This window comes from Pantoea sp. RSPAM1, assembly GCF_038816185.1.
GTDB classification, from domain to species: Bacteria; Pseudomonadota; Gammaproteobacteria; order Enterobacterales; family Enterobacteriaceae; genus Pantoea; species Pantoea ananatis.
Genome location: NZ_CP046137.1, coordinates 3,795,537 through 3,853,207, shown reverse-complemented (window position 1 = coordinate 3,853,207; position 57,671 = coordinate 3,795,537). Strand labels below are relative to the sequence as shown.

Sequence of the window (57,671 nt, the reverse complement as noted above, 5' to 3'; positions counted from 1 at the left end):
GGGCTGGTGGGCTTTAGCGTGGGCGTCGTGGGTATTGTGCCCTTTGTGATGGTCCGTGCGTTCCCTGCTGAGGTGCGTTTCACCGGCTTGTCGTTCTCTTATAATCTTTCTTATGCGGTATTTGGTGGCCTGACGCCGATTTGCGTGACGCTGCTGATGAACGTTTCCACCATGGCACCCGGCTGGTATGTCATGGCGCTTGCGCTGGTGGGGTTGCTGACCGGTCTCTGGCTCAGACAGGATATCAGCCATGAGCCGAATCTGTGTGACGGGATAAAACAGGCATAAAAACGCACGCGGAGCCGGGCTCCGCGTTTTCGTTCCACAGCCCTCCGGCATACCTGACAACAGCGGCGTTTTGTCTGGTTTGTTACTCTCTCCTTCGCCAGAAGCCAGGAAGCATCGCCGTAATGGCCGTTTCATCCCCCTTTGCCGTATTGCTCAAAAAAAGCTCGGCTCAGTGCGAGAGGGGGGTTCTGCCGTGGCCGTTTCAGCGTATTCCGTCCAACCTTTTCGCTGGCCTGCTCTTTCGTTGAAAATTTTTTTTCATTTAACCCTTGATGCGCTTCTAAGCGACCCCATTTACTTGTCATCGAGCGTTGTGAACGTTGTAAAAAAAAGCATGTGAGGTTGGGTTGAATGTAAACAACCTGCCCACATAAAAGGTTCACAACCCAAACTGGCAACGAATTTAAGTGGGAGATGTTTAGATGGGTAAGATTATTGGTATTGACCTGGGTACAACCAACTCTTGTGTTGCGGTCATGGACGGCACTAAAGCGCGCGTACTTGAAAACGCGGAAGGCGATCGCACCACGCCTTCGATCATCGCTTACACCCAGGATGGGGAAACTCTGGTCGGACAACCGGCTAAACGTCAGGCCGTCACCAACCCGCAGAATACTCTGTTTGCGATTAAGCGCCTGATCGGCCGTCGCTTCCAGGACGAAGAAGTGCAGCGTGATATCAAAATCATGCCATACAAAATTGTGGGTGCCGATAACGGCGACGCATGGCTGGAAGTAAAAGGCCAGAAAATGGCACCGCCGCAGATTTCTGCGGAAGTCCTGAAAAAGATGAAGAAAACGGCTGAAGATTTCCTGGGTGAGCCAGTGACTGAAGCGGTTATCACTGTTCCAGCCTACTTCAACGATGCGCAGCGTCAGGCGACCAAAGATGCCGGCCGTATCGCAGGTCTGGAAGTCAAACGTATCATCAACGAACCTACCGCCGCGGCACTGGCGTACGGTCTGGATAAGGGCCAGGGCAACCGCACCATCGCGGTCTATGACCTGGGTGGCGGTACATTCGATATCTCTATCATCGAAATCGATGAAGTTGATGGCGAGAAAACCTTTGAAGTGCTGGCAACCAACGGTGATACCCACCTGGGTGGTGAGGACTTCGACAGCCGTCTGATCAACTATCTGGTCGCGGAATTTAAGAAAGATCAGGGTATCGATCTGCACAACGATCCGCTGGCGATGCAGCGCCTGAAAGAAGCGGCAGAGAAAGCGAAGATCGAGCTGTCTTCTGCGCAGCAGACCGACGCCAACCTGCCGTACATCACGGCGGACGCAACCGGTCCTAAGCACCTGAACATTAAAGTGACCCGTTCTAAACTGGAATCACTGGTTGAAGATCTGGTTGCGCGCTCTATCGAGCCGCTGAAAGTGGCACTGCAGGACGCCGGACTGTCAGTTTCTGACATCAACGATGTCATCCTGGTCGGTGGTCAGACACGTATGCCACTGGTTCAGGCGAAAGTGACCGAGTTCTTCGGTAAAGAGCCACGTAAAGATGTGAACCCGGACGAAGCGGTTGCCGTAGGCGCTGCGGTACAGGGCGGTGTGTTAGGTGGTGATGTTAAAGACGTTCTGCTGCTGGACGTGACCCCGCTGTCGCTGGGTATCGAAACCATGGGTGGCGTGATGACATCGCTGATCAGCAAGAACACCACCATCCCAACCAAGCACAGCCAGGTGTTTTCGACGGCAGAAGACAACCAGTCTGCGGTAACGATTCACGTGCTGCAGGGTGAACGCAAGCGTTCCAACGACAACAAGTCTTTGGGCCAGTTTAACCTGGACGGCATTCAGGCTGCGCCACGCGGTATGCCGCAGATTGAAGTGACCTTTGACATCGATGCCGACGGTATCCTGCACGTGTCGGCGAAGGACAAAAACAGCGGTAAAGAGCAGAAGATCACCATTAAAGCGTCTTCCGGCCTGAACGAGGACGAGATTGCGAAGATGGTTCGTGATGCTGAAGCGAACGCAGAATCTGACCGTAAGTTCGAAGAGCTGGTGCAGACCCGTAACCAGGGCGACCAGATCGCGCACAGCACACGTAAGCAGTTGGATGAAGTGGGCGACAAGCTGTCAGCTGATGATAAAGCGCCTATCGAAGCTGCACTGAGCGCGCTGGAAACTGCGCTGAAAGGCGAAGATAAAGCAGAGATCGATGCCAAAATGCAGGCGCTGATGGAAGTGTCCAGCAAGCTGATGGAAGCCGCACAGCAGTCTCAGGCAGGTGCAGCGGATGCCCACGATGCGTCAGCGAAGAAAGATGACGATGTGGTTGATGCTGAATTCGAAGAAGTAAAAGACAATAAGAAATAATTGCCCCTGACCGGGCGCGACGGTTGCCCTGACAGCCGTTGAAACCAGCACGGGCGTAGGAGTTTTCTCCACGCCCGTGCGATCATGTTAAGGGCTAAATACATGGCGAAGAGTGATTACTACGAGATTTTAGGCGTCGCCAAATCTGCTGACGAGCGTGAAATCAAAAAGGCTTACAAGCGCCTGGCGATGAAACATCACCCGGACCGCAATCCCGGTGATAAAGAATCTGAAACCAAATTTAAAGAAGCGAAAGAAGCCTACGAGATTCTGACCGACCCTCAGAAGCGTGCGGCCTACGATCAGTATGGCCATGCTGCCTTTGAACAAGGTGGTATGGGCGGTGGCGGATACGGCGGCGGCTTTGGCGGCGGCGGTGCAGATTTCAGCGATATCTTTGGCGACGTTTTCGGGGACATCTTTGGTGGTGGCCGCCGTCAGCGCGCAGCCCGTGGTGCAGATTTGCGCTACAACATGGAGCTGACGCTGGAAGAAGCGGTTCGCGGCGTGACCAAAGAGATCCGTATACCGACGCTGGAAGAGTGTGACGTTTGCCACGGCAGCGGTGCCAAAGCGGGCACCAAACCGCAAACCTGTTCAACCTGTCATGGTGCAGGCCAGGTACAGATGCGTCAGGGCTTCTTTACCGTACAGCAGGCTTGTCCGACCTGTCATGGTCGCGGCTCGGTGATTAAAGATCCGTGCAATGCCTGTCACGGTCATGGTCGCGTAGAGAAATCGAAAACCCTGTCGGTAAAAATTCCTGCCGGTGTGGATACGGGCGACCGTATTCGTCTGAGCGGCGAGGGTGAAGCCGGTGAGCAGGGCGCACCGGCGGGCGATCTGTACGTGCAGGTAACGGTGAAAAAACACCCGATCTTCGAGCGTGAAGAGAACAACCTCTACTGCGAAGTGCCGATTAACTTCGCGATGGCCGCGCTGGGTGGCGAGATTGAAGTGCCGACGCTGGACGGTCGCGTGAAGCTGAAAGTCCCGGCGGAAACGCAGACCGGTAAGCTGTTCCGCATGCGCGGGCGCGGTGTGAAATCGGTGCGCGGCGGTGCGGTAGGCGACCTGCTTTGTCGTGTGGTGGTGGAAACCCCTGTCAGCCTCAATGACAAGCAGAAAGCGTTGCTGCGTGAGCTGGAAGAGAGCTTTGGTGGGCCCAGCGGCGAGCATAACAGTCCGCGCTCCAAAAGCTTCTTCGACGGCGTGAAGAAATTTTTTGACGACCTGACGCGTTAATCGTCCAAAAGCAAAAGTTCAACGCGGAGAGGAGACTCTCCGCTTTTTTTATCTTCGCAATCGTAGCGCTGTCATACTAACAAGCCGCTTTACCTTGCCTGCTGCATTTTCAGTCGCACTTTTCTTCATGCCTTAATTCATCTCTTTGATGTAGCCAAAATTTCAATATTGTGTAAAAGCGGATAAATAAGCTTTTTATCAGCTCTGGTGAGTCGTTACACTGCTCCGCATTGTGTTTTCTGCTCAGGAGGAGTGCATTTTGTCAAAACCTCGTCGTATCAAGCATTTACTAAAAAGTTTCATTGAGAGTGATGCCAGCAATGGCATGGTATTAATATTAGCCGCAGTGGTAGCCATGGTTCTCGCCAATGGCGCGTCTACCGCTCAGGGCTATCAGGCGCTGCTTGAAACACCCGTACAAATTCGTTTCGGTGAACTGGATATCAGTAAAAATCTGCTGTTATGGATCAACGACGCCTTGATGGCATTGTTCTTCCTGCTGATCGGTCTGGAGGTGAAGCGTGAGCTCATTTCGGGTGAGCTGGCCAGCCGCGACAGGGCCATCTTTCCGGTCATTGCCGCATTAGGCGGAATGGCTGCCCCTGCATTGATTTTTTTGCTGTTTAACCACGGCGATGAGATTGCCCGTAACGGCTGGGCGATTCCTACTGCGACCGATATTGCTTTTGCACTCGGCGTGCTGGCGTTACTGGGCAGCAGGGTTCCGACGGCGCTGAAGGTTTTTTTAATGGCGCTGGCGATTATCGATGACCTGGGTGCGATTATCATTATTGCGCTGTTCTATACCAATGATCTTTCAGTGACCTCGCTCTGCGTAGCGGCAGGCGCTATCGTGGTGCTGGCCATACTGAACCGGTGTAACGTACGAAATATCGCCATCTATATGCTGGTCGGCATGGTGCTGTGGACGGCCGTGCTGAAATCGGGCGTCCATGCCACGCTGGCGGGCGTGGTCGTGGGCTTCTTTGTCCCGCTGGAAGAGAAAAACGGCCATTCGCCAGCGGAACACCTTGCGCACGGTTTAATGCCGTGGGTGAACTGGTTGATTCTGCCGCTGTTTGCCTTTGCTAACGCTGGCATTTCGCTGACGGGCATCACCTTTGGCGACGTGCTGTCGCCGGAGCCGCTGGGCATCATTCTGGGTCTGTTAATCGGTAAGCCGCTGGGGATTACGCTGTTTTGCTGGCTGGCGGTGAAGCTGAGGCTGGCAGCCTTGCCTGGCGGCACGACTATTCGCGATATCATGGCGATTGGCGTGCTGTGCGGCATTGGCTTTACCATGTCGATATTTATCAGTTCACTGGCCTTTGACGCTGCCCACGAGCAATTAGTGACGTTCTCTAAGCTGGGTATCCTTAGCGGTTCACTGCTCTCAGCGGTGCTGGGGTATACCCTGTTGCGATTTAAGCTGCGCTAAACGAGAGGAGGCGTAAGCCTCCTTTTTTAGGTCAGGCGAGCGCGGGAATCACCAGGCCTCTGCCCTCACAAACCGCTCAAGGGAGAAGAGACGGTCACGCCGTGAAAAGAGTCAGGATGCGGTGACAGGGCGTAAAGGCGCTTATTCGGACCAAAGGAAGGTGGAGGCACAACGTTATTGTCTGCGCGCATCCGGCCCAGCGTGCAAGAGAAGGCACTCTCGATACGGAGCGAGGCAGACAGGCTAATACTAAGAGCACGCGCGAGCGGGCCGTCGGGCAAGGCAGAACGAAAAGGCGCAGGGCGTAAATCGCGGACATAAAAAAACCGGCTCAGAGCCGGTTCTTTCAACAAAGCGATGAACAAATGGCGATTAAGCCAGTTTGTTGATCTGTGCAGTCAGGTTTGCTTTATAACGTGCAGCTTTGTTTTTGTGGATCAGACCTTTAGCAGCCTGACGGTCCACAATTGGTTGCATTTCATTAAATGCGTTCTGCGCAGCAGCTTTGTCGCCTGAAGCGATCGCCGCGTATACTTTCTTAACGAAGGTACGCATCATAGAGCGACGGCTTGCGTTATGCTTGCGACGTTTCTCAGATGTTACGGCACGTTTCTTAGCTGATTTGATATTAGCCAAGGTCCAACTCCCAAATATGTTCGATAGAGACAAATCAAAGGCCGAGGACTATGCCTTTTGGACCTTCTGTTGTCAATGGATTTGTGCAAATAAGCGTCGTTTACAAGTGATAACCTGTATGACACTCGGTTACGTATTTGATGGCGCAAGATTCTACCAGCTTCCGCTCCCTGAATACAGTATTTCGCAACAAAATTCTCTCAGCGGCTTTGCAAGGCAGTAAATACGGCCTGTAACGCATGAAAGGCGTGTTCACGGGTTAACCTTGGCGCCTTTCGAGGGTATAATCCGCCGATTTCCACCGGTTTGAGTCAGCCATGAAGTTTATCCGCGGTATTCATAATCTTAACGCGCAGCATCACGGCTGCGTTTTGACCATTGGTAATTTCGATGGTGTGCACCGCGGTCATCAGGCGCTGATGGGGCGGTTGCTGGAAGAGGGACGGAAACGTAACCTGCCAGTGATGGTGATGGTGTTTGAACCCCAGCCGCTTGAACTGTTTGCGGGCGAAAGCGCACCCGCCAGGCTCACTCGCTTGCGAGAAAAGCTAAAATATCTGGCAGAAATTGGCGTGGACGCCGTGGTGTGCGTGCGTTTTGACCATCGCTTTGCCGCGCTGTCTGCGCAGAGTTTTATCAGCGAACTGCTGGTGAACAAGCTGGGCGTGAACTATCTTGCCGTCGGGGATGATTTCCGCTTTGGCGCTGGTCGTCAGGGGGATTTCCTGTTATTACAGAAAGCTGGCGCCCAGTATGGTTTTGATGTGGTCAGCACAGAAACCTTTTGTGATGGCGGTAAGCGCATCAGCAGCACGGCGGTGCGTCAGGCACTGGCCGAGGACAACTTAGCGCTGGCGCAGTCACTGTTGGGCCATCCATTCAGTATCTCTGGGCGCGTCGTGCACGGTGATGCACTCGGACGCACGCTGGGGTTCCCTACGGCTAATCTTCCTTTACGCCGCTGCGTGTCGCCGGTTAAAGGCGTTTATGCGGTGGAAGTCCATGGGCTGGGGCCACAACCCCTGCCTGGCGTTGCCAATATCGGCACCCGCCCGACGGTAAAAGGTTTGCGCCAACAGCTTGAAGTTCACCTGTTGGACATCAATATGGATCTCTATGGTCGCCACATTGATGTGGTGTTGAAGCAGAAAATACGAAACGAGCAGCGCTTTGCTTCACTGGATGCGTTGAAAGAGCAAATTGCGAAAGATACGGTAACGGCCCGACAATTTTTTGGTCTGTAACCTGAGCGAAAAACGGAATCGAGAATCTGATGAGTGACTATAAATCAACCCTGAATTTGCCGGAAACGGGGTTCCCCATGCGTGGCGATCTGGCCAAACGCGAACCGGGAATGCTGCAACGTTGGTATGATGACAATCTGTACGGCATCATCCGCGAAGCCAAGAAAGGGAAAAAAACCTTTATCCTGCATGATGGCCCTCCTTATGCAAACGGCAGCATTCATATTGGTCACTCTGTTAACAAGATTCTGAAAGACATCATTGTGAAGTCTAAAGGCATGGCAGGTTACGACTCGCCGTATGTGCCGGGCTGGGACTGTCACGGTTTGCCTATCGAGCATAAAGTTGAGCAGATGATCGGCAAGCCGGGCGAAAAAGTCAGCGCCGCCGAATTCCGCGCCGCCTGCCGTCAGTATGCCGCCGAACAGGTTGAAGGGCAGAAAGCCGACTTTATTCGCCTCGGCGTGCTGGGCGACTGGGATCGTCCTTACCTCACCATGGACTTCACCACCGAAGCCAATATCATTCGTGCGCTGGGTAAAATCATCGGCAATGGCCACTTGCACAAAGGCGCCAAGCCGGTGCACTGGTGCATGGATTGCCGTTCTGCTCTGGCGGAAGCCGAAGTGGAGTATTACGACAAAACTTCTCCCTCCATCGATGTGATGTTCAATGCCGTTGATGCGGACAGGGCGCGCGCAGCCTTCGGTGTGACCGCCTCAGAAGGCCCGGTTTCGCTGGTGATCTGGACGACCACACCGTGGACCATTCCGGCTAACCGCGGAATTTCACTGCATCCCGAGTTCACCTATCAGCTGGTGCAGATTGCAGGACGTAGCCTGATCCTGGCAAAAGATCTGGTTGAGAGCGTCATGAAACGTGCGGGCGTCAGCGACTGGACCGTACTGGGCGAATGTCAGGGCGCGGCCCTGGAATTGCAGCTGTTCCAGCATCCTCTGCTTGAGCAGATTCAGTCCAAAGTCGTATTAGGTGAGCACGTCACGCTGGACGCCGGTACGGGGGCTGTTCATACCGCGCCAGGCCACGGCCCAGATGACTACGTGATTGGTCAGAAATATGGTCTGGAAACGGCTAACCCGGTCGGCCCTGATGGTGCCTACCTGCCGGGTACGTATCCGGGACTCGACGGCGTTAACGTTTTTAAAGCCAATGATATGATCGTTGAGCTGCTGAAAGAGAAAGGCGCATTGCTGCACGTTGAAAAACTGCTGCACAGCTATCCACACTGCTGGCGCCATAAAACGCCGATTATCTTCCGTGCCACGCCGCAGTGGTTTATCAGCATGGATCAGAAAGGCCTGCGTGCTCAGTCATTGCAGGAGATCAAAGGCGTTCAGTGGATCCCGGACTGGGGCCAGGCACGTATTGAATCCATGGTTGCCAACCGCCCTGACTGGTGTATCTCCCGTCAGCGTACCTGGGGCGTGCCGATGGCGCTGTTCGTGCATAAAGAAACCGAAGAACTGCACCCGGAAACCTTGTCGTTGATGGAAAAAGTGGCGCAGCGCGTTGAGCAGGATGGCATCCAGGCATGGTGGGATCTCGATCCGCGCGACCTGATGGGCGACGATGCCGATAACTACGTTAAGGTACCGGATACGCTGGACGTCTGGTTTGACTCAGGATCAACCAGCTACTCTGTCGTGGATGCGCGCCCGGAATTTGGCGGCAATACGCCGGATATGTATCTGGAAGGGTCAGATCAGCACCGTGGCTGGTTTATGTCGTCGCTGATGATCTCGACCGCGATGAAAGGCAAAGCGCCTTATCGTCAGGTACTGACGCACGGCTTTACCGTCGATGGTCAGGGCCGCAAGATGTCCAAATCCATAGGTAACACCGTTGCGCCGCAGGATGTTATGGACAAGCTGGGTGCGGACATTCTGCGCCTGTGGGTGGCTTCTACCGATTACTCGGGTGAGATGGCGGTATCCGATGAAATCCTGAAACGCTCTGCGGACGCGTATCGTCGCATTCGTAACACCGCGCGCTTCCTGTTAGCCAACCTGAGCGGCTTTAACCCGGCCACCGATCTGGTTAAACCGGAAGAGATGGTGGTGGTCGATCGCTGGGCGGTGGGACGTGCGCAGGCGGCACAGGCGGATATCATCGCCTCTTACGAGCACTACGATTTCCACGAAGTGATTCAGCGCCTGATGCAGTTCTGCTCCATCGAGATGGGCTCTTTCTATCTGGATATCATCAAAGACCGTCAGTACACCGCAAAAGGTGACAGTCTGGCGCGCCGTAGCTGTCAGTCTGCGTTGTGGCACATTGTGGAAGCGCTGGTGCGCTGGATGGCACCGATCATGTCTTTCACGGCCGATGAGATCTGGGGCTATTTGCCGGGCGAACGGGCGAAGTATGTGTTCACTGAAGAGTGGTACACCGGTCTGTTTGGTCTGCCGGAAAACGAAGCGCTGAACGATGCCTACTGGGCCGAACTGCTGAAAGTACGCGGTGAAGTGAACAAGGTGATTGAGCAGGCACGTAGCGATAAACGCATTGGTGGCGCGCTGGAAGCTTCCGTAACCCTGTATGCTGATGCCGAACTGGCGGCGAAGCTGAAGGCTCTGGGTAATGAGCTGCGCTTTGTGCTGCTGACCTCCGGTGCTCAGGTCGCTGATTACGCCCAGGCTGATGCTGATGCGCAGCAGAGTGAACTAGTAAAAGGTCTGAAAATCGGCCTGCATAAAGCAGAAGGCGAGAAATGCCCGCGCTGCTGGCACTACACGACTGACGTCGGTCAGAATCCGGAGCACGCTGCGGTGTGCGGTCGCTGTTACACCAACGTAGCCGGCAACGGCGAAGAGCGTAAGTTTGCCTGATGAGTAGACCTGTTTTCTCCACCGGATTGCGCTGGCTGTGGCTGGTGCTGGTTGTTATCGTTGTTGATTTCGTCAGCAAGCAGTGGGTCATGAACAACATGATGCTGCATGAAACGCAGCCGCTGATGCCGTTCCTTAACCTGTTCTATGCGCATAACTATGGCGCGGCGTTCAGCTTCCTCGCGGATAAAGGCGGCTGGCAGCGCTGGTTCTTTGCCGGCATTGCCCTGGCGATCGTGGTGTCGCTGCTGGTCATGATGTACCGCAACAGCGCCAGTCAGAAGATCGCCAATATCGCCTATGCCTTAATCATTGGCGGCGCAGTGGGCAATCTGTTTGACCGTTCATATCATGGCTTTGTGGTAGATTTTATCGATTTCTACGTCGGTAACTGGCACTTTGCTACATTTAATATCGCTGACTGCGGCATCTGTATTGGGGCCGCGTTGGTGGTGCTGGAGGGCTTTTTCAATCCTTCCAGCAAGCAGGTTAAAAAAGGGTAAACCATGACTGAGTCTGTACAGGGCGACAGCGCGGTATTGTTGCATTTCGTCATGAAGCTGGAAGACGGCTCAGTGGCGGAATCCACCCGTGCCAACGGTAAACCGGCGCTGTTTCGTCTCGGCGACGGTAGCCTGTCCGGCGCGCTGGAGCAGGCACTGTTGGGATTGAAGCCGGGTGAAAAACATCAATTCACGCTGGCACCAGAGGACGCGTTTGGTAGCGTCAGCCCCGATCTTATCCAGTACTTTTCCCGCCGTGATTTTATTGACACGGGAGAGCCTGAGATTGGCGCCATCATGCTGTTTACCGGAATGGGCGGCAGTGAAATGCCAGGCGTGATTCGCGAGATTTCCGGTGATTCCATCACCGTGGATTTCAACCATCCGCTGGCAGGCCACCGCGTTCAGTTTGATATTGAAGTGCTGGATATCGATCCGGTACTGGAGGCGAACAATGCAAATTCTGCTGGCTAATCCACGGGGTTTTTGTGCAGGTGTCGATCGCGCCATCAGCATTGTTGAAAACGCACTGACGCTGTTTGGTGCGCCGGTGTACGTCCGGCACGAAGTGGTTCATAACCGCTACGTGGTGGACAGCCTGCGCCAGCGCGGCGCGATTTTTATTGAGCAGATCGCGGAAGTGCCGGATGGCGCTATCCTGATCTTCTCTGCACACGGCGTCTCGCAGGCGGTACGCAATGAAGCAAAAGGGCGTGATCTCACCGTCTTTGATGCCACCTGCCCGCTGGTGACCAAGGTGCATATGGAAGTGGCCCGCGCCAGCCGTCGGGGTGAAGAATCGGTGCTGATTGGCCATGCGGGGCATCCGGAAGTGGAAGGCACCATGGGGCAGTACAATAACCCTAAAGGTGGGATGTACCTGGTGGAGTCGCCGGACGACGTCTGGAAGCTGGACGTTAAAGATGACAACCGCCTGTCCTTTATGACCCAGACGACGCTGTCGGTGGATGACACGTCGGAAGTGATTGATGCGCTGCGCGCTCGCTTCCCGAAAATCGTGGGCCCACGTAAAGACGATATTTGTTATGCCACCACCAACCGACAGGAAGCCGTGCGGGCGATGGCCGAGCAGGCCGATGTGGTACTGGTAGTGGGATCGAAAAACTCCTCTAACTCCAATCGCCTGGCCGAGCTGGCCCAGCGCATGGGCAAAGCGGCGTATCTGATCGATGATGCGGCGGACATTCAGCCTGAGTGGGTGGTTTCTGTCGATTGTGTTGGCGTAACGGCGGGCGCTTCGGCTCCCGATATTCTGGTTCAGAACGTGATTAGTCGCCTGCAGGCCTTGGGCGGTGGAGAAGCGAGAGTGCTGGAAGGGCGGGAAGAAAACATAGTGTTTGAAGTGCCCAAAGAGTTGCGGGTTGACGTCCGCAACGTGCAGTAATCCGCACACGTGAAGCAATGAAAAGGCCGACTCTGTTCGGCCTTTTTGCTTTTCAGACCGGGTGACGGCGGCGGAAATTGCTTTTACTGATAATCCGTCCCACCTGGCATAAAAATTCTTATTATCCCCGAGAAAGAGTGGCGCAGTTGTTATCTGATGGTTAACCTGATTGCGCTTGCATGCATAGATTTGTTTTAGGAATGAATAAATATGAAGAATATCCGCATTGCCATCGTGGGCGCGCCGGGGCGCATGGGGCGCAATCTGATTCAGGCGGTTGCTCAGCTGGAAGGCGTTGAGTTGGGCGCAGCGTTGGCCCGACCGGGATCCTCGTTGATCGGCAGCGACGCAGGTGAACTGGCCGGTATCGGCCACGCTGGCGTGACCTTGAGAGATGACTTACGCACCGTCGTCGATGATTTTGACGTCGTGATTGATTTCACCCGCCCGGAAGGAACGCTGGAATACCTTGCCATTTGTCGTGAGCACCGAAAAGCCATGATCATCGGTACCACAGGCTTTGATGACGCCGGAAAGGCAGCGATTCGCGACGCGGCGGCGGATATTGGCATTGTGTTTGCCGCTAACTTCAGCGTAGGCGTTAATCTGGTCCTGAAGCTGCTGGAGAAAGCCGCCAAAGTGATGGGCGATTATGCGGATATAGAAATTATTGAAGCGCATCATCGCCACAAGGTGGATGCGCCCTCTGGCACGGCGCTGGCGATGGGCGAGGCGATTGCAGAGGCGATGGACTGGAAACTGGATGAGCATGCTGTTTACAGCCGTGAGGGCCATACCGGTGAGCGCAAAGCGAATACCATTGGTTTTGCCACTGTGCGGGCAGGAGACATTGTCGGAGAGCATACCGCGTTATTTGCCGACGAAGGGGAACGCATAGAGATAACGCACAAGGCGTCCAGTCGCATGACCTTTGCCAATGGCGCTGTGAAGGCTGCAATTTGGGTGAGTGAGAATAAAACCGGGCTTTACGATATGCGTGATGTGCTGGATTTATCAAGTTTGTAATGAGTTTTACCTGTGTGATGTGGTGATTTCAATCGCTAATAACTTGATTGAGAAGGGCAATTTTTTGATTGCCCTTAATTTTATCTAAAAAATAGTCACTTTGGCCTGTTTTTTCATTGTGATGAATAAAAGTCGTATTTTTCTTCCTTTTAATTCTCAGTAAACCTGCTAATTTTGACCATTTGGTCAAAATTAGCAGGTGGTTTTCCCGGAATAAACATCGGCTGCGATCGGCAAACGTTTATTCGGCTGTGTTTACCCCTGTTTTTAACGCTTATCCTCTTCATTTTCACTCTGAGCCTGAAAAGATGTTAAAAATGTTGCTTCAGGGTGGACAAGTATCAGGACGATCATTAGAATGCGCGCAATTTGCCAAAAATTGACCACTCAGGCAGTTTTTGCATTGATTCAGATCACTATTTTGAATTAATATGCAGATATTGTGACTGTTTATTCCCTGGAGGATGTTTTGATTAAGTCAGCGCTCTTGGTTCTGGAAGACGGAACCCAATTCCACGGTCGGGCCATCGGGGCTACAGGGTCGGCAGTGGGGGAAGTCGTTTTCAATACGTCAATGACCGGTTATCAAGAAATCCTCACTGATCCCTCCTATTCCCGCCAGATTGTTACTCTCACTTATCCCCATATCGGCAATGTTGGTGCTAACGCCGCCGATGAAGAATCCAGTCAAATCCATGCGCAGGGCCTTGTCATTCGTGACCTGCCGCTGATTGCCAGCAACTACCGTAGCGAAGAAAGCTTATCGGCTTATCTGCAGCGCAATAACATCGTGGCGATTGCCGATATTGATACACGCAAGCTGACGCGACTGTTACGGGAAAAGGGCGCGCAGAACGGCTGCATTATTGCAGGTGATAATCTGGATGCGGCTCTGGCCTTACAAAAAGCGCAGGCTTTCCCTGGCCTGAAAGGCATGGATCTGGCGAAGGAAGTGACGACGGCTGAAACCTATGCCTGGCAGCAGGGGAGCTGGACACTGGAAGGGGATTTGCCCGAACAGAAACAGGCAGAAGCACTGCCTTACCACGTCGTCGCTTATGATTACGGCGCGAAACGCAACATTCTGCGTATGCTGGTGGACCGCGGCTGCCGCCTGACCGTGGTGCCGGCCAAAACGCCAGCAGAAACGGTCCTGGCGATGAATCCGGACGGTATCTTCCTCTCTAACGGCCCTGGCGATCCTGAGCCCTGCGATTATGCCATTGAGGCGATTCAGGCTTTCCTGAAAACCGATATCCCGGTGTTCGGTATTTGCCTGGGCCACCAACTGCTCGCCCTGGCCAGCGGCGCGAAAACCGTCAAAATGAAGCTGGGACACCACGGCGGCAACCATCCGGTTAAAGATTTGGATAACAACCGCGTCATGATCACGGCGCAGAACCACGGCTTCGCGGTGGATGAGGCGAATCTGCCTGCGAACCTGCGTGTGACGCACATTTCCCTGTTCGATAAGACGGTGCAGGGCATCCACCGTACCGATAAGCCTGCGTTTAGCTTCCAGGGCCATCCGGAAGCCAGCCCGGGACCGGGTGATGCTGCACCGCTGTTTGACCACTTTATTGAGTTGATTGACGCATTCCGTTCGAAAGCAAAGTAATCAGGAGCTAATCATGCCAAAACGTACAGACATAAAATCCATCCTGATTCTTGGTGCCGGTCCGATTGTGATCGGTCAGGCCTGCGAATTCGACTATTCCGGTGCACAGGCGTGTAAAGCCCTGCGGGAAGAGGGTTACCGCGTCATTCTGGTGAACTCCAACCCGGCCACCATTATGACCGACCCGGAAATGGCCGATGCAACCTACATTGAGCCGATTCACTGGGAAGTGGTACGTAAAATCATTGAAAAAGAGCGCCCGGATGCGGTGCTGCCCACCATGGGCGGCCAGACGGCGTTGAACTGTGCGCTGGAGCTGGAGCGTCAGGGCGTGCTGGAAGAATTTGGCGTCACCATGATTGGTGCAACCGCAGACGCTATTGATAAAGCAGAAGACCGTCGTCGTTTTGACGTGGCGATGAAAAGCATCGGTCTGGATACCGCGCGCTCCGGTATCGCGCATACCATGGATGAAGCGCTGGCAGTGGCGGCCGATGTGGGCTTTCCCTGCATTATCCGTCCGTCTTTTACCATGGGCGGCACCGGCGGCGGTATTGCGTATAACCGCGAAGAGTTTGAAGAGATCTGTGAACGCGGCCTCGACCTTTCCCCAACCAACGAGCTGTTAATTGACGAGTCGCTGATTGGCTGGAAAGAGTATGAGATGGAAGTGGTGCGTGACAAAAACGACAACTGCATCATTGTCTGCTCAATTGAAAACTTTGATGCCATGGGGATCCATACGGGCGACTCCATCACGGTTGCGCCCGCGCAGACGCTGACCGACAAAGAGTACCAGATTATGCGTAACGCCTCGCTGGCGGTGCTGCGTGAGATTGGTGTGGAAACCGGTGGCTCCAACGTACAGTTTGCGGTGAACCCGAAAAACGGTCGTCTGATCGTGATCGAGATGAACCCGCGCGTGTCACGTTCCTCGGCGCTGGCCTCAAAAGCAACCGGCTTCCCGATAGCGAAAGTGGCGGCAAAACTGGCGGTTGGCTTTACGCTCGATGAGCTGATGAACGACATTACCGGTGGACGGACGCCGGCCTCGTTTGAGCCTTCAATCGATTATGTCGTCACAAAAATTCCTCGCTTCAACTTTGAGAAGTTTGCTGGTGCGAATGACCGCCTGACCACGCAGATGAAGTCAGTGGGCGAAGTCATGGCGATTGGTCGTACCTTCCAGGAGTCGGTGCAGAAAGCGCTGCGCGGCCTGGAGGTTGGCGCGAATGGTTTTGATCCGAAAGTCCACCTTGACGATGCGGAAGCCTTAACCCGTATCCGTCGTGAGCTGAAAGATGCCGGTTCCGATCGGATCTGGTACATCGCCGATGCCTTCCGTGCGGGGATGTCGGTGGACGGCGTATTTAATCTCACCAATATTGACCGCTGGTTCCTGGTGCAGATTGAAGAGCTGGTTCGCCTTGAAGAGCAGGTGGCGCGAGAAGGCGTGAACGGGCTGAGCGCTGATTTCCTGCGTACGCTGAAGCGCAAAGGTTTTGCCGATGCGCGCCTGGCCTCACTGGTGGGCGTGGCAGAAGGTGAAATTCGTAAGCTACGTCAGCATCACAATCTGCATCCGGTTTACAAGCGGGTGGATACCTGCGCGGCAGAATTTTCGACCGATACCGCCTATATGTACTCTACCTATGAGGAAGAGTGCGAAGCGAATCCTCATCAGGATCGTGACAAGATCATGGTACTGGGTGGTGGACCAAACCGTATCGGCCAGGGCATTGAGTTTGACTACTGTTGTGTTCATGCGGCACTGGCGCTGCGGGAAGACGGTTTCGAAACCATCATGGTGAACTGTAATCCGGAAACCGTCTCCACGGATTATGACACTTCTGACCGCCTTTACTTCGAGCCGGTAACGCTTGAAGACGTGCTGGAAATCGTCCGCATTGAAAAACCGAAAGGGGTGATTGTGCAGTACGGTGGTCAGACGCCGCTGAAACTGGCTCGCGCACTGGAAGCCGCTGGCGTACCGGTCATCGGGACCAGCCCGGATGCGATTGATCGGGCAGAAGACCGCGAACGCTTCCAGCAGGCCGTTGACCGCCTGAACCTGAAGCAGCCTGCCAACGCCACCGTTGCCACCCTGGAGCAGGCGGTAGAAAAAGCTGCCGGGATTGGTTATCCGCTGGTGGTCCGTCCCTCATACGTGCTGGGTGGACGTGCGATGGAAATCGTCTACGACGAAACAGACCTGAAGCGTTATTTTCAGACGGCGGTGTCGGTTTCTAACGATGCGCCTGTCTTGCTGGATCGCTTCCTTGACGATGCTGTAGAAGTCGATGTGGATGCCATCTGTGATGGTGAGCGTGTACTGATCGGCGGCATCATGGAGCACATTGAGCAGGCAGGCGTTCACTCAGGTGACTCGGCCTGTTCTCTGCCGGCCTACACACTGAGCCAGGATATTCAAAACGTCATGCGTCAGCAGGTTGAAAAGCTGGCGTTTGAGTTGAACGTTCGCGGCTTAATGAACGTGCAGTTCGCGGTGAAAGACAATGAAGTCTACCTGATTGAAGTTAACCCACGTGCTGCGCGTACTGTTCCTTTTGTGTCAAAAGCGACGGGCGTACCGCTGGCGAAAGTCGCCGCACGCGTGATGGCAGGCAAAACGCTGGCAGAACAGGGCGTCACCGAAGAGGTGATTCCGCCTTACTACTCTGTCAAAGAAGTGGTGCTGCCGTTTAACAAGTTCCAGGGCGTCGACCCCATTCTGGGGCCAGAAATGCGCTCAACCGGTGAAGTTATGGGCGTGGGCCGCACCTTTGCAGAGGCCTTTGCCAAAGCGATGCTGGGTGCGCAAAGCAACATGAAGAAAACCGGACGCGCGCTGCTGTCGGTACGTGAAGGCGATAAGAAACGTATCGTGGACCTGGCCGCGAAGTTGCAGAAGTTTGGCTTTGAGCTGGATGCCACTCACGGCACCGCTGTGGTGTTGGGAGAAGCGGGCATTAATCCTCGTCTGGTAAACAAGGTTCACGAAGGTCGTCCACATATTCAGGACCGGCTGAAAAACGGCGAATATGCCTACATCGTGAATACCACGGCAGGCCGCCAGGCGATTGAAGACTCCAAGCTGATTCGTCGTAGTGCGCTGCAATACAAAGTTCATTACGACACTACGCTAAACGGGGGTTTTGCTACGGCCATGGCGTTAAACGCCGACCCGACTGAAAAAGTGATTTCAGTACAGGAAATGCATGCGCAGATCCTTGCGCATAAATAGCGCTGGCTGAGTGGCGGTAATAGCCCCTGCGGTGAGACGATTTGCCAGTGTGCTGGCTTAACGCTCCTCGCAGGGGCTTTTTTTTGAGAGATCGGGCCTGAACTGAGCAGTTCTACAGGCACGGGTAAAGATCACCCTCCGCTGAGTGCGTTTCTGTCTTAGCAGGCAGCGTGGAGGCTGTAACTGCCTGCGGCAAGCGCCGCTTGTAAAAACGGCATCGCCTTTAGAATGCTTGGTGAGTCTGGGGTTGGTCAGAAAGTAGTCTGCTCCCAACAGAACGGGATGAACCCTGTTTCTGAGCGGCGATTCTCAGGTCAGCGCGACATTTCGAATAAACCGATATTTTTTAATATTCTTTTCAGGATCATGAACGTTTCTGAGTGAACAGACTTTAATTAAATATTGTTTTTTCAATATTGATGCCTTGATGTTTAAATACTCATTAATATTTTTAATTATTTACGATCTGTTTCTTAACAGTTCTACTGTATTTTCGCTATTTGACCGTTACTCAACCGAGTTTAAACAAACCCGCATTACTGCTTACAGTGCTCGATAATCACCTGTTCAGCCGCAGCGCTTAACTTTAAAATACCCTGTATTTTTCATGGTTTACATACCCAGAGAACCCATTCGCTTCTCTGAAGTTTACATGCTTGATTAAGAGTTAGCGCCTGACATGTTTATTCCCAAGTTTTTCAGATGGGGGCAGTGCTCTTTTGATGATTATCAAAGAGCCTGTAATAATTTTGGTTATAACTGCGAGTCCGCACCGGAATTTATTGCCTTTAAAATGCGATGTGGGCAGTCCTTTGACTTTTATTCTTATCAAAGGAAAGGGAAAACGATGGGGAGCGTCTGCGTTGAAAAGGGCTGGCTTGCCAACGATGGCAGACATCGGCAGCGTTCGCTTCCCGCGCTACTTGCCCCCTCAACGTCTGTCTATGTGCCGTTTTGCAACGAGGCGTCGAAAAAGGTGCTTTTGCCTTTCCGGTGCAAGTCGCTACATCATTTGCAGCGTCATCGCTTCCTCAATACCTCCTATAGCCTGTTTAGTAAGAGCCATGCCGCTTTTACCAAGAGCCCTGTCGCCGACTTTTCCCGTAAAACGGTCTCGACACGGGAGAGAGAGCTCAGAAAGTTTCTCAATGACGGGGGGAGTTTTCTCAATGTCAGCCAGCTTGACGGGGAACATATTTTTGAGGTGTTTGAGATTCTCTATCAGGCGAGACGCAATCAGGTCATCGCGGAGAGGGCCATTAATAAAGCGTTTTTCCGGGAGTTTCAGCCCTGTTTCAAAGGCTATATGATGTTCCTGCATAATGAACCTGTTGCACTGCAGCTCCTGCTTTCTGTCTCGAGCAGTGCCGGGATGTTCGTTGATTTTATTAATATTGGCTACCGGATAGACAGCAATGCTGGCGCGGTGGGGACAATGCTGATGTGGAAGAACCTGACAGCCTTGTATCAGGAAGCAGCAGAAAAGCAGCTTCCTCTTCATTACTCCTACGGTTCGATGTCCGGAGACTATAAAAACCGCTGGTGCCATTCGGTTAATAACGGCCGGGTCATCATCTGATTGATCCTTTCTGTCGGCGCGTTGACATACCTCTGCGTCGTGAAGCAAGTTTAGCGTGATTCGACCTGGTGCCTGATGGCCCTGTTTTTCCGCTCCCGTGGGCGGCTTTTGCCTGCGAAGCGCGATTGATCAATGCTTCCCTGCCAGCGCTGCGGCAGGGGAAAATGGCTCGCTGCATGCCTCAGGGAATAATGTTCGCCATCCTGAACTGAGTAAACAGGCGGATAAACATCTCATCCGTGGCGCAAAATTCGGTAAACCCTGCCCGCCTCAGTTTGCTGCCATCACCAAAAATATCGTAATCCCAGCTAAAGACAAAATCGGCGAACTGACCGTCACTCAGCCTCATGATGTCAGCCTCAACCAGCTGTTTTTTTCCGCCAGGGCATGCCATGTCCTGCAGTAATCGCCGAAAAGCTGCTGAAATGACAACGCAACCGGGGGCGCCGTCTCCAGTTCAAACCACCCTGCAATGAGGGGCCAGAGCTCACACCATCGCCAGATATCACCGTTATTGATGTTAAATGCCTGATTCCTGGCGGAGAATGCGGTCGATGCCCACAAGGTGGCGGCAGACAATACGCTATCATCGGTGTGATCGATAATGCTGTGCCAGGTGCGCTGCAACCCTGGAAGGCGCAGGGGCAGATTTTGTGCTTTGCACAGTGAAGCGTATATCGCGATACTCAGCGCAAGATTCATGGTACTGCCGGTTAACGCGCTGCCGACAACGCCAGGACGAAGTGCATGCCAGTGCCAGGTTTTATGATGCTGAAAGCGGCACAGCCAGTCCTGTTGCGCCATATCGAACTCGGCGGCGGGAATAGCGGCATCGCTTTCTCTGGCGGGGATTTTGAACGGGCCAAGATGAGCGCCGTAAATTTTGTAGCCCTGCATCAGGCTCACCGTTTCCAGCGGAGCCACGTTCTCAACCTGAGTGACCAGGTTACGTAACATGGTGACGTTAGGTTCAACCATTTCCCGCCAGCTCGCGGCATTAAGCCAGGCGCTGTAGAAAATGTGGGTAACGTGCCGAAGGGGCTTGAGGGCGCGCGCAGTGTCTTTTTCATTGAGCAGATCGACATTAACAAACGGCACCGTGCCACGGTCAGCGCCTCCTGCGCGAGACAATCCAATAACCTGCCATTCATTCTGCAACAGCGTTTTAACCAGTTTGCTGCCGACGATACCGCTTGCACCCGCAACCAGTGCGACTTTAGATTGAGGCTTCTGTGACATTTTTTGTCCTCCAGTTTGGTTGCAGACAGCCTGCTATAAATTGTTTTTTGCCGGTATCCCCGAAAGCTGATGTCACTTATAAGAGAAATGCGTAAATGAATAACAAGCTCAATGCTATTCGAACGTTTTTACGCGTGGCTGAGGCGGGGTCTTTTTCTGAGGCAGCACGCCAGTTGAATATCAAACAGTCTGCGGTCAGCCAGCAGATCGCCGCGCTTGAGGCTGAACTCGGCGTAGTGCTGCTGCACAGGACGACGCGGGTGAGGATACTGACAGCGCAAGGAGAATATTACCGGCGTAAGATGCAGCCCATACTTGAGGCAATGGCGGTCGAGAACCAGCTATCCCCTGTCGCACAGCAATGGCAGGGCAAGATAAACGTTCAACTCCCGGGCGGATTAGGGCGTTTGTTTCTTCCCCATCTGCTCGGATTGCAAAAAGCGAATCTGGGTTTGCATCTGACGCTCTCGCTTGATGACAGGATATCCGACCTGGCCAGAGAAGGCGTGGATGTGGCGTTCCGCCTTACTCAGGATGCGCCGGAAGTGTATCCGGCACGGAAAATTGCGCGTATTGAAACACCGCTTTTCGCATCACCGGATTTCCCGCCGCTCAATTCACTGGATGCATTGATATGCCAACCGCACGTGCGTTTCAGCAGCATTGCCGAGTCTGCGCCATTGCGGCTTGCCAGGGGCGATGAAACACTGGAACTGGCCGTAAAGACAGCTCAGGGCCAATAGCAGTGAAGGGTTATTACAGGCGTTGCAGGCGGGGATCGGTGTAGGCGATATGCAATTACCCCTTGCAACCGAGGCGTTGAAATCCGGCTCGCTTATCAGGATGTTGCCAGCGTATCGCTATCCCGATCGCTTTGTGTATGCCGTTTTCCCGGATGCGCGCTTTATCCCTCCCAGGGTAAGAGGCATCGTCGCGTTAATCGAAAAAGTGCTGGTCGATCTGCCAGGGGCAAACTCAATACGGCTCACAGTCAGAGGGAAGACCGGCGATGTAACGCATTCTCAGTCAGGCTGCTGATGCGGCCCACTGGCGCTGTATCAACCCGTTCATACTGGGGTAAGCGGCAGCAATCTCAAATAAATTTGATTTAATTTTTAGCCAATCATGCCCAATCTGCTCATTCGCACAAATCTATAATCCAAAAAACTACCAGACTGACATTGACCGCTGTAATATCCGGCTCGCTCATTATTAGAGCGTAAACAGGATAGTTATAACAATGAAAGCGCGTTCTTTTTCACTGAGTGCAGTGGCTGCACTCCTGGCTCTGGCGTCTTTTTCCAGCCAGGCTGAAATCACTCTTGTCAAACAAGACCCACAAGCAGGCGATCCCCTTAGCCGTCTCGATTTTAAATTCGGTGGCAGTATTCGTCCTCAGTTTAACCATCAAACCGGCGTGAATGATAAATCCTATAAGCGTAATGGCTTTGACGGTGGTTCACGTTTCCGCTTTAGCGCGGATTACTACCTGTTTGACGATATCAGCTGGACCAGCTACTACGAGCTGGGCGTTAACATTCCGGCCGTATTCAACTGGGATAATCACTACGCTGAAGGTGCGCATGAAACCACGCGCCGCCAGCTCTATACCGGCCTGAAAAGTAAAACCTGGGGCCAGTTGACCTTCGGTCAGCAGAACAGCGTTTATTACGACGTTGTGGGTGCCAAGACGGATATCTGGGATTACGACATGCTGGCACAGGCACCGGGGAACGGCATTAACGGTGATTACGACGGTTCATACCGCTCTCGCAAGCAGCTGAAATACAAAAACAGTTATGGTGCTGTTGACCTTTATGCCTCTTACCTGTTTAGCGATAACGAGTATTTGCCGGGCAATGGACTGCGCTATAAGCGTCAGGGCGGCGGTTCTCTGGGTGTGAATTACAACATTACGCCAACACTGGCATGGGGCACGGCCTGGAACTACACGCGTGCCAGCATGCGTGATCCGGTCACGGGCAACAATAAAGATTATGACCAAAACATTTTTGGCACGGCACTGAGCTGGACGCCGGGTAACTGGACACTGTCAGCAGGCGGTGGCTGGTATCAAAACTTCCTCACGACCAAACAGCGCAATGTGAATAACTATTTTGCGGACGATGCCTGGGGCATCGAATATTACGCCGGATACAAAATCCCGGTGGCGCAATATGGTGTCAAAGCCGTTCAGCCTTATGTGATGGGTGACCGTTTAGAATACGTGAATGGCCGTAACTACCAGCGCATTGATAATGGCCTGGGTGTGACCTTGTTCCTGGACTACGGTTTCCGCGTGGATTATGAGCACGTCTTCACTTCCAGCACAGATAATCAGGGCGACATGAATCTGGTTCGCTTCCGCTACGATTTCTGATGACCTTCGACGGCTCCTGCGGGAGCCGTTTTAGCCCCTCTGTTTATCACGTATTCACGTCATTATCTGGCGATTTACGGGCAGCAACCGCACCTTTAACCGAGTAAAACCCTGTACAAACTCGGAAAGGCGGTGTCAATGCCGCTTTATTTAAGAAGCCCGTTCCTGCTATCGACGAAGGTTTAACCTTTACGTATCATGGCGCCTGATTTTTTTCAGCGAGCCTTTTAACATGATTAGTCTTATCGCGGCATTAGCAGCAGATCGCATTATTGGAATGGAAAACGCCATGCCGTGGGACCTGCCTGCAGACCTGGCGTGGTTTAAGCGCAACACACTGAAAAAGCCAGTTATTATGGGCAGACTGACCTTTGAATCTATTGGTCGTCCGCTGCCTGGCCGGCTCAACATTGTGGTCAGCAGCAAGCCGGGCAGTGCCGAAGGCGTAACCTGGGTAACGTCGCTGGACGATGCCATCAGTGCGGCGGATGAGGCTGAAGAGATCATGGTCATTGGCGGAGGCCGCATCTATGAGCAGATGCTGGCGCGCGCCGACCGTCTTTATCTGACCCACATTGATGCGGAAGTGGAAGGCGACACGCAGTTCCCGGATTACGAGCCGGATGAGTGGCACTCCACGTTCAGTGAGTTTCATGATGCAGATGAGCAGAACTCGCACAGTTACTGCTTTGAGATCCTCGAACGCCGTCGTTAATTTACGCGCAGTAAAAAACGCCTTGTTGTGACAAGGCGTTTTTTTATGGCTGCGTGTTAGCGGGTTGACGATGGCGGAGTAAGATCGTCCGGTACGGACAACTGACGGTTCGATGGCTGAACATAGTAGCGTTGGGTTTCCCAGTGCAGGAGCGTCAGGTTCCCACCCCAGCAGCAGCCGGTATCCAGACCGATAATGCCCGCTGGCGTGCCTTTCCCTTCCAGCGACGCCCAGTGACCGAAAACAATGGTGTAGTCGCGTGCGACCGGGCCTTCAATCATGAACCAGGGTTTTAAAGGCGGCGGGGCGGATTCCGGCGCATCCTTGCAGATCATGTCTAGCTGACCGTTAGGAAAGCAGAAACGCATACGAGTCAGCGCATTGGTCGAGAAACGCAGGCGGGACAGGCCGGTCAGGGATTCATTCCAGTTATTCGGCATGTCGCCGTACATCGCGTCAAGAAACAGTGGGTAACTGTCGCTGGACAGCACGGCTTCCACTTCGCGTGCGCACTGTTGTGCTGTATCAAGATCCCACTGAGGCGTAATGCCGGCATGGCCCATCACCAGCTTTTTCTCTTCATCGACCTGCAGCAACGGCTGGCGACGCAGCCAGTTAATCAGGTCATCGGCATCTTCCGCTTCCAGCAGCGGTGTCAGGCGATCTTTGGGTTTATTACGACTGATTCCGGCATAAACGGCCAGCAAATGCAGATCGTGATTACCCAGCACCAGACGGACGCTGTCACCTAATGACTTTACGTAGCGCAGAACCTCCAGCGATCCGGGCCCTCGCGCCACCAGGTCACCCGTCAGCCATAAGGTATCCTGATCGGGATCGTAATTGACCTGGTTCAGCAAAGCACGTAATTCATCATAACAACCGTGAACGTCGCCAATCAGGTAAGTATTCATAGAGGATTATCCAACTCAGACAGTCGCCCGCCAGGCGGGCGAAGGGCGCCAGTATCAATGGATGTGGGTTTGAATCGCGAGGCGGAATACCGGGATCTCGACGTGGAATTCATCGCCTTGCTCATCGACCATCACATAGTGACCTTGCATGGTGCCCATCGGGGTTTCAAGAACAGCACCGCTGGTGTACTGATATTCGTTTCCCGGTGCAATATGCGGCTGTTCGCCTATGACGCCTTCACCCTGAACTTCCGTCTCACGGCCGTTGCCGTTAGTGATGAGCCAGTAGCGTCGGAGCAGTTGCACTGAGGACCGGCCTAAATTGCGAATCGTGACGGTATAAGCAAAGACATAGCGCTCATCTTCCGGTGAGGACTGTGAGGCGACATACAGACTTTGTACGTGCAGCGATACGCGGGCCGGTTCACTCATGGGTTACTCCTGGGGTTGATCCAGATGATCTGCCAGCCAGTTGGCCAACTGGCAATACTGGGCGACCGAAACATTTTCAGCCCGCAGGCTGGTGTCGATTTCCAGCTCATCCAGTGCGCCAGCAACGACCATGTGGCTCAGGCTGTTACGCAGCGTTTTGCGGCGTTGACCGAATGCTTCAGTGGTAATGCGGCTCAGAATACGCACATCTTTGACCGGATGAAGCGGTGTCATATAAGGGACTAACCGCACAACCGCCGAGTCCACCTTTGGGGGCGGGGTAAAGGAGTGCGGCGGTACTTCCAGCACCGGAATCACCTGACAATAGTATTGAGCCATTACGCTCAGACGACCATAGGCTTTGCTGCCGGGACCCGCAACCAGACGATTGACCACCTCTTTCTGCAGCATGAAGTGCATATCTTTAATCGAACCAGTATAGCTGAACAGATGGAACATCAGCGGGGTCGAAATATTATATGGCAGGTTACCGAAGACCCGCAGCGGCTGACCTTTCTCTTTGGCCAGCGCAGCGAAGTCAAACGTCATGGCGTCCTGCTGGAAAATCGTCAGCTTAGGCCCTAAAAACGGGTGAGTTTGCAGGCGTGCAGCCAAATCGCGATCTAACTCCACCACGGTTAAACTGTCCAGGCGTTCGCCCACGGGTTCAGTAAGCGCACCCAAACCCGGACCGATTTCCACTATTGCCTGATCGCGCTGTGGATGGATAGCGGAGACGATGCTGTCGATAATATATTGATCGTTCAGGAAGTTTTGCCCGAAACGTTTACGGGCGTAGTGCCCCTGATGGACGCGATTATTCATTACTGCTCTTGATCATAGTGATGGCGAGGTTAAGCGCCGTGATAAAGCTGCCCGCGTCAGCCTGACCCAGCCCGGCTAATTCAAGCGCGGTGCCGTGGTCGACTGAGGTACGGATAAACGGCAGGCCGAGGGTAATATTAACTGCCCGACCAAATCCCTGAAATTTAAGCACCGGTAACCCCTGATCGTGATACATCGCCAGCACCGCATCGGCGTGTTGCAGATATTTAGGCTGGAACAGCGTATCCGCAGGCAGCGGACCGGTGAGTTGAATGCCTTGCTCGCGCAGCGCATTGAGTGCCGGGATGATCGTGTCTATCTCTTCCCGCCCCATGTGGCCGCTTTCACCGGCATGGGGATTCAGTCCGCAGACAAAAATATGCGGCTGAGCAATGGCAAATTTATGCTTAAGATCCTGATGCAGAATGGTGATAACTTCATGCAGACAATCCTGGGTGACGGCACCAGCAACATCTTTTAACGGCAGATGCGTAGTGGCAAGCGCGACACGCAGTTGCTCGGTGGCCAGCATCATCACTACGCGCTGCGCGCCCGCGCGCTCGGCAAAAAATTCGGTATGTCCGGTAAACGGAATGCCCGCGTCGTTAATTACGCCCTTGTGAACGGGGCCAGTAATTAAGGCAGAAAACTCTCCAGATAAACATCCGTCGCAGGCGCGTGCCAGGGTTTCCAGCACATAGTGGCTGTTGGCGACGCATAGCATGCCAGGCGTGACCGGCTGCGGTATTTCAACGGGGAGGACGGTGAGCGTGCCAGCCTGTTGCGGTTCGGGTTCACCTGCGGCGTCGTAAACGCGCAGCGTCAACGGCAAACCCAGCTGAGCGGCACGGTGCAGCAACAGCTGGGGAGATGCACACACAACCAGCTCAACAGGCCAGGCTCGCTGAGCCAGTTGAACGGCAAGATCGGGACCAATCCCGGCGGGTTCGCCGGGCGTGATCACCACACGAAAATCACTGCGCATTGTTATCCAGGATTTTCACGTAAGCCCCGGCGCGCTGTTCCTGCATCCAGGTTTGCGCTTCTTCCGCAAACTTACGATTAAACAGCATGCGGTAAGCGCGCTCTTTCTGGGCGGCATCGGTTTTATCCACCTGACGCGTATCCAGCAGCTGAATCAGATGCCAGCCAAAAGAGGAGTGGACCGGCTGACTGGTTTCGCCTTTTTTCAGACGCAGCAGCGCGTCGCGGAATGCCGGGTCAAACACTTCTGGCGATGTCCATCCCAGGTCGCCGCCTTGATTAGCCGAACCCGGATCGTCGGAGTACTGTTTGGCGGCCGCGGCAAAGGTCGTCTTACCACTGCGAATATCTGCAGCAATCTGTTCCAGCTTAGCGCGAGCCTGATCGTCAGTCATAATCGGAGACGGCTTCAGCAGGATGTGGCGCGCATGCACTTCGGTAACAGAGACGTTTTTGCTCTCGCCGCGCAGATCGTTCACCTTCAGGATATGGAAACCCACGCCTGAGCGGATAGGGCCAACAATGTCGCCCTTCTTCGCTGTGGTCAGCGCCTGAGCAAAAAGAGTAGGCAGCTCTTCGATTTTTGCCCAGCCCATGTTGCCGCCCTTCAGCGCCTGAGAATCGGCGGAGTAGGTCACGGCCAGCTTGCCAAAGTCTGCGCCACCTTTCAGTTCCGTTATCAGCTGTTTTGCCAGCTTCTCCTGATCGTCAACCTGCTGCTGGGTAGGGTTTTCCGGCAGAGGCAGCAGGATATGACTGATATTCATTTCAGTGCCCTGGGTATTCTGAGCGCCGACCTGCTGCGCCAGCGTATCGACTTCCTGCGGCAGGATAGTGACACGACGGCGGACTTCATTATTACGCACTTCAGAGATCAGCATCTCTTTACGGATCTGAGCGCGATAGGTGTTGTAGTTCATCCCGTCATAAGCCAGGCGGCTTCTCAGCTGATCAACGCTCATGCGGTTTTGCGCGGCAATATTCTGAATAGCCTGATCCAGTTGCTGATCGGTAATCTGTAAACCGGCTTTATCACCTAACTGCAGGATGATCGCATCCATGATCTCACGTTCGAGGATCTGATGGCGCAACGTCTTGTCATCAGGCAACTGTTGACCTGCCTGCTTCGCCTGAGATTTAACGGTGCTCATCATGCTGTCCACGTCACTCTCAAGGACCACGCCGTTATTCACTACAGCTGCAACTTTATCAACCACTTGTGGTGCTGCGAACGCGGTGTTGGCACTGAGCGCCACACCAAGAATCAGCATTCTCCAGTTCTTCATACTTTATCCATTATTGGTTCCGCACTGCGGGATTGCCTGTCAAACATCACAACATCAGAATGCACGCTGATAAGGGATGATACCCTGACTCAGCATCTGGCCGGTTCCCAGGCCATAATTTGAGCTCAGGCCACGTAACTCAATGTTGAATGAGATTTGGTTGTCATACTTACTGTCGTTGTTTTCCCAACCGTTGATTTTGCGCTCATATCCCAGACGAATTGCGTAGCAACAAGAGCTGTACTGCAGGCCAACCAACTGTGATGCAGGACGATTATTGCGCGTATCATAGTAATACGCGCCAACCACCGACCACGCATCATGAATCGGCCAGCTCGCCGTCGTACCGACCTGTGAAATCCCGTTTTTATAAATCGGGTTATTCACCAGTGAACTGTTGTTCAGCGCAGAAGCAACATACTCCGGGCTACTGTAACGGTAGCTCAACTGCACCATACGGTCAGCATCACGGCGGTATTCCAGTACGGTATTTCCCTGTGCCACGTTATTCAGGCGGGTATCATACTGCAGCCCGCCGCGCACGCCCCAACGGTCACTTATCTTCCAGTAGCTGTCACCCGCCCACAGGAGACTACCGGTGTCGTCTTCTTTATTGACCTGGTTAACACCAGTACGAGAAGGCGTGAACGAATAGATTTGACCTACAGAAACGTTAAAACGTTCAACCAAATCGGTATCATAAATTCGCGTAGTGACACCGGTGGCAACCTGGTTGGCCGATGCGATGCGGTCCAGGCCGCTGTATGAACGATCGCGGAACAGGCCGGTATAGTCGGTTTGCAGCAGGGTGGAGTCGTAAGGGTAGATATCACTCTGGTTACGATACGGGATATACAGGTACTGAACCCGGGGTTCCAGCGTCTGCGTGTAGCCCTGCGCCCAGTCCATATCGCGGTCAAACACCATACGACCGTCAACTTTAAACTGTGGCAAGGTCCGGTTAACAGAGTCTTTCAGCACGCCACTGCTTGTACTGGTTGGCGCAAAATTCGTGTTGTAGTAATCAACATCTTTCTGCTGATAGTGCGTCGCCAGAAACTTCGCTTCGGTATCCAGACTGGCCCAACCGTTGGACAACGGCAGATTAATCGTGGGCTCAACGTGTAAACGCGTGGTTTCAGGATAGTTGCTGTTGACGTTGGTAAACTTGACGGCCTGTGCATAGATGCGGGTGTCGAACGGACCCACATCGTTCTGGTACCAGTTGAGGTCCAGTTGCGGGAAGGCGCGATAGACGTTGCTGTTGCTCGTGTTGCCAAAAATCTGGAAATCTTTGGTCGACAGCGTTGCGTCCCAGTTGGTATCCGCATAGCCCACGCTGAATTTTTGCGAGGCGTAACCATCTGTCGAAGTGTAGTAAGGCGAGGTCAGATCGTTGAAATAAAACTGATCGCTGACTTTGGTGTAATCAGCGTTAAAACGCCAGTGTTGGTCGTAAACACCAGAGTGACGCCAGTAAAATAACCAACGGTCCGAACTGTCATTTTGGGCAATGCCGCGTGCAGCTTTGTCGTTGTCATACTGTTTATCTGAGGCCAGATAGTCAAACTCAACGAGGCCTGCGCCAGCCTGTGTCAGATAACGGAACTCATTCTGCAATTGCAGCCCGCGCTTACTCATGTAATGCGGCGTAATGGTCGCATCGGCCTGTGGCGCGATGTTCCAGTAGTAGGGCAGAATGAACTCAAAACCGTTGCTGCTGCCGTATTTAGCATTGGGGATCAGAAAACCGGAACGGCGACGATCGCCCAAGGGCAATTGCAGATAGGGGCTGTAAAACACGGGGACGGAACCCAGTTTAAAGCGCGCATTCCAGATTTCAGCCACTTCTTCCTGACGATCCTGAATGATCTCAGAACCCGCGACGCTCCAGCTGTTGCTGCCGGGCAGACAGGAGGTGAAGGTGCCGTTTTCCATGATGGTATAACGGTTTTCACCGCGCAGCTTCATCTGATCGCCCGTTCCGCGGCCCTGACGGCCTACCATCTGATAATCGCCGTTCCAGACGTTGGTATCTTTGGTATTCAGATTTGACCAGGCTTTCGGACCTTTCAGGATGACCTGATTATCATCGTAGTGCACATTACCTAGCGCATCGACGGTACGAACGGGGACGGTCTGACCTTCAGGCTGGCGTTGGTGAAGCTGTACTTCATCTGCCAGCATGCGGCTATTGCCCTGCTGCACATCCACATCACCTGTGAAGACCGCATCGTCAGGATAGTTGCCTTTCAGGGAATCCGAGTGAATAGTAACGGGCAGCTGATTAGGATCGCCGTTAACCAGGGGGCGATTAAAGCTTGGCACGCCTAACATACACTGCGACATTAAATCATCGGCGAAGGCTTGCTGGCTAATGGCTGCGCCGATCATGGTGGCCAGCAGAGTAGGTATATGTTTTTTCATACGCGGTATCGAGAATTCCATGAAAACTGGCATCATGCCGACAATCGGGTCAGAGACTAACGCACTGCCTGGCGTTGTGCCAGTGTTAATCCTTTTCTGTCCGCGCTGCCGTTAGGCGCTGAGATAAATGACAGGTATGATAATGCAATTTTCAGCCGTAAGCATGGCGAATTGAGGAGTTTATGCGCTACTGGGGAAAAGTAATAGGTTTAGTGCTTGGATTGCTGTCCGGCGCAGGCTTTTGGGGAATTGTTATTGGTCTGATCATTGGGCATGGATTTGACAAGGTTCGCGGCGCGCAGAGCAAAGCTTACTTCTCAAATAATCAGACCCGGCAGTCACTCTTTTTCAGCACGACTTTTCAGGTCATGGGGCACTTAACCAAGTCGAAAGGGCGCGTAACCGAAGCGGATATTCAGATTGCATCGCTGTTTATGGATCGCATGCAGCTGCATGGCGATGCCCGAATGGCTGCACAGCGCGCCTTTCGCGAAGGCAAGCAGGGGGAATATCCGCTCCGTACCAAACTGCGTGAATTGCGCAGTGCCTGCTTCGGACGTTTTGATCTGATTAGGATGTTTCTGGAAATTCAGATCCAGGCCGCGTTTGCCGATGGGTCGCTGCATCCCAATGAACGTCAGGTGCTGTATGTGATTGGTGAAGAACTGGGGATTTCTCAGAGTCAGTTCGACCAGTTTCTGCGCATGATGGAGGGGGGACAGCAGTTCGGCGGCGGTCGCAGCTATTCACAGCAGGGCGGTTTTCAGCAGGCGCAACGCGGCCCGACGTTATCCGATGCCTGTAACGTATTGGGTGTGAAATCCACCGACGATGCCACCACCATCAAACGCGCCTATCGCAAACTGATGAGTGAACATCACCCGGATAAGCTGGTGGCGAAAGGTCTGCCGCCCGAGATGATGGAGATGGCGAAACAGAAAGCGCAGGACATTCAGTCGGCTTACGATCTGATTCGCAAAGAAAAAGGCTTTAAATAAGTGAGATGCGCGCCCGGACTCATAGCGTGGGCGCGCGAGGCATCAGCATCATGGCAGATTAAAAATCGGCAGGCTGCCTGAAGGTCATGGCATTACCAAACGCCGGGTGCGTGATGGTCAGCGATTCGGCGTGCAGCAGAAGACGATCTGCCATGGCTTTCGCTTCCGGATGTGCGTAAAAACCGTCACCCAGAATCGGATGGCCCAGCGCCAGCATATGTACGCGCAGCTGATGCGAGCGCCCGGTAATCGGTTTGAGCGCGACGCGCGCGCTGTTATCGTCACCGTATTCCACAACCTGGTAGTCGGTTTGCGCCGACTTGCCGGTGTCGAAACACACTTTCTGCTTCGGGCGATTAGGCCAGTCGCAAATCAGCGGTAAATCCACCATGCCCTTCTCCTGGGCCGGATGGCCCCAAACCCGGGCCACATAAGTCTTTGCAGGCTCGCGTTCACGAAACTGGCGTTTAAGCTCGCGCTCTGCGGCCTTTGTCAGGGCGACCACAATCACGCCGCTGGTCGCCATGTCCAGCCGATGCACAGATTCCGCCTCAGGATAATCGCGTTGGATCCGCGTCATCACGCTGTCTTTGTGCTCGTCAAGCCGACCGGGTACCGAAAGCAGGCCGCTGGGCTTATTCACCACCATGATATGGGCATCCTGATACAGAATGTGCAGCCAGGGCTCAAGCGGCGGATTGTAGGGTTCCATACTCTATTCCAAAAAAGAGGGCCTTGCGGCCCTGAACTTATTGATGCGTAACCACAATCAGACGCAGTGCATCCAGTCGCCAGTTGGCTTCATCCAGACTCTCCAGTACCTGCTGGCGATTCGTTTCCAGCGCCTCGACCTCATCGTCACGGATGTTGGGGTTAACGGCCTTCAGTGCTTCCAGACGTGATAACTCGGCCCCCAGCTTTTCGCTCGCCTCGCGCCGTGCAGCGTCAATAACGGCACGAGCTTCACTGACGACTTCTTTTTCAGCCAGTGTCAGGATCGCGTGTACGTCCTGCTGTACGGCATTCACCAGCTTACTGCCGGTGTGGCGATTAACGGCATTCAACTGGCGGTTGAAGCTTTCGAATTCCACTTTACCCGCCAGGTTCGTCCCGTTGCGATCCAGCAGCAGGCGCACCGGCGTAGGGGGCAGGAAGCGGGTTAGCTGCAGATGTTTCGGTGCCTGGGATTCCACCACGTAGATCATCTCGACCAGCAGTGTCCCCACAGGCAGTGCCTTGTTCTTTAACAGCGACAGCGCACAACTGCCGGTGTCACCTGACAGAATCAGATCCAGGCCATTACGGATTAACGGATGTTCCCAGGTAATAAACTGCGTATCTTCACGCGACAGGGCCTGATCGCGATTAAAGGTGATTGTACAGCCGTCTTCCGGCAGGCCCGGAAAGTCCGGAACCAGCATATGATCTGAAGGTGTCAGCACGATCAGGTTATCACTGCGGTCTTCCTGATTAATGCCGACGATATCAAACAGGTTAAGAGCAAAGTTAACCAGTTCGGTATCATTATCCTGTTCGGCAATGGTACTCGCCAGCGCCTGGGCGGCTTCACCACCGTTAGAGTTTAGCTCCAGCAGGCGGTCGCGGCCCTGTTCGAGTTGGGATTTCAGCGCATCATGCTGCTTACGGCATTCGCTAATGAAATCATCAAACCCGTCGCTGTTTTCCGGTGCGGCAAGGTAGTTGATCAGCTCTGCGTTGACGCTGTCGTAAATGGCTCTGCCGGTCGGGCAGGTGTGCTCGAACGCGTCCAGCCCTTCGTGATACCAGCGCAGCAGCACGGCCTGGGCCGTTTTCTCCAGCCAGGGGACCAGAATCTGAATATCGTGCGCCTGGCCAATACGATCCAGTCGGCCAATGCGTTGCTCCAGCAGATCCGGGTTAAACGGCAGATCGAACATCACCAGACGGCTGGCGAACTGGAAGTTACGGCCTTCGGAACCAATTTCGGAGCACAGCAGGACTTGTGCGCCGTTCTCTTCAGAAGCGAACCAGGCGGCAGCCCGATCGCGTTCTATGATCGACAGGCCTTCATGGAACACGGCGGCGCGAATCCCTTCACGTTCACGCAACACCTGCTCCAGTTGCAGTGCTGTAGCGGCCTGAGCACAGATCACCAGCACTTTCTCTTTACGGTTGCTGGTCAGATAACCCATGAGCCATTCAACGCGCGGATCGAAGTTCCACCAGGTGCCGGTATCGCCTTCGAACTCCTGATAAATCTGTTCCGGATAGAGCAGATCGCGCGCGCGCGCTTCTGCGCTTTTACGTGTGCCCATAATACCGGACACTTTAATGGCCGTTTGATACTGAGCCGGCAGGGGCAGACGAATGGCGTGTAACTCACGTTTCGGGAAGCCTTTCACCCCGTTGCGGGTATTACGGAACAGCACGCGGCTGGTACCGTGGCGATCCATCAGCATAGAAATGAGTTCGCTGCGCGCGTCCTGTTTGCCTTCACGATCGCTGTTTGCCACCTGCAGCAGTGGTTCAATATCCTGCTCGCCGACCAGTTCATTGATCATATTCATCTCGTTTTGTGAGATGGCATGATCGGCCAGCAGCGATGTCACCGCATCGGCAATCGGGCGGAAGTGCTGCTGCTCTTCAACAAAGGCGGCAAAATTATGAAAACGGTCGGGGTCAAGTAAGCGCAGGCGCGCAAAATGACTCTCCATGCCCAGCTGTTCTGGCGTCGCGGTCAGTAACAGGACGCCCGGCGTTTTTTCAGCCAGTTTTTCGATCACCTGATACTCGCGGCTTGGTTCGCCTTCGGACCAGGCCAAATGGTGCGCTTCATCCACCACCATTAAATCCCAGTCGGCGTCCGCCAGCTTATCCAGACGCTGTTTGTTGCGACGCACAAAGTCCAGCGAGCAGATAATCAGCTGTTCGGTGTCAAAGGCATTGTCACTGTCGTGCTGCGCTTCAGCGTAACGATCGTCGTCAAACAGGGCGAAGCGCAGGTTGAAGCGGCGTAGCATTTCTACCAGCCACTGATGTTGCAGGGTTTCTGGCACGACGATAAGTACGCGCTCAGCACGGCCTGCCAACAGCTGCTGCTGGATGATCATGCCGGCTTCGATGGTTTTCCCCAGGCCGACCTCATCCGCCAGCAGAACGCGCGGCGCATGGCGGCGGCCTACGTCGTGGGCGATATGCAGCTGGTGGGGGATCAGATTGGTACGCATGCCGCGCAGGCCGCTGACGGGCAGGCGATACTGCTCACTTTGATACTTACGTGCGCGAAAACGCAGGGCGAAGCGATCCATACGGTCGAGCTGGCCTGCAAACAGCCTGTCCTGGGGTTTGCTGAACACCAGTTTACTGTCGAGCATCACTTCACGCAGCATGACGTGGGTTTCTTGGGTATCAAGGCGCGTGCCGATATAGGTTATCAGGTCATTGTCATTGCGTACTTCATCGACCTGCATCTGCCAGCCTTCGTGGCTGGTAACGGTATCACCCGGATTAAAAATCACGCGGGTGACCGGCGAGTCGCTGCGAGCGTAGAGGCGATTTTCCCCTGTGGCTGGGAACAGCAGGGTGATCATGCGCGTATCAATCGCCACCACGGTGCCTAATCCCAGTTCACTTTCTGTATCACTAATCCAACGCTGACCTAATGTAAAAACCATATAATTTTTGCTCGAATTTTTAACGTTTTTGGAGGTGTTCCCCATTCTCAGGCAATAGCATTTCATCCAGGCAAAAGGGCCTGGTGCGTCATGTCAGAGCAGTGAGTGTTGAGGAAGGGCGCTATGGTACTGGATGGCAGGGCATTCGTCACCTGTCAAAAAAGGCCTAACTGCCCTGTAATGAGTGTAGCAAAGTCGCCATCGACAAAAGGCAGAATGCCTTCGGCTACGGGCTGCAGCTGTTTAGTTACGTAGTGATCGTAGTCCAGCGGCGTGGTTCGGGCCTCTACCGGCTCGGGACCGCCGGTGGCAATCACGTAACGAATGCGGCCCCCGGTTTGATATTGCAACGGCCGGCCTAGCTTACGATTCTGCTCATCAGCCAGACGGGCGGCGCGGACATGGGGCGGCACATTGCGTTCATACTCGTTCAGTGGGCGGCGCAGGCGCTTTTTATAAATCAGCCTGTCGTCCAGCTCACCTGCCAGCAACTGGGCCACCGTGTTACGCACATAGTCTTCCCACGGCTGGCGATGAAATATGCGGCTGTAAAGCTCTTGCTGAAACTGCTGTGCCAGCGGCGTCCAGTCGGTGCGTACCGATTCCAGTCCTTTAAACACCATACGCTCACTTTCGCCTTCCCGAATTAAGCCTGCATAGCGTTTTTTACTGCCCTGTTCAGCACCGCGAATCGTCGGCATCAGGAATCGGCAAAAGTGATTTTCATACTCCAGCTCCAGGGCGCTGGTCAGGCCGTATTGCTGCTGCAGGTGTTCACGCCACCAACCGTTGACCTTCCCGGCCAGTGCCCGGCCAATTGCCTCTGCCTCGTCTTCATCCCGGGCAGATTTCAGCCAAACGAAGGTCGAATCGGTGTCGCCATAAATCACATCGTAGCCTTCAGCCTCAATGAGTTCACGGGTTTGCTGCATGATGGCATGACCGCGCAGCGTGATAGACGAGGCCAGACGAGGGTCAAAAAAGCGGCAGGCGCTGGTGCCGAGCACGCCGTAAAACGCATTCATGATGATTTTCAGGGCCTGCGACAGGGGTTTATTGCCCTGTTTTTTCGCGGTTTCGCGCCCCTGCCAAATCTGCTCTACGATGGCCGGCAGGCAATGCGTCTCACGTGAGAAGCGCGCCTCGCGAAAACCGGGCACCGAGTCCGCATCCGTTGGGTGCGCCAGACCTTCGATGAGCCCGACGGGATCGATCAGAAAGGTGCGGATAATTGAGGGATACAGGCTTTTATAATCCAGCACTAACACGGAATCATACAGGCCCGGCCGGGAATCCATCACGTAGCCGCCGGGGCTGGCTTCCGGCGCCACATCGCCCAGATTCGGGGCGACAAAACCGGCCCGGTGCATGCGGGGGATGTACAGATGACCGAATGCCGCGACGGAGCCGCCGTGGCGGTCGACTGCCAGCCCGTTAACGGCTGCGCGCTCCAGTAAAAACGGCATGATCTCGGTTTTATGAAAGATGCGCGTGACCAGCTCGCAGTCCTTCAGGTTATAGCGCGCCAGCGCCGGTTTATCATTGGCAAAACGCCAGTTGATCTCTTCCATGCGCTGCCATGGGTTATCAATGGCTTTGCCTTCACCGAGCAGCTGTTGCGAAACAGATTCCAGACTAAAAGAGGGAAAATCCCAGAAAGCGGATTTCAGGGCATCGATGCCGTCAATAATCAGGCGACCTGTCGCCTGGGCAAAAAACACGCCGGGTTTAAACCCATGCTCTCGCCACTCCAGCGCGGCCTGCTGGCGGCCAAGACGTAACGGAATGCCGTAGCGATCGGCGTGTTTCTGCAGCACGCGCAGGTCAAACTGCACCACGTTCCAGCCGATGATCACATCCGGATCGTTATCGGCAAACCAGCGATTCAGCGCCTCCAGCAACTGCGGGCGGCTCTCAAGATAGATAAGTTCGAAATCCAGTTCGCTGGCGTCGCCGTTAGGCGGTCCCAGCATGAAAACCTGGCGCTGTCCGCAGCCTTCCAGACCAATGCAGTAAAGCTCGCCATGCTGGGTCGTTTCAATATCCAGCGAGACCCACTTCAGCGGGGGCCGGTAATCAGGGTGCGGTTTAAGCCGCGCGTTTACGAGTGCATCGCCGCGCGCCTCACCATCAAACCATACGGGCGCCGTAATAAACCGCTCCATCAAATAGCGTTCAGGTGGGCGAATATCGGATTCATACAGCGGAATGCCGCTTTCACGCAGTTTCTTTTCAACCCACTGCAACTGGCGATGCTGCCGGCAGTACAGGCCAAATACGGGACGGCGGCGAAAATCTTTTAATCGCAAAGGCTGCATCCGCAACTGGCGCTCGCCCTGCAACAGCGTGTCGACCTGCGCCTGATATTCACAGGGAATAAACGTCACTGATTCCTGCAAAGGCAGCACAACGCGCTGAGCACCCTCGTCGGTGGCCAGCCACAGCGTAATTTCGGTGCCTTGCGGCGTGTCGCGCCAGTGACGACTGAGCAGAAACCCTGCGCGGGGCTTATTCACGTATTCTCCAGGCAGATAGCGAGTCGGACATCTCATTTACCAGTATAACATGGATATTTATACAGTGTCTGCCGGTGCGTTTTGTCAATATTGGCCTACAATTCTTGCCTTGACGCTGTGATGTCTGCTCTGGACAATCCAGCCTTCTGCTTTTTCTGAGGATTGATATGGAAGCCTGGGTTGAACACCTGATTACACAGTCGCTGGAGTGGGCGCTGTTTGCCGTCGCGCTGGTGACGTTTCTGGAGTCACTGGCGTTCGTGGGGCTGTTACTCCCTGGCACCGTCATGATGGCGAGCCTGGGTGCGCTGGTGGGCAGTGGACAGATCGGCTTATATCCCGCCTGGGCCGCGGGCTTCATAGGCTGCCTGCTGGGCGACTGGGTTTCGTATGGCATTGGCTGGAAGTTCCAGGGGCCGCTTCATCGCTGGAAATACCTGCAAAAGTACAAAGGGCTGCTGGATAAGACCGAACACGCGCTGTATCAGCACAGCATGTTTACCATTCTGGTCGGGCGCTTTGTCGGGCCAACCCGGCCGCTGATCCCGCTGGTGGCGGGCATGCTGGAATTGCCGGTACGCAAATTTCTGCCCCCCAATCTGATCGGCTGTATTTTATGGCCTCCGCTCTATTTATTGCCGGGTATTCTGGCAGGCGTCGCGATTGATGTCCCGAAAGAGGCCCAGGGCGGCCATTTCATCTGGCTGTTATTAGGCGTTGCTATCCTGGTATGGCTGGGATGCTGGCTGTGCTGGCGCTGGTGGCGCAGTGGAAAAACGCGCGACTGGGCGACGGCGTATTTGCCACCCGAACGTCTGCGCTGGCTGGCGCCGCTGAGTTTTGTGGTGGCCGTTGCGGCGTTCGTCGGCATCCAGTTTCATCCGATGATGCCAATTTTCCGCCACCTGTTGTGGCAGGTCTTTATCGGTTAACGGCGCGGGATGCCGAGCACGTCGGCTTCCCGTATGTTCCCTGACAACAGTGCGTCCGTCGCGCCCTGCCAGTAAACGCGTCCATCCACCACCACCACGCTACGTGGCGCTATCTGCTGTGCGTCTTCAAGACTGTGTGACACCATCAGCAACGTAATCGCACGGGTTTCGCAGACGGCGCGCACCAGATTAAGCATCTCACCGCGCAGGGCCGGATCCAGCGCCGAAAAAGGTTCATCCAGCAGCAGCACCGGGCGATCGCGCAGTAAACAGCGCGCCAGAGCAACGCGCTGGCGTTGGCCTCCCGAGAGCTGGCCCGGCAGGCGTGACAGCATCTCACTGAGTCCGACCTGCTGCGCAATGGCCGTCACCTGTAGGCGCTGATCTGAAGTCAGCTTAAGACCGGGATGTAAGCCCAGCCCCAGGTTCTGTTCTACGCTCAAGTGCGGAAACAGGTTATTTTCCTGAAACAGCATTGATACCGGGCGCTGGGCGGGCACGCTATTCGTATGGTCAACACCGTTAATCGTCAGGCTGCCCTGGCTAACGGGCAGAAAACCGGCAATCAGGTTTAATAACGTACTTTTACCTGCCCCACTTGGGCCGAGAATCGCCAGTCGTTCGCCGCGCCCGGCATGAAGGGAAAAACGCATCGGCAAATGCTGATACAGGTAAGTCAGATTATTCAGTGTCAGCATGGCGGCCCGGTAATTTTTCCATCAAGGTGAACAGAGACAGGCAGAGTAGCAGCAATAACAGTGCAGTAACGGCGCCATCGGCGCCGCGATAGGCGCCTATCTGCTGATAAAGATAGAATGGCAGCGTGCGGAAATCGGCATTACCAAACAGCGCCACGACGCCAAAATCTCCAATCGACAGCACGCAGGCAAACGCCAGCGCCTGTGCCAGCGGACGTTTCAACGCCCGCAGTTCAATCAGCCACAGGCGGTTCCAGCCGCTGATGCCCAGTGCCCCGCACAGGTGGGCGTAACGTTCAGCGATATCCCGCATCGGGTTTTCCATTACTTTCAGCGCGTAGGGAATCGCGATTAACGCATTGGCAAAGATCACCACGCCATCCGCGGAGTCCGGCAAGCCGGTCGTGGCGTTCAGTAGCAGGAAAAAGCCGGTTGCCAGCACGATACCGGGCATGGCCAAAATCAGCATGCCGCTGGTGTCCATGATCTGTGCGGCGAGTGTATGCTGCCGCAGGCGCAGCTCCCGGCTGCTCCACAACAGCATGGTGGTCAGAACCAGACACAGCACGCCGGCGCCGATCGCGATGCGTAACGAGGTCAATGTTGCCTGCCATAACGCCGGTTGCTGTAACGCGCCCTGAAGGCCGCCATCCAGACCATCTACGATCACCGCCAGCAGCGGTGGCAGCAGCAGCAGCAGGGCGAAAATGATGATGGCGGCGTCGCTGACGCGGGCCAGCGTGGAATCCTGAGGATCGCGCCAGCCGTGCAGTTGCGGGCTACTCGCCGGAATGGCGTTGCTGAGGCGCTGGCTGAGGAGCACCAGCACCAGGCAGCAGCTGAGCTGAATCAGCGCCAGGAGCGCCGCGCGGCCCGGATCGTAGTCATAGCTTAACGCCTGGAAGATGGCCAGTTCGATGGTGGTCGCCTGCGGCCCGCCACCCAGCGAGAGCACGGTGGCAAAACTGGCAAAACAGAGCATAAAGATTAATGCCCCGGTGGGCAGGAGCTGGCGGCGCAGCCAGGGCCATTCAAGCAGCCGGAAATGATGCCAGCCACGTATGTTCAGTTGGGCAGCAAGCTGACGCTGTTCGGCAGGAATGCTTTCCAGCGCCTGCAGCATCAGGCGCGTGGCCAGCGGCAAGTTGAAAAACACATGGGCCAGTAAAATTCCCTGAAGCCCGTAAGGCGAGAAGTGATAGTCCACGCCAAGCCAGGCGCAAAGCTGCGCCAGCCAGCCCACCCGACCATAGACGGTGAGCAGGCCGAATACGGCCACCAGCACGGGCAGAACCAGCGTCATGGCGCACAGGCGCAGCAACACCTGACGTCCGGGAAAGCGCCGCCGATAAAGGGCTCGGGACAGTGGAATAGCCGGCAGCAAGGAGAGCAGGGCGGAAAGCAGCGCCTGCTTAAACGAAAAGCCAATAACATGATGCAGATACGTATCCTGCAGGACAGACCGCCAGTCGGTTGCCGGCGCCGCCATCCACAGTGCTGTGAAGGCCAGCAGCGCCACGCTGCAGAGCATCAGCGTGGCGAGCGAACCCGGAATCAGCCAGAAAGGGATTAACGGCTGACGGCGCGTTGCCATTGGCTAACCCATTGCGAACGGTGGCTGGCAACCTCTTCTGGTGAAAACTGCAATGTTGTCTTTGGCACGCTGAGCGAGGCAAACCCGGCGGGCAGGTCAGTTTTGATCACCGGATACATCCAGTTCCCGGTAGGGATGGTGTTCTGAAAGGCTGGCGTAACCATGAATTGCATAAACTGTTCTGCCAGTTTGGGCTGCTTGCTGTTCGCCAGTCGGGCGGCCACCTCTACCTGCAGATAGTTGCCTTCGGCGAAGGATGCCGCAGCATAGTTATCTTTTTTCTCTTCAATGATGTGATAAGCCGGTGACGTGGTATAGCTCAGCACCAGATCGCTCTCGCCTTTAAGAAACAGGCCGTAGGCTTCACTCCAGCCTTTGGTGACCGTGACGGTTTTCTTCGCCAGCTTTTGCCAGGCCTCAGGCGCGTTGTCCCCGTAAACCTTTTGCATCCACAGCAGCAGGCCAAGACCCGGCGTGCTGGTGCGAGGATCTTCATAAATCACGCGCCATTTTTCTGGGCTTTCAACCAGTTCTTTCAGGCTTGTGGGAGGATTTTTTAGCGTGTTTTTGTTGTACACGAAGGCGAAATAACCGTAATCGAACGGCACAAAGGTGGTGTCCTTCCAGCCCCCGGGCACCTGCAGCTCACGGGTATCCACGTCGCTTTTGGCAAACAGGCCGATTTGCTGCGCGGCCTGCAGAAGGTTGTTATCCAGGCCGAGTACCACATCGGCCTTTGTGTTCTTGCCTTCCATACGTACACGGTTCAGCAGCGAAACACCGTCTTCCAGCGCGACAAATTTCAGCTCGCAACCGCACTGGGCTTCAAAGGCTTTTTTGACGGCCGGACCCGGCCCCCAGTCTGCGGAAAAGGCGTCATAGGTGTAAACCGTCAGGACAGGTTTGGCCGCAAAGACCGGGGCAGAGAGTAACAGCAGCACGGGCAGGACGTTTTTTAACACTTTGCGCTCCTAGGCGGCAGGGTTGAGTCGCAAAGGATCTGAGCACAACAACCTCTCAAATCCCTACGTCGGTATTAACCGATTCAGGTTCGACGGGTATGTCTCAGCGCCCTGACACTGTGGAAAGGGGCACCCCGTTGAGAACGCCACATTCTAGTCATTAAATGCGCAATGGGAAAGGCTCACAGCGAAGGCGGGGCAAACCAGGCGGATTTAAAATCAAACCAGCCCAATGTATTCATCCGCACGCCGCGCATACTGCGCTGGCCCTCCAGCAGCAGCCAGTGATGAAACAGCGGATGAAGCCAGCTATTTTCCACCAGGTGTTTACCCCATTCGGCGAGGGAGAGCGTTTTTTCACGCCAGCGCGTGGCATCTTGCTGCCAGTTAACAGGCAGGCAGTGCTGCATCAACGGCGTTTCGTATAACAGGGCAAACAGGGAATATTCGAGGGGCAGGGTAAAATTGACGCTGCCCAGCCAGATATCACTCTCGCCTTCGCCCTGATGCCAGCTTTCGTAACTGACTTCCCGGGTGTTTAACGTAACGCCCTGTTCTGCCAGCAACGGACGTAAGGCATCCGTAATACTGACATGCTCAATATGCTGGTTATACCAGGTTAACGTCAGGCTCGTGAGGCCCGCCGGTTTGTCCACTGGGGTCAGATCGCGGCGATGATGCCAGCGGGGTAGCAGGCCGTAAGCCGGAAACCAGTAGCGCTGATAACCCGTGCCCGCATTATTGAGGAGTGCAATCGGGTTGAGCAGGTCGCTGAGCCAGCGTCGAATATCGCGATCGGCCATTTTTTCTGAACGCTGATCGAACAGTAAATAGTAGCAGCCTTCTTCAAGCCGGCTCTCTTCCTGTTTCTCATCGGCTTTTTCGCCCTGCAGGCGAACCCCTGCATAAACCAGCTCGTCACTGATCTCTGGCAGTACCCACACCGACACATCATCGATCAGCGCGCGATAGCCAAAGTAGTCGTCAAACGCTTCTATCTTCAACTGGCTGTGCTGATTACGGACGACCCGATAAGGACCTGTTCCCACAGGATGACGGGTAAAATCGCGAATTTCAGGCCATTCCCGTGGCAGAATCATGGCGCTGACGCTGCCCAGCAGCCAGGGCAGCCAGCTATCGGGCTGATCCAGATAGATATCCAGGGTCCAGGGGGCCGGTGAGTCGAGCCGTTGGATATGAGAAAACAGGGGGGACTGACGCAGGCGTTCCAGGCTTGCGATCACATCGGCCATGTCCAGCTCCCGGCCATGATGAAAACGAATGGCAGGACGTAAAAAAAAGCGCCAGTGGAGATTGGATGTTTGCTGCCAGTGATGGGCGATATCGGCTTCGATTTCCCCCTTTTCCTCATTTATGCGCGTCAGGCCGCTAAAGATCTGGCGGGCAATATGGGTTTCCGAACGGCGCAGGGGCGAACCGGGTAACAGATTAAGCAGAGGGCGATAATAGAGGACGCGCAAAATATGTTTGCCCTGGCGGAAGCTCCGCCCCAGGTGGGCGCTGATCATCTGTCTGACCTGATCTTTATCCCCCACCAGCTGGACTAGCTGATCGATACGATCCTGCTCCAGAAGATCTTCGGCACGCTGCTGCTGGAGCGCGAGCCCGGTGTAGCAAAAAGTCATCAGGGAACGTTTGCCCCGTCCGGCTTCGGGCTGCCAGGTGAGCCAGCCAGCCGCTTGCATTCTGTTTAGCAGGTTTCGCATATGGCGACGCGAACAGTGCAGCAAATCAGCCAGTTCGCCCAGGGTTGTTTCCTGTGGTTGCCCCTGGCAATTTTGCCACAGACGAATGAACTGCTGCTTCAGACGTGATGACGACATAAAAGAGGAACTCCCTGAGAAAGGCGCTCTGTTTTTCTTACCTCATTTTAGAGGCAATCTTTCCTGTATTGGAAGAGCGGGAGGCATTCAGTAATGAATGGCGCTCTGACATGGACTGGCAGCGATGTCTGTCCCTTCTGAGTAGTGTGTTACGATTTCGCCAGCAGGGTAATTCTGCTGGTTTTTTTTACGTTGCAGGTTTGGGTCGGGGATCCATTGTTCCCGTTTCTCCCGTTGTTCTGTCAGGGATAAGGCATGAAATCTTTGTTATCGTTCTCGCGCCGTTTCAATCCGGTCTTTTTGGCTTTTATGGTGACCGCCTTTATCCTCGGCGTGGCCGGTGCGCTGCAGGCGCCGACGCTGAGCCTGTTTTTATCGCGAGAAGTGCAGGTGCCACCGCTGTGGGTCGGGCTGTTTTTTACCATCAATGCCATCGCGGGCATTGTGGTCAGCATGATGATCGCCAGGCGCTCCGACAGCGTCGGCGATCGGCGTAATATCATCCTGGTGTGCTGCATCCTTGCCCTGGCAAACGCCATACTGTTCGCGTTTACCCGCCATTACCTGACGCTGATAACGCTGGGCGTGCTGTTATCGTCGCTGGCGAACGTCGCCATGCCGCAGCTCTTTGCGCTGGCGCGAGAATATGCCGACAGTTCCTCGCGTGAAGTGGTGATGTTCAGTTCCATTATGCGCGCTCAGGTGTCGCTGGCGTGGGTGATTGGGCCACCGCTGTCGTTTGCGCTGGCGCTAAATTTCGGTTTCGTTACGCTGTTCAGCGTGGCGGCCGGCTTGTTCTTTCTCTGTTTCCTGCTGATCTGGTTTACCGTGCCCTCGGTGCCGCGTGCGGCTTCCCTGATGCAGTCGGGCGGGATCCCCCTGAGCGGCTGGCGGATTCGTGATGTGCGCATTTTGTTTGCCGCATCAACGCTGATGTGGACCTGTAACACCATGTACATTATCGATATGCCGCTGTGGATCAGCAACGATCTGGGCCTGCCCGAAAAGCTTGCCGGTCTCTTAATGGGCACAGCCGCCGGGTTGGAAATCCCGGTCATGATCCTGGCCGGTTTCTATGCCAAACGTTGGGGTAAGCGAAAGATGATGGTGGGCGCGGTAGCCTCCGCCGTCGTGTTTTACAGCGGCCTGATTTTGTTCCACAGCCACCTGGCGCTGCTGGTCCTGCAGGTGTTCAACGCCCTGTTTATCGGCGTTGTCGCGGGCATTGGCATGTTGTGGTTTCAGGATCTGATGCCGGGGCGGGCAGGCGCAGCCACAACCCTGTTTACCAACAGCATTTCGACCGGCATTATTTTGGCGGGGTTATTTCAGGGCACACTGGTTGAACATTTTGGTCACGGCAGCGTGTACTGGGTGATTGCCGCGATTGCTTTATTGACGCTGGGAATGATACGCAACGTTAAAGACGTTTAATAAACACGTTCCCCCGACAGAACAGTGCCGGGGGAACGGTGCTTTAGAGCACAATCCGCTTAATATCGCCAATGATAAAGATATAGGCGACTAAGCCAATCACCGCAGTGATGCCAATATACACGAGCGCATAAAAAAAGCTGCTTGTCATTGAAATGATAATGCCGATAATCAGGGGCGCTAAAATCGAAGCCATATTGGCGCAAAAATTAAATATACCACCAGTGAGCCCTGCCATAGAAGCTGGAGCAATATCTGCGATTATTGTCCAGCCCAGACCGACCATGCCTTGTCCAAAAAAGGCAATGGACATGACGATGATAACGGCGCTATCTGAACTCATCCAGTTAGCCGCGATAATCGTGCCGGAAAGCACCAGGCCGCTAATAACCGGAAGTTTTCGGCTCAGATTAATAGATCCTGTTGCATTCAACAGTTTATCTGAGAGCCACCCGCCAAAGAAAACGCCTACAGCGGCAGCCATAAATGGCCATACAGAGAAAAAGCCCACCTGAAGCCATTCCAGTTGACGTTCTTTCGCTAAATAGGTGGGAAACCATGTCAGAAAAAACACCAGGGTCGTATTTCCAGCGAATTGTCCGAGACTGGCGCCAATAATTTGTCGGCAGCAGAGTAAACGTTTGGCATCGGGCCAATTAAAGGGCGTGTTTTTTAATGTTTCAACAGGTTCATTATTATTAATGTAATCAATTTCTTCCTGATTGGCTTTCTGGGATGCTTCAGGCTCATGGTAAAGTCGCCACCAAATAAACGTGAACAGAATACCGGCGCCGCCGGTAATAAAAAAAAGGCTGCGCCAGCCGTGATACTCCAGAATGAGATAGAGTAAGGGCGAGAAAGCCGCCAGACCAATATATTCCCCGACGGTATAGGTTGCGGTGGCGCGGGCACGTTCATGACGCGGGAACCATTTTGCCACTACGCGACTGTTAACTGGAAAACAGGGGGCTTCGCTCAATCCTAGCCCCAGCCTCAGGAAGATCAGAGACTTGAGCCCAAGAGTAAATGTTTGCAGCAGGGTGAAAATCGACCAAAACAGCACGGAAAGGGCGTAGGTCAGTTTGTTACCAAACCGATCTAAAAACATCCCTCCGGGGATTTGTGCCAGCGTATATGTCCAGGCGAAGGCGGAAAAAGCCACGCCCATCATAGCGGGATCGATTTCAAGTTCGCGGGTGATTTTTGGCGCAACGATGCCTAAAATTGTCCGATCAAGATAGTTAATCATTGTGCCAGCGGATATTAATAACAGAATGATTATTCTGACTTTCGTGGGTTTATTTTTCGGCATGTGCCTGCCAGCGTGTTCCTCTTTGTATAACTTTTCCATGATGTATCCCTGAAGTTTAAACTATTTTTTGATGTTTTTTTTACATTGAAAAATAGTCTGGTGTTGCTAATTTTTTTGTTTCTTTATAGCATTTTTTAAGCGTCATTAATTTTGACCTGAGTACATAACTAGTCCTTTTGACGATGATAAAGTAGCGATAGCAGATTTACTTTTCATTCAAAGGCAAACGCCATGAACCTCAAACAACTTTATTATTTTAAACGCCTGTCAGAAACGGAGCATTACACGGAAGCGGCATCCAGTCTTTTTATCACCCAGCCCTCTCTTAGCCATGCTATCGCTGAGTTAGAAAAGGAGTTAGGCGTTTCGCTCTTTTTCCGTCAGGGCAGAAATGTAAGGATTAGTGAAAGTGGAAAATGTTTTTTGCCTTATGTTGAGACAGCACTGTCGGCACTGGAAAATGGCAGAGAGAGGCTAAGAAATAATCACCTTCTGTGCCGGGAAAATATCCGAATTGGATTTATATACACAATGGGGGAATATGTTATTCCGCAAATTATCAACAATTACTCCCAACATTTTCGTCATAATGATGTGACATTCTCTTTTAAACAGGGGACGTCAGTTGCGTTGTTGCAGTCACTTAAAGCGGATAAGGTTGATATGGTCATCTGTTCACGGATTGGCGACGATCCTGATATTGAATTTATCCCGGTTATTGAACAAGAATTAGTGGTAGTGACCGCGAAAGATCATCCGTTAGCGCGTCTTCACGAAAGCGACGTTGATTTAGCGGAAACCATCCATTATCCCTATGTCTATTTTTCAGAAAGTAGTGGGCTACGTCCGTTTATTGACGACATCTTTCACCAGCAAACGCTTTCACCGGATATTGCCTGTTATGTGGAAGAGGATTTAGCAATGGCCGGGTTGGTCAGTATCGGCTATGGTATTGCCATCATGCCAAGAATTGCGGCGCTCACGCACTACAATCTCCATATCCTGACGATCAAAAATTCGCTTCCACCGCGTTATATTTGTCTGGCGACAATTAAAACAAAAATGCTTTCACCAGCGGCGCTAAGGCTAAAAAACTTTATTATTACGCACAGCGATGTTGCCAGGAAACATGCCCAAAGCGCGGCTTTGGGCATGTCGTCCGCCGCTAGGAAAGCATCTCCATCATCTCCCGCAGTTGTGTAACGGCGATTTGCCCTGGTGCCGAGGACTGGCCCAGGGTGCCAAACGTCATTGCGGAACCGAACAGGCGTCCGGTGACCCGACTGACTCCGCCCATTTTTCCCATCGACATCGTGATAAGCGGCCGCGTTGCGTAATGCTCTTTCATTAACAGGGTCGCAGACAGCAGCGTCAGCACATCCTGAGGTGTTTGAGGCATGACGGCAATCTTGGGCAGGTCTGCACCTAAATCCTGCATGCGACGTAACCGGTAAATGATCTCTTCCTTCGCGGGCGTTTGGTGAAAATCATGATTACTCATAATGACCTTAACACCCGCGTTATGCGCCTCGCTTACCAGCGAACGGATGCGTGACTCATCGTTAAACAACTCGATATCAATCACATCAGCCAGCCCGCTTAAGGCGGCCGCGTGGTTGAGCGCGAAGTATTCGTCGTCACTGATGTCCATTTCGCCACCTTCTTTTTTACTGCGGAAGGTAAAGAGCAGCGGCGTTTCCCCAAGTTGCTGACGAATGTCGGCCAGCGCCAGCAAGACCTCCTTCTCGTCTTTACCCTCGATGAAGTGGTCGACGCGCCATTCGATAATGTCTGCCTGTGCGGAAGTCAGTATCTTTGCTCTGGCCTGAAGCTCCTCGCGAGTGCGGCCTGTTAAGGGCACACAGAGCCGCGTTTGCCCTTCCTGAAAGACGATGTTTTTAACCCTAACCTGAGTCATAGTCATTCCTGTTTTAACTGTTCAACCAGCCGCTGCAGCGCATTGACGGCGTGTTTCTGCACAATGACGTTGAAATTGGCGGAAAGCGATATAAAGCGCAAGGATAAAACCGGTCACCGCAATAATCAGATCAAACCACATGATGCTGGCGATACTGGTTCGTGAGAGATGCGCGGTGAATAAAGGGATGGTAAAGCTGGCCAGACTGCCGGCAGTATAAAACACGCCTGTCGCAAAGCCTTTCGCTTGTGGAAAACTCATCGCCATAATCGTAGCACCCAGTTGCATAACGCCGCCTGCGGCCGCAAATCCAAATACGAACGCAAAACCGGTAACAATCAGTGGCGTTGGATAGAGGCAGACGATCAGCAGTGAGAGAGCCGACAGAAACGTGTAAATGACCATCGCGATGGCGGAGCTCAACACTTTTTTCACCATGACCGCAGTGACGAATACGCAGGTCAGCGATCCTGCCGTGTAGATACTGAGTAACTTCACCGATGCGGTGTAGGGCATGCCCGCGACAAACTGTCCATACTGTGCCAGCCATTGGCTTACCAGATAAAACGTCGCCATGCTGATATAGCCGTAAAAGGTGAACACAACCATATCCAACGGATACAGACGACTACGCGGTGGCGCGGTTACCCTTGCTGATGTTTCCGAGACTTTATGTACCTGGTGATCGGGAAACGGCATTTTGATCAGGTAGATTCCGCTCATCATCATTAAGGCGGCTGCCAGCACGAATGACCAACCAAACCACCAATCCGCCCAGATAAGCAGGCTAATGATAAACGGCAATAAAAATTGCCCGGCGGAGACAAACGCTTTTATCAGCACGTTAGCGCGGCTGGCGGAGTCCGGGAAGGCCTCCATCAGCGCCGGATAGGTGGCAGAATCAAGGAAACTGTTTGCCATTCCTGCCAGCACGCCAAAGAAATAGGCCGTGTAAATATCGCGGGTAAACAGGATACCGATGAAAAAGGCCACGTAACTGATGATGCCAAAATAGACAAAAGGCTTACGGCCAAAACGATCCGATAGAAAACCGGTAACGATGGTAATCAGTTTGCCAATGCCCAGCGAGGAAATCACTATCGATACGCCCGCCGCATCGGTGTTCCATTGCGCCTGCAGGTTAGCCATGTTGAGCGTGATGACCAGCACGCCCATGCCATGAATGAGGTAATTGAGATACAGCCCGGCGGCGGTAGGAATATACTTGTTTTTCATCTCAGCCATCCTCAAAAAAGGATGTTTTTGATGTGATCAACCGGCATCGGTTTTCCCGTCCAGATTTCGAACGCGCTTGCGCCTTGCCACAGCATCATGCCAAGACCGTTAATAATACGGCAGCCTTTTTTCTCGGCCGTCTCAAGCAGATGTGTTTTACGTGGGATATAGACCACATCGGAGACAATAAGCTCAGGACGCAGGAAGCTCTCGTCGGGAAGCAGCATCTGTCCTTCAAAGGGTTTCATGCCGACGCCGGTCGCATTGGTCAGGATAACGCTGTCGTTAATTTCAGCACGCAAACGATCGTGGTCGTCGAGGTCATAAAGGTGAATCTCACAGTCAGTATGGGCGCGAATCTTCGCGACGGTTTCCTGGGCATTTGCAAAGAATTTATCGCGTTGGTTAAAGACCGAGATCGCCTTAACGCCATCCAGGGCAGCCTGAACACAGATGGCCGTTGCCGCGCCGCCCGCGCCCAGAATCGTCATCTTTTTGCCCAGAATATCGATGCCCTCTTCAGCGAGGGCCCGCATATAACCTGTCCCATCTGTGATGTGTCCGGTCAGCACGCCGTTATCATTGACGACGGTATTCACCGCGCCCACAAGCTGTGCTGCGGGAGACAGTTTATCCAGGTAGCGGCAAACCTCCGTCTTATTGGGCATGGAAACATTGCATCCGCGCAGCTTCAGCGCACGAAAACCCTGCACCACCTCCTCCAGTTCCTCAGTGCCGACCTCAAAAGCCAGATAAACATAGTCCAGCCCAAGGTGCGCGAAGGCTTCGTTGTGCATGGTTGGCGACATGCTGTGGCGAATGGGGGTGGCGATCAGTCCAATCAGCTCGGTATGCCCGGTAATACGTTCAGCCATAATGGTGTCCTCAGTAAGTTAAAAGTGGAATGCTTGTCGCTTCGTGGCTGCCCAGTGCGCCAGTCTCTTCCAGGGCATCCAGCACGTTGCGTCCTTCGCGTACACCATCAATAATTCGCCGGGCTTTCAGGCTGTCGCCGATGTTCATTATTTTTATATGGCTGGCGGTGGCCCAGCGCTCAACCGCCTCTAAACCGCTGCGGTTGGGGCACATCCCCAGACAGATAAAGCCGTAGTCGAAGGTGATGTCGAAAGTGTGGTGGGCGTTTTTAACGCGGAAGCGATCGGGTTTGACCTCAATGAGCTGCGTGTCCATGTGTTGTTCTACCTGGTGCTGTTCAAGCAGCGCTAACATGGCACTCTTTGTGATGATGTCGAGGTCGCGTCCCGGTGAATTCTGCATTTCAATCAGTACTGCTTCAGCGCCCCGGGTGGCAAAATACTCAATGACATCGAGTCCAACGGCACCGCCGCCGACCACGGCGATACGTTTGCCTTGCGGAGCGCTGAATGTATCCAGGTGTTGAATCATGCCCGTAATCGTGAACACGGCGCTGCCGGGGCGGTCGATCGTCTCATGTAATCCCGCAATGGGCGGCAGCAGGGGGACAGAGCCCGTGGCATTCACAATTAAGTCGGGACGCAGAACCTCAAGCTGCCCGGGCTGAACCTGTTGTCCCAGATGCAGTTGTAAATTCTCCAGCCGGGCCATACGGTTGCGCAGGAATTGCGGAAAATCGGCAATACGTTTTTTTTCGGGTAATCTTGCGATCTCGACAGCCAGCCCACCGATGTGGTTTTTGGCTTCGAACAGCCAGGTCTTGCACCCTACCTCTGCGGCCGTGCAGGCGGCTTCGATGCCTGCCGTGCCAGCCCCGATGACGACGACACGCGTCGGACGCTTGACCTGGCGCTGCTTATAAGCGTCGCCATGAATGATATCGGGATTAATTGAGCAGCGAAGGGGAAGAGAGCGGGCGATGCGATGGTCGGCGCATCCAATATTGCATGAGATACACTTGCGCATCGTCTCCTCATGTCCACTCTGTACCTTTTGTACCCAATCCGGTTCAGCAATCAACCCACGACCAATGGCGATCAGGTCCGCGTCACCCTGAGCAAGGATGTCTTCAGCAAGTTGCGGGGTGCGAATATTGCCCGCGACAACGGTAGGCTTATTAAAACGGGTGCGAACGGCACGTGACAGATAGCGTTTCCAGCCATCCTCTTGAGACATTTGGTCTATCTGTAAATACAGGTTGTCATTCTGCGCCGCTGACACATTGATGATGTCGACCTTTTCCTGACAACGTTCAAGAATGTGTAGCGAATCTTCCAGCGTGTTTCCGCCCTGTAAGAAATCATCCGCGCTGATACGCAGGCTGATGGGAAACATCGGTCCCACACAGGCCCGAACTTTGTCGACAATCAGGGTTAAAAAGCGCGACCGATTCTCAATATTGCCACCAAATTCATCAGTACGTTGATTAAACAGTGGTGATAAAAACTGACTGATTAAATAAGAGTGGCCGGCATGAATCTCTACGCAGTCAAAATTGGCGCGTCTGACGCGTTCTGCTGCGTCGCCAAATTTGTCAACCGCCCGATATATTTCCTCATGCGTCATCGGACGGGGAATATTACCCGTCTTTTTGGAGGGGACCGCGGAGGCGGAAATGGGCGTTTCCCCATTGAGGCGATAGGCATAGGCTGATGCACCGGCGTGGTTTAGCTGGATGGCGACACAGGCTCCATGTTTATGCAACGTCTCGGTAAGTTTGTATAAGCCAGGAATATACTGATCATTATCAATGCGCAGTTGTGTGGTGCCGTTCGACGCGAAGGGGAAATCCACACAAATATTCTCAATCGTAATGAGCCCAGTGCCGCCCCTGGCGCGAAGGGAATAGTAATCAAGCTGTTCCTGAGACACTTCGCCATTCAGACTGGCCAGGTTGGTGCCCATTGGCGGCATGATGATACGGTTTTTTAATGTCATTCCGTTGATGGTGAGCGGGGTAAACAGGTGAGGATAAGCGTGCATACAGAGTCTCCACAAAAGATCCGACAGCCAGGCTGAGACGATCTCGATGTGTTTTGCGTTAATTTTTATCTGTCGCGATGATAGCGAGGGAGAATGAGCGAAAATAATGCTTTTTTTTGCACAAGCTATAGGTGAGCTCTATGGAGTTAACGACCAAATAACAAAAAATTGAGAATGATATTAATTAAATCAGCAAGCCGTTTACGTCTTGTGAAAAAAGCGAAGGGAAAGGTTAGAAGAAGATGATGCGAGTCATAAATATCAACGTTATTGCTGAACAAATAACAGAGGTTCCGCAATAAAATAAATCGCGATTAATTGTTTTAGCGCAATTTTTGCCAGAAGAAAAAAAGCCCGATCGGCAGAACCGACCGGGCTGGTTACCTTGTTTATGCGTTAACGCATAAAGGCAGGCTGGTGAGTTTCGTAAGCCGAGATCGCGCTTTCGTGCTGCAGCGTCAGGCCGATACTGTCCAGCCCGTTCAGCATGCAGTGACGACGAAAGTCATCAATCTTAAAGCTGTAGGTGTTGTTGCCCGCTTTCACGACCTGCGCTTCCAGATCCACTTCGAAGCGGATACCCGGATGCGCCTTCACCAGCGTAAACAGCGCCTCCACCTGCTCATCGCTCAGCGTAACCGGCAGTAACTGGTTGTTGAAGCTGTTGCCATAGAAAATATCGGCAAAGCTGGGCGCAATCACGACTTTAAAGCCGTAATCGGTCAGTGCCCAGGGCGCATGCTCACGTGACGAACCACAACCAAAGTTTTCCCGCGTCAGCAGGATAGAAGCACCTTTATACTCCGGAAAGTTGAGCACGAAATCCGGATTGGGTTCCAGGCCGTGATCGTCCAGGAAACGCCAGTCATTGAACAGGTGGGCGCCAAAGCCTACGCGGGTGACTTTCTGCAAAAACTGCTTTGGAATGATGGCATCGGTATCGACGTTAGCGGCGTCCAGTGGAACCACCAAACCAGTATGTTGGGTAAATTTTTCTGCCATGATGGTGTCCTTATGTCAGGCTGCGAATGTCGGCGAAATGGCCATTAACGGCGGCAGCGGCGGCCATTGCCGGGCTAACCAAATGCGTCCGTCCGCCACGGCCCTGGCGGCCTTCGAAGTTACGGTTACTGGTTGAGGCACAGCGCTCGCCGGGGTTCAGACGGTCGTTGTTCATGGCCAGACACATTGAGCAGCCGGGCAGGCGCCACTCAAATCCTGCTTCAATAAAGATCTTATCCAGCCCCTCCGCTTCGGCCTGTGCTTTAACCGGGCCGGAACCCGGCACCACCAGTGCCTGAACGCCAGGCGCGACCTTACGCCCTTTGGCAATCGCGGCGGCGGCACGCAGATCTTCAATGCGTGAGTTTGTGCAGGAGCCAATAAAGACTTTATCAATGCTGACATCGGTCAGTTTGATGCCGGGTTGCAGATTCATGTAAGCCAGCGCTTTCTCCGCAGAGGCGCGCTCGACCGGATCGGCAAACGAAGCCGGATCGGGGATCTGCGCATCCACCGCGATCACCTGGCCGGGGTTGGTTCCCCAGGTCACCTGCGGTGCAATCTCTTCCGCATGCAGCGTCACCACGCGGTCAAACTTAGCGCCCGGGTCGGACTTCAGCGTGCCCCAGTACTCAACGGCCTGCTCCCAGTTTTCACCTTGAGGTGAAAACTGGCGACCTTTCAGGTAAGCGAAAGTGGTCTCATCCGGGGCGACCAGACCGGCTTTAGCGCCCATCTCGATAGCCATGTTGCACAGCGTCATGCGGCCTTCCATGCTCAACGCTTCAATCGCCGAGCCACAGAATTCAACAACGTGGCCGGTACCGCCTGCGCTGCCGGTTTTACCAATAATCGCCAGGACGATATCTTTCGCCGTAATGCCCGGCGCAACCGTACCTGTCACTTCAATCTTCATGGTTTTGGCACGGCCCTGTTTCAGGGTTTGCGTGGCAAAAACATGCTCAACCTCTGACGTACCAATACCAAAGGCCAGTGAACCAAAGGCACCGTGCGTCGCCGTGTGGGAATCGCCGCAGACAATGGTCATGCCGGGCAACGTCATGCCTTGCTCTGGCCCAATCACATGCACGATGCCCTGGAACGGGTGATTCAGGTCATACAACTGCACGCCGAATTCGGCACAGTTTTTCATCAGTTCCTGCATCTGAATACGCGCCATTTCACCCGAAGCATGAATATCTTTGGTCTGGGTGGAGACGTTGTGATCCATGGTGGCAAACGTTTTTGAAGGCTGACGAACTTTACGACCGTGGGCACGCAAGCCATCAAAGGCCTGAGGCGAAGTCACCTCATGAATCAGATGACGATCGATATAGAGCAACGGTGTTTCATTCGGCGCTTCGTGAACGACATGTGCATCAAATAACTTCTGATATAAGGTTTTCATTTTATTATTTTTCCTCGGCGATAAAGCGGGCAATGATGCTGCCCATCTCATCGGTGCTGATCGCAGGGCCGTCACCGGCCAGGTCTTTGGTGCGATAGCCTTCCGCTAACGCCCGGCTAATGGCGCGCTCAATAGCGGCGGCGGCGTCATCGGCATTCAGGCTGTAGCGCAGCAGCAGCGACAGTGACAGGATCTGAGCAATGGGGTTAGCAATATTTTGCCCGGCGATATCCGGTGCTGAACCGCCAGCCGGTTCATACAGGCCAAAACCCTCTTCGCTCAGGCTGGCGGACGGCAACATGCCCATTGAGCCGGTGATCATCGCGCACTCGTCTGACAAAATGTCGCCAAACAGGTTAGAGCACAGCAGCACGTCGAACTGAGAAGGATCTTTGATCAACTGCATGGTGGCGTTGTCGATGTACATGTGGCTCAGCTCAACATCGGGATAATCTTTCGCCATCTCGTTCACGATTTCCCGCCACATAACGGATGTTTGCAGCACGTTAGCTTTATCGACAGACGTGACTTTATTACGGCGCTTGCGGGCGGACTCGAAAGCCTGACGCGCAATGCGTTCGATTTCAAAACGATGATAGACTTCGGTATCGAAAGCGCGCTCGTGCGGGCCGCTGCCTTCGCGTCCTTTCGGCTGACCAAAATAAATGCCGCCGGTCAGTTCACGCACGCACAGGATATCGAAACCGCGTGCTGCGATATCGCTGCGCAAGGGACAAAAAGCTTCCAGGCCGCTGTAGAGCGCCGCAGGACGCAGATTGCTGAACAGCTTAAAGTGTTTACGCAGCGGCAACAGCGCCCCACGCTCGGGTTGAGAGGCCGGGGGCAGGTGCTCCCACTTAGGGCCACCTACCGATCCAAACAGGATGGCGTTGGCCTGTTCGCAGCCTGCAACAGTAGCCGGTGGCAAGGGTTCGCCGTGACGGTCAATGGCGATACCCCCGACGTCGTACTCACTGGTGGTAATACGCAGGTTAAAACGCTGACGAATCGCATCCAATACCTTGATAGCCTGCGCCATCACTTCCGGGCCGATGCCGTCGCCCGCCAGTACTGCAATATGTGAAGAGTTTGACATGATTACACCGTTTCCTTCTGATCTTTTGACTTGCGCTGTAACTCTTTCTCGACCTGTTTGGCTCGCCAGATGTTGTTTAAGGCGTTCACCATTGCTTTGGCAGAAGACTCGACGATATCCGTCGCCAGACCGACGCCGTGGAACTTACGATTGTTGTAGCCCACCACGATATCAACCTGACCCAGCGCATTCTCGCCGTGGCCTTTTGCCGTCAGCTTGTAATTAACCAGCTCTGCGTTGAACTGGGTAATTCGGTTAATGGCCTGATAAACCGCATCAACCGGACCGTTACCGGTCGCCGCTTCTGATTTCGTTTGTTCGCCACAGCCCAGATTGACCGACGCGGTCGCCGTAATACTGGAACCTGACTGCACATTGAAATCATTCAATTGGAAAAATTCAGGCTCTTCGTTTTGTTTGTCGATGAAAGCCAGCGCTTCCAGGTCGTAATCAAACACCTGACCTTTCTTGTCCGCCAGTTTCAGGAAAGCGTCATACAGGGAATCCAGGTTGTATTCGCTCTCTGTGTAGCCCATCTCTTCCATACGATGTTTTACCGCTGCACGGCCGGAACGTGATGTCAGATTAAGCTGAATTTTATGCAGGCCAATGGATTCTGGGGTCAGGATTTCATAGTTTTCACGGTTTTTAATCACGCCGTCCTGATGAATGCCTGAAGAGTGGGCAAAGGCGTTAGAACCGACCACCGCTTTGTTGGCCGGAATCGGCATATTGCAGATCTGACTAATCATCTGGCTGGTACGATAAATTTCCTGATGATGAATGTTGGTGTGAACATTCATGATCTGCTGACGGGTTTTAATCGCCATGATCACTTCTTCCAGTGCGCAGTTACCGGCGCGCTCACCTAATCCGTTCAGCGTCCCCTCTACCTGACGCGCGCCAGCCTGCACGGCAGCAATCGCGTTGCCGGTCGCCATACCTAAATCATCATGGGTATGAACAGACAGGATGGCTTTATCGATGTTTGGCACGCGGTGAATTAACTGGCTGATAATGTTGGCGTACTCGTTTGGCAAGGTGTAGCCAACGGTATCCGGAATGTTAATGGTGGTGGCACCGGCGTTAATCGCGGCTTCGACCATGCGGCACAGGTCGTCAATCGGTGTACGGCCACCGTCTTCGCAGGAAAACTCCACATCGTCCGTGTAGTTACGGGCGCGTTTCACCATGCGCACCGCACGTTCAATCACCTCAGGCAGGGTGCTGCGCAGCTTGGTGGCAATGTGCATGGGTGAGGTGGCAATAAAAGTATGGATACGGAAGACCTCGGCGACGCGTAAAGACTCGTAGGCGGCATCAATATCTTGTTCAACACAGCGTGCCAGGCCGCAAACCCGGCTGTTTTTGATCGTGCGAGCAATGGTCTGCACGGATTCAAAATCACCCGGTGAGGACACAGGGAAACCGACTTCCATAACATCAACGCCCATACGTTCCAGCGCTAACGCAATTTGCAGTTTTTCTTTCACACTCAGGCTGGCTTGTAATGCCTGTTCACCGTCACGCAGAGTG

The 57,671-nt window shown here is 53.8% G+C and carries 42 protein-coding genes, 2 pseudogenes and 1 riboswitch (2 of these 45 cut by a window edge); of the genes and pseudogenes, 20 read left to right on the top strand and 24 right to left on the bottom strand.

Translation table 11 applies throughout. The features are described from left to right. From GKC68_RS18595 to nhaA, 4 genes are all read left to right on the top strand, one after another. Positions 1 to 288 carry the 3' end of an MFS transporter gene (locus GKC68_RS18595; RefSeq protein WP_311092621.1) on the top strand. Its footprint begins 1,020 nt before the window's first position, so the window shows 288 of its 1,308 coding nt (coding positions 1,021-1,308); the start codon falls outside the window, past its left edge; the stop codon is at positions 286 to 288. A gap of 422 nt (positions 289 to 710) precedes the next feature. Further along, positions 711 to 2,621, top strand: coding sequence for a molecular chaperone DnaK (gene dnaK, locus GKC68_RS18590; RefSeq protein WP_342656391.1), 1,911 nt, complete (start codon positions 711 to 713; stop codon positions 2,619 to 2,621). A 102-nt stretch (positions 2,622 to 2,723) separates the two neighbouring features. Beyond that, positions 2,724 to 3,866 carry a molecular chaperone DnaJ gene (gene dnaJ, locus GKC68_RS18585; RefSeq protein ID WP_028724647.1) on the top strand — a complete coding sequence of 381 codons (1,143 nt, stop codon included), beginning with the start codon at positions 2,724 to 2,726 and terminating at the stop codon, positions 3,864 to 3,866. A 259-nt stretch (positions 3,867 to 4,125) separates the two neighbouring features. Next, positions 4,126 to 5,304: a Na+/H+ antiporter NhaA gene (nhaA, locus tag GKC68_RS18580; RefSeq protein WP_028724648.1), complete on the top strand. Its 1,179-nt coding sequence runs from the start codon at positions 4,126 to 4,128 to the stop codon at positions 5,302 to 5,304. Positions 5,305 to 5,676: 372 nt separating this feature from the next. Here the strand turns inward: nhaA and rpsT are convergent, their stop codons facing one another. Then, positions 5,677 to 5,940, bottom strand: a complete 264-nt coding sequence (rpsT, locus tag GKC68_RS18575; protein WP_006117633.1) for a 30S ribosomal protein S20 — start codon at positions 5,938 to 5,940, stop codon at positions 5,677 to 5,679. Positions 5,941 to 6,257: 317 nt separating this feature from the next. Here rpsT and ribF point away from each other — a divergent pair, with 317 nt between their 5' ends. The 9 genes from ribF (at position 6,258) to GKC68_RS18530 (ending at position 19,408) form a co-directional block, all read left to right on the top strand. Next, a complete protein-coding gene (gene ribF / locus GKC68_RS18570; RefSeq protein WP_264228140.1) occupies positions 6,258 to 7,184 on the top strand; it encodes a bifunctional riboflavin kinase/FAD synthetase in 927 nt (308 codons plus the stop codon). Between the two features lie 29 nt (positions 7,185 to 7,213). Continuing rightward, positions 7,214 to 10,033 carry an isoleucine--tRNA ligase gene (ileS, locus tag GKC68_RS18565; protein WP_047715021.1) on the top strand — a complete coding sequence of 940 codons (2,820 nt, stop codon included), beginning with the start codon at positions 7,214 to 7,216 and terminating at the stop codon, positions 10,031 to 10,033. Further along, a complete protein-coding gene (lspA, locus tag GKC68_RS18560) occupies positions 10,033 to 10,536 on the top strand; it encodes a signal peptidase II (RefSeq protein WP_013024564.1) in 504 nt (167 codons plus the stop codon). Before ileS ends, lspA begins: the two co-directional genes overlap by 1 nt. 3 nt (positions 10,537 to 10,539) lie before the next feature. Next, positions 10,540 to 11,010: an FKBP-type peptidyl-prolyl cis-trans isomerase gene (gene fkpB / locus GKC68_RS18555; protein WP_028724651.1), complete on the top strand. Its 471-nt coding sequence runs from the start codon at positions 10,540 to 10,542 to the stop codon at positions 11,008 to 11,010. Then, complete coding sequence (gene ispH / locus GKC68_RS18550) at positions 10,991 to 11,941, top strand: 4-hydroxy-3-methylbut-2-enyl diphosphate reductase (RefSeq protein WP_013024566.1); 951 nt, start codon at positions 10,991 to 10,993, stop codon at positions 11,939 to 11,941. Before fkpB ends, ispH begins: the two co-directional genes overlap by 20 nt. Before the next feature lie 210 nt (positions 11,942 to 12,151). Beyond that, complete coding sequence (gene dapB, locus GKC68_RS18545) at positions 12,152 to 12,967, top strand: 4-hydroxy-tetrahydrodipicolinate reductase (RefSeq protein ID WP_047715019.1); 816 nt, start codon at positions 12,152 to 12,154, stop codon at positions 12,965 to 12,967. A gap of 469 nt (positions 12,968 to 13,436) precedes the next feature. Beyond that, positions 13,437 to 14,585, top strand: coding sequence for a glutamine-hydrolyzing carbamoyl-phosphate synthase small subunit (carA, locus tag GKC68_RS18540; protein WP_014606611.1), 1,149 nt, complete (start codon positions 13,437 to 13,439; stop codon positions 14,583 to 14,585). Between the two features lie 13 nt (positions 14,586 to 14,598). Then, complete coding sequence (gene carB / locus GKC68_RS18535) at positions 14,599 to 17,829, top strand: carbamoyl-phosphate synthase large subunit (RefSeq protein WP_047713572.1); 3,231 nt, start codon at positions 14,599 to 14,601, stop codon at positions 17,827 to 17,829. A gap of 679 nt (positions 17,830 to 18,508) precedes the next feature. Next, positions 18,509 to 19,408, top strand: coding sequence for an antimicrobial resistance protein Mig-14 (locus GKC68_RS18530; RefSeq protein ID WP_263793420.1), 900 nt, complete (start codon positions 18,509 to 18,511; stop codon positions 19,406 to 19,408). Between the two features lie 181 nt (positions 19,409 to 19,589). On the opposite strand, the pseudogene GKC68_RS18525 reads toward GKC68_RS18530, so the two are convergent. Continuing rightward, positions 19,590 to 20,647: pseudogene (locus tag GKC68_RS18525) on the bottom strand (SDR family oxidoreductase). 95 nt (positions 20,648 to 20,742) lie between these two features. Here GKC68_RS18525 and GKC68_RS18520 point away from each other — a divergent pair. The 3 genes and pseudogenes from GKC68_RS18520 (at position 20,743) to folA (ending at position 23,742) form a co-directional block, all read left to right on the top strand. Next, positions 20,743 to 21,685: pseudogene (locus tag GKC68_RS18520) on the top strand (LysR family transcriptional regulator). 202 nt (positions 21,686 to 21,887) lie between these two features. Continuing rightward, on the top strand, positions 21,888 to 23,027 hold the full coding sequence (locus GKC68_RS18515; protein ID WP_028724653.1) for a porin: 1,140 nt from the start codon (positions 21,888 to 21,890) through the stop codon (positions 23,025 to 23,027). Between the two features lie 232 nt (positions 23,028 to 23,259). Continuing rightward, complete coding sequence (folA, locus tag GKC68_RS18510) at positions 23,260 to 23,742, top strand: type 3 dihydrofolate reductase (RefSeq protein ID WP_028724654.1); 483 nt, start codon at positions 23,260 to 23,262, stop codon at positions 23,740 to 23,742. 56 nt (positions 23,743 to 23,798) lie between these two features. Here the strand turns inward: folA and apaH are convergent, their stop codons facing one another. The 6 genes from apaH to lptD are packed head-to-tail and all read right to left on the bottom strand — an operon-like array spanning position 23,799 to position 30,610. After that, on the bottom strand, positions 23,799 to 24,656 hold the full coding sequence (gene apaH, locus GKC68_RS18505) for a bis(5'-nucleosyl)-tetraphosphatase (symmetrical) ApaH (protein WP_342656390.1): 858 nt from the start codon (positions 24,654 to 24,656) through the stop codon (positions 23,799 to 23,801). Positions 24,657 to 24,710: 54 nt separating this feature from the next. After that, positions 24,711 to 25,088 (bottom strand): Co2+/Mg2+ efflux protein ApaG, encoded by a 378-nt coding sequence (apaG, locus tag GKC68_RS18500; RefSeq protein WP_028724656.1) that lies wholly within the window; start codon positions 25,086 to 25,088, stop codon positions 24,711 to 24,713. 3 nt (positions 25,089 to 25,091) lie between these two features. Then, complete coding sequence (gene rsmA / locus GKC68_RS18495) at positions 25,092 to 25,913, bottom strand: 16S rRNA (adenine(1518)-N(6)/adenine(1519)-N(6))-dimethyltransferase RsmA (RefSeq protein ID WP_028724657.1); 822 nt, start codon at positions 25,911 to 25,913, stop codon at positions 25,092 to 25,094. Then, positions 25,906 to 26,898, bottom strand: coding sequence for a 4-hydroxythreonine-4-phosphate dehydrogenase PdxA (gene pdxA, locus GKC68_RS18490; protein ID WP_064366196.1), 993 nt, complete (start codon positions 26,896 to 26,898; stop codon positions 25,906 to 25,908). The genes rsmA and pdxA overlap by 8 nt, the downstream gene beginning before the upstream one ends. Then, positions 26,888 to 28,183: a peptidylprolyl isomerase SurA gene (gene surA / locus GKC68_RS18485; RefSeq protein WP_028724659.1), complete on the bottom strand. Its 1,296-nt coding sequence runs from the start codon at positions 28,181 to 28,183 to the stop codon at positions 26,888 to 26,890. Before surA ends, pdxA begins: the two co-directional genes overlap by 11 nt. A gap of 54 nt (positions 28,184 to 28,237) precedes the next feature. Beyond that, on the bottom strand, positions 28,238 to 30,610 hold the full coding sequence (gene lptD / locus GKC68_RS18480) for an LPS assembly protein LptD (RefSeq protein WP_052177092.1): 2,373 nt from the start codon (positions 30,608 to 30,610) through the stop codon (positions 28,238 to 28,240). Between the two features lie 182 nt (positions 30,611 to 30,792). On the opposite strand from lptD, the gene djlA reads away from it, so the two are divergent. Next, the gene (gene djlA / locus GKC68_RS18475) at positions 30,793 to 31,608 is read left to right on the top strand and encodes a co-chaperone DjlA (protein WP_028724661.1); all 816 of its coding nucleotides are present in this window, start codon (positions 30,793 to 30,795) and stop codon (positions 31,606 to 31,608) included. Between the two features lie 58 nt (positions 31,609 to 31,666). Here djlA and rluA read toward each other — a convergent pair whose 3' ends face one another. The 3 genes from rluA to polB all read right to left on the bottom strand — a co-directional run bounded on the left by rluA (position 31,667) and on the right by polB (position 37,780). After that, complete coding sequence (rluA, locus tag GKC68_RS18470; protein WP_014592894.1) at positions 31,667 to 32,320, bottom strand: bifunctional tRNA pseudouridine(32) synthase/23S rRNA pseudouridine(746) synthase RluA; 654 nt, start codon at positions 32,318 to 32,320, stop codon at positions 31,667 to 31,669. Between the two features lie 37 nt (positions 32,321 to 32,357). After that, positions 32,358 to 35,264: an RNA polymerase-associated protein RapA gene (gene rapA, locus GKC68_RS18465; RefSeq protein WP_047713603.1), complete on the bottom strand. Its 2,907-nt coding sequence runs from the start codon at positions 35,262 to 35,264 to the stop codon at positions 32,358 to 32,360. A gap of 155 nt (positions 35,265 to 35,419) precedes the next feature. Continuing rightward, positions 35,420 to 37,780 (bottom strand): DNA polymerase II, encoded by a 2,361-nt coding sequence (polB, locus tag GKC68_RS18460; RefSeq protein ID WP_028724664.1) that lies wholly within the window; start codon positions 37,778 to 37,780, stop codon positions 35,420 to 35,422. Between the two features lie 167 nt (positions 37,781 to 37,947). Between polB and GKC68_RS18455 the strand changes: the two genes are divergently transcribed. Next, on the top strand, positions 37,948 to 38,712 hold the full coding sequence (locus GKC68_RS18455) for a DedA family protein (protein WP_013024585.1): 765 nt from the start codon (positions 37,948 to 37,950) through the stop codon (positions 38,710 to 38,712). Here the strand turns inward: GKC68_RS18455 and thiQ are convergent. The 4 genes from thiQ to sgrR all read right to left on the bottom strand — a co-directional run bounded on the left by thiQ (position 38,709) and on the right by sgrR (position 43,810). Further along, positions 38,709 to 39,410 carry a thiamine ABC transporter ATP-binding protein ThiQ gene (thiQ, locus tag GKC68_RS18450; RefSeq protein WP_047713576.1) on the bottom strand — a complete coding sequence of 234 codons (702 nt, stop codon included), beginning with the start codon at positions 39,408 to 39,410 and terminating at the stop codon, positions 38,709 to 38,711. The genes GKC68_RS18455 and thiQ overlap by 4 nt on opposite strands. After that, the gene (gene thiP, locus GKC68_RS18445; protein ID WP_047713577.1) at positions 39,394 to 41,004 is read right to left on the bottom strand and encodes a thiamine/thiamine pyrophosphate ABC transporter permease ThiP; all 1,611 of its coding nucleotides are present in this window, start codon (positions 41,002 to 41,004) and stop codon (positions 39,394 to 39,396) included. The genes thiQ and thiP overlap by 17 nt, the downstream gene beginning before the upstream one ends. Beyond that, entirely contained in the window at positions 40,980 to 41,966 is a 987-nt protein-coding gene (gene thiB, locus GKC68_RS18440; RefSeq protein WP_272844124.1) for a thiamine ABC transporter substrate binding subunit, read from the bottom strand. The genes thiP and thiB overlap by 25 nt, the downstream gene beginning before the upstream one ends. Positions 41,967 to 42,008: 42 nt before the next feature. After that, positions 42,009 to 42,113: riboswitch (TPP riboswitch) on the bottom strand. A 35-nt stretch (positions 42,114 to 42,148) separates the two neighbouring features. Continuing rightward, positions 42,149 to 43,810 (bottom strand): HTH-type transcriptional regulator SgrR, encoded by a 1,662-nt coding sequence (gene sgrR, locus GKC68_RS18435; protein WP_342656389.1) that lies wholly within the window; start codon positions 43,808 to 43,810, stop codon positions 42,149 to 42,151. 255 nt (positions 43,811 to 44,065) lie between these two features. Between sgrR and GKC68_RS18430 the strand changes: the two genes are divergently transcribed. Beyond that, positions 44,066 to 45,244, top strand: coding sequence for an MFS transporter (locus tag GKC68_RS18430; protein WP_028724668.1), 1,179 nt, complete (start codon positions 44,066 to 44,068; stop codon positions 45,242 to 45,244). A 43-nt stretch (positions 45,245 to 45,287) separates the two neighbouring features. On the opposite strand, the gene GKC68_RS18425 is transcribed toward GKC68_RS18430, so the two are convergent. Next, positions 45,288 to 46,595 (bottom strand): MFS transporter, encoded by a 1,308-nt coding sequence (locus GKC68_RS18425; protein WP_033778112.1) that lies wholly within the window; start codon positions 46,593 to 46,595, stop codon positions 45,288 to 45,290. Positions 46,596 to 46,787: 192 nt separating this feature from the next. Here GKC68_RS18425 and GKC68_RS18420 point away from each other — a divergent pair, with 192 nt between their 5' ends. Next, positions 46,788 to 47,759 (top strand): LysR family transcriptional regulator, encoded by a 972-nt coding sequence (locus tag GKC68_RS18420; protein ID WP_028724670.1) that lies wholly within the window; start codon positions 46,788 to 46,790, stop codon positions 47,757 to 47,759. Here the strand turns inward: GKC68_RS18420 and aroD are convergent. The 8 genes from aroD to leuA all read right to left on the bottom strand — a co-directional run. Further along, positions 47,722 to 48,474 (bottom strand): type I 3-dehydroquinate dehydratase, encoded by a 753-nt coding sequence (gene aroD, locus GKC68_RS18415; protein WP_264228143.1) that lies wholly within the window; start codon positions 48,472 to 48,474, stop codon positions 47,722 to 47,724. The two genes, GKC68_RS18420 and aroD, sit on opposite strands and share 38 nt — an antisense overlap. A gap of 21 nt (positions 48,475 to 48,495) precedes the next feature. Continuing rightward, positions 48,496 to 49,710 (bottom strand): MFS transporter, encoded by a 1,215-nt coding sequence (locus GKC68_RS18410; RefSeq protein WP_028724672.1) that lies wholly within the window; start codon positions 49,708 to 49,710, stop codon positions 48,496 to 48,498. An 11-nt stretch (positions 49,711 to 49,721) separates the two neighbouring features. Next, the gene (locus GKC68_RS18405; RefSeq protein ID WP_047713581.1) at positions 49,722 to 50,585 is read right to left on the bottom strand and encodes a shikimate dehydrogenase; all 864 of its coding nucleotides are present in this window, start codon (positions 50,583 to 50,585) and stop codon (positions 49,722 to 49,724) included. A 10-nt stretch (positions 50,586 to 50,595) separates the two neighbouring features. Further along, positions 50,596 to 52,629 (bottom strand): FAD-dependent oxidoreductase, encoded by a 2,034-nt coding sequence (locus GKC68_RS18400; protein ID WP_028724674.1) that lies wholly within the window; start codon positions 52,627 to 52,629, stop codon positions 50,596 to 50,598. 396 nt (positions 52,630 to 53,025) lie between these two features. After that, positions 53,026 to 53,631 (bottom strand): 3-isopropylmalate dehydratase small subunit, encoded by a 606-nt coding sequence (gene leuD / locus GKC68_RS18395; RefSeq protein WP_028724675.1) that lies wholly within the window; start codon positions 53,629 to 53,631, stop codon positions 53,026 to 53,028. Positions 53,632 to 53,641: 10 nt separating this feature from the next. Then, positions 53,642 to 55,039, bottom strand: coding sequence for a 3-isopropylmalate dehydratase large subunit (leuC, locus tag GKC68_RS18390; RefSeq protein WP_028724676.1), 1,398 nt, complete (start codon positions 55,037 to 55,039; stop codon positions 53,642 to 53,644). A gap of 4 nt (positions 55,040 to 55,043) precedes the next feature. Then, positions 55,044 to 56,135 carry a 3-isopropylmalate dehydrogenase gene (leuB, locus tag GKC68_RS18385; protein ID WP_028724677.1) on the bottom strand — a complete coding sequence of 364 codons (1,092 nt, stop codon included), beginning with the start codon at positions 56,133 to 56,135 and terminating at the stop codon, positions 55,044 to 55,046. Positions 56,136 to 56,137: 2 nt separating this feature from the next. Next, on the bottom strand, positions 56,138 to 57,671 hold the 3' portion of the coding sequence (gene leuA, locus GKC68_RS18380; protein WP_028724678.1) for a 2-isopropylmalate synthase. Its footprint extends 29 nt past the window's final position; only the last 1,534 of its 1,563 coding nucleotides appear in the window; the start codon falls outside the window, past its right edge; the stop codon is at positions 56,138 to 56,140.

Excerpts from the sequence above, each read along its gene's own strand:
- carB (WP_047713572.1), top strand. The coding sequence starts at position 14,599 with ATGCCAAAACGTACAGACATAAAATCCATCCTGATTCTTGGTGCCGGT.
- apaG (WP_028724656.1), bottom strand. The coding sequence starts at position 25,088 with ATGAGTGAACCGGCCCGCGTATCGCTGCACGTACAAAGTCTGTATGTC.
- GKC68_RS18530 (WP_263793420.1), top strand. The coding sequence starts at position 18,509 with ATGTTTATTCCCAAGTTTTTCAGATGGGGGCAGTGCTCTTTTGATGAT.
- leuD (WP_028724675.1), bottom strand. The coding sequence starts at position 53,631 with ATGGCAGAAAAATTTACCCAACATACTGGTTTGGTGGTTCCACTGGAC.
- ileS (WP_047715021.1), top strand. The coding sequence starts at position 7,214 with ATGAGTGACTATAAATCAACCCTGAATTTGCCGGAAACGGGGTTCCCC.
- thiP (WP_047713577.1), bottom strand. The coding sequence starts at position 41,004 with ATGGCAACGCGCCGTCAGCCGTTAATCCCTTTCTGGCTGATTCCGGGT.
- rluA (WP_014592894.1), bottom strand. The coding sequence starts at position 32,320 with ATGGAACCCTACAATCCGCCGCTTGAGCCCTGGCTGCACATTCTGTAT.
- rsmA (WP_028724657.1), bottom strand. The coding sequence starts at position 25,913 with ATGAATAATCGCGTCCATCAGGGGCACTACGCCCGTAAACGTTTCGGG.
- leuC (WP_028724676.1), bottom strand. The coding sequence starts at position 55,039 with ATGAAAACCTTATATCAGAAGTTATTTGATGCACATGTCGTTCACGAA.
- ribF (WP_264228140.1), top strand. The coding sequence starts at position 6,258 with ATGAAGTTTATCCGCGGTATTCATAATCTTAACGCGCAGCATCACGGC.
- rapA (WP_047713603.1), bottom strand. The coding sequence starts at position 35,264 with ATGGTTTTTACATTAGGTCAGCGTTGGATTAGTGATACAGAAAGTGAA.
- GKC68_RS18515 (WP_028724653.1), top strand. The coding sequence starts at position 21,888 with ATGAAAGCGCGTTCTTTTTCACTGAGTGCAGTGGCTGCACTCCTGGCT.
- djlA (WP_028724661.1), top strand. The coding sequence starts at position 30,793 with ATGCGCTACTGGGGAAAAGTAATAGGTTTAGTGCTTGGATTGCTGTCC.
- fkpB (WP_028724651.1), top strand. The coding sequence starts at position 10,540 with ATGACTGAGTCTGTACAGGGCGACAGCGCGGTATTGTTGCATTTCGTC.
- thiQ (WP_047713576.1), bottom strand. The coding sequence starts at position 39,410 with ATGCTGACACTGAATAATCTGACTTACCTGTATCAGCATTTGCCGATG.
- GKC68_RS18425 (WP_033778112.1), bottom strand. The coding sequence starts at position 46,595 with ATGGAAAAGTTATACAAAGAGGAACACGCTGGCAGGCACATGCCGAAA.
- lspA (WP_013024564.1), top strand. The coding sequence starts at position 10,033 with ATGAGTAGACCTGTTTTCTCCACCGGATTGCGCTGGCTGTGGCTGGTG.
- GKC68_RS18455 (WP_013024585.1), top strand. The coding sequence starts at position 37,948 with ATGGAAGCCTGGGTTGAACACCTGATTACACAGTCGCTGGAGTGGGCG.
- dnaJ (WP_028724647.1), top strand. The coding sequence starts at position 2,724 with ATGGCGAAGAGTGATTACTACGAGATTTTAGGCGTCGCCAAATCTGCT.
- GKC68_RS18400 (WP_028724674.1), bottom strand. The coding sequence starts at position 52,629 with ATGCACGCTTATCCTCACCTGTTTACCCCGCTCACCATCAACGGAATG.
- surA (WP_028724659.1), bottom strand. The coding sequence starts at position 28,183 with ATGAAGAACTGGAGAATGCTGATTCTTGGTGTGGCGCTCAGTGCCAAC.
- apaH (WP_342656390.1), bottom strand. The coding sequence starts at position 24,656 with ATGAATACTTACCTGATTGGCGACGTTCACGGTTGTTATGATGAATTA.
- lptD (WP_052177092.1), bottom strand. The coding sequence starts at position 30,610 with ATGAAAAAACATATACCTACTCTGCTGGCCACCATGATCGGCGCAGCC.
- folA (WP_028724654.1), top strand. The coding sequence starts at position 23,260 with ATGATTAGTCTTATCGCGGCATTAGCAGCAGATCGCATTATTGGAATG.
- GKC68_RS18430 (WP_028724668.1), top strand. The coding sequence starts at position 44,066 with ATGAAATCTTTGTTATCGTTCTCGCGCCGTTTCAATCCGGTCTTTTTG.
- dnaK (WP_342656391.1), top strand. The coding sequence starts at position 711 with ATGGGTAAGATTATTGGTATTGACCTGGGTACAACCAACTCTTGTGTT.
- GKC68_RS18420 (WP_028724670.1), top strand. The coding sequence starts at position 46,788 with ATGAACCTCAAACAACTTTATTATTTTAAACGCCTGTCAGAAACGGAG.
- aroD (WP_264228143.1), bottom strand. The coding sequence starts at position 48,474 with ATGACTCAGGTTAGGGTTAAAAACATCGTCTTTCAGGAAGGGCAAACG.
- GKC68_RS18405 (WP_047713581.1), bottom strand. The coding sequence starts at position 50,585 with ATGGCTGAACGTATTACCGGGCATACCGAGCTGATTGGACTGATCGCC.
- leuB (WP_028724677.1), bottom strand. The coding sequence starts at position 56,135 with ATGTCAAACTCTTCACATATTGCAGTACTGGCGGGCGACGGCATCGGC.
- ispH (WP_013024566.1), top strand. The coding sequence starts at position 10,991 with ATGCAAATTCTGCTGGCTAATCCACGGGGTTTTTGTGCAGGTGTCGAT.
- GKC68_RS18410 (WP_028724672.1), bottom strand. The coding sequence starts at position 49,710 with ATGAAAAACAAGTATATTCCTACCGCCGCCGGGCTGTATCTCAATTAC.
- pdxA (WP_064366196.1), bottom strand. The coding sequence starts at position 26,898 with ATGCGCAGTGATTTTCGTGTGGTGATCACGCCCGGCGAACCCGCCGGG.
- sgrR (WP_342656389.1), bottom strand. The coding sequence starts at position 43,810 with ATGTCGTCATCACGTCTGAAGCAGCAGTTCATTCGTCTGTGGCAAAAT.
- dapB (WP_047715019.1), top strand. The coding sequence starts at position 12,152 with ATGAAGAATATCCGCATTGCCATCGTGGGCGCGCCGGGGCGCATGGGG.